This is a genomic window from Clostridium sp. 1001283B150210_160208_E6, assembly GCF_015669365.1.
GTDB lineage: Bacteria > Bacillota > Clostridia > Clostridiales > Clostridiaceae > Clostridium > Clostridium paraputrificum.
In genome coordinates, this window is record NZ_JADPAA010000001.1 from 115,344 (window position 1) to 173,014 (window position 57,671).

The 57,671-nt window shown below is 29.5% G+C and carries 53 protein-coding genes, 1 pseudogene and 1 other annotated feature (2 of these 55 cut by a window edge); of the genes and pseudogenes, 4 read left to right on the forward strand and 50 right to left on the reverse strand.

Annotated features, from left to right (window positions below):
• The 5 genes from I4V16_RS00695 to I4V16_RS00715 all read right to left on the reverse strand — a co-directional run.
• Positions 1-313: the 5' portion of a hypothetical protein gene (locus I4V16_RS00695; RefSeq protein WP_195963242.1), read on the reverse strand. It extends 95 nt beyond the left edge of the window; 313 of the gene's 408 nt are visible here — the first part of the coding sequence; it begins with the start codon at positions 311-313; its stop codon lies beyond the left edge, outside the window.
• A complete protein-coding gene (locus tag I4V16_RS00700) occupies positions 306-770 on the reverse strand; it encodes a type II secretion system protein (protein ID WP_099329447.1) in 465 nt (154 codons plus the stop codon). Before I4V16_RS00700 ends, I4V16_RS00695 begins: the two co-directional genes overlap by 8 nt.
• Positions 771-1,802 (reverse strand): type II secretion system F family protein, encoded by a 1,032-nt coding sequence (locus I4V16_RS00705; RefSeq protein WP_099329448.1) that lies wholly within the window; start codon positions 1,800-1,802, stop codon positions 771-773.
• Positions 1,792-3,162 (reverse strand): GspE/PulE family protein, encoded by a 1,371-nt coding sequence (locus I4V16_RS00710; protein WP_207738374.1) that lies wholly within the window; start codon positions 3,160-3,162, stop codon positions 1,792-1,794. The genes I4V16_RS00705 and I4V16_RS00710 overlap by 11 nt, the downstream gene beginning before the upstream one ends.
• An 81-nt stretch (positions 3,163-3,243) precedes the next feature.
• The gene (locus I4V16_RS00715) at positions 3,244-4,248 is read right to left on the reverse strand and encodes a hypothetical protein (RefSeq protein WP_195963241.1); all 1,005 of its coding nucleotides are present in this window, start codon (positions 4,246-4,248) and stop codon (positions 3,244-3,246) included.
• 247 nt (positions 4,249-4,495) lie between these two features.
• Between I4V16_RS00715 and I4V16_RS00720 the strand changes: the two genes are divergently transcribed.
• Positions 4,496-6,238, forward strand: coding sequence for an NFACT RNA binding domain-containing protein (locus I4V16_RS00720; RefSeq protein WP_195631974.1), 1,743 nt, complete (start codon positions 4,496-4,498; stop codon positions 6,236-6,238).
• Between the two features lie 34 nt (positions 6,239-6,272).
• Here the strand turns inward: I4V16_RS00720 and I4V16_RS00725 are convergent, their stop codons facing one another.
• From I4V16_RS00725 to I4V16_RS00835, 23 genes are all read right to left on the reverse strand, one after another.
• Positions 6,273-7,442, reverse strand: a complete 1,170-nt coding sequence (locus I4V16_RS00725; RefSeq protein WP_195631972.1) for a class I SAM-dependent RNA methyltransferase — start codon at positions 7,440-7,442, stop codon at positions 6,273-6,275.
• Between the two features lie 12 nt (positions 7,443-7,454).
• Positions 7,455-7,991: a bifunctional pyr operon transcriptional regulator/uracil phosphoribosyltransferase PyrR gene (gene pyrR, locus I4V16_RS00730; protein ID WP_049179161.1), complete on the reverse strand. Its 537-nt coding sequence runs from the start codon at positions 7,989-7,991 to the stop codon at positions 7,455-7,457.
• Between the two features lie 12 nt (positions 7,992-8,003).
• Complete coding sequence (locus I4V16_RS00735) at positions 8,004-8,921, reverse strand: RluA family pseudouridine synthase (RefSeq protein WP_049179162.1); 918 nt, start codon at positions 8,919-8,921, stop codon at positions 8,004-8,006.
• Between the two features lie 113 nt (positions 8,922-9,034).
• Entirely contained in the window at positions 9,035-9,640 is a 606-nt protein-coding gene (locus tag I4V16_RS00740) for a DivIVA domain-containing protein (protein ID WP_049179163.1), read from the reverse strand.
• 15 nt (positions 9,641-9,655) lie between these two features.
• Positions 9,656-10,423 carry a YlmH/Sll1252 family protein gene (locus I4V16_RS00745; protein WP_049179164.1) on the reverse strand — a complete coding sequence of 256 codons (768 nt, stop codon included), beginning with the start codon at positions 10,421-10,423 and terminating at the stop codon, positions 9,656-9,658.
• A 2-nt stretch (positions 10,424-10,425) separates the two neighbouring features.
• A complete protein-coding gene (locus I4V16_RS00750) occupies positions 10,426-10,686 on the reverse strand; it encodes a YggT family protein (protein ID WP_049179165.1) in 261 nt (86 codons plus the stop codon).
• Between the two features lie 9 nt (positions 10,687-10,695).
• Positions 10,696-11,154 (reverse strand): cell division protein SepF, encoded by a 459-nt coding sequence (sepF, locus tag I4V16_RS00755; protein ID WP_027097661.1) that lies wholly within the window; start codon positions 11,152-11,154, stop codon positions 10,696-10,698.
• Positions 11,155-11,829: a YggS family pyridoxal phosphate-dependent enzyme gene (locus I4V16_RS00760; protein WP_099329452.1), complete on the reverse strand. Its 675-nt coding sequence runs from the start codon at positions 11,827-11,829 to the stop codon at positions 11,155-11,157.
• A gap of 91 nt (positions 11,830-11,920) precedes the next feature.
• A complete protein-coding gene (locus I4V16_RS00765) occupies positions 11,921-12,649 on the reverse strand; it encodes a DUF881 domain-containing protein (RefSeq protein WP_049179167.1) in 729 nt (242 codons plus the stop codon).
• A 9-nt stretch (positions 12,650-12,658) separates the two neighbouring features.
• The gene (locus tag I4V16_RS00770; protein WP_027097658.1) at positions 12,659-13,000 is read right to left on the reverse strand and encodes a DUF1290 domain-containing protein; all 342 of its coding nucleotides are present in this window, start codon (positions 12,998-13,000) and stop codon (positions 12,659-12,661) included.
• Positions 13,001-13,013: 13 nt separating this feature from the next.
• Positions 13,014-13,742 carry a DUF881 domain-containing protein gene (locus tag I4V16_RS00775; protein ID WP_049179168.1) on the reverse strand — a complete coding sequence of 243 codons (729 nt, stop codon included), beginning with the start codon at positions 13,740-13,742 and terminating at the stop codon, positions 13,014-13,016.
• 11 nt (positions 13,743-13,753) lie between these two features.
• Complete coding sequence (locus I4V16_RS00780; protein ID WP_195616915.1) at positions 13,754-14,359, reverse strand: FtsQ-type POTRA domain-containing protein; 606 nt, start codon at positions 14,357-14,359, stop codon at positions 13,754-13,756.
• A 571-nt stretch (positions 14,360-14,930) separates the two neighbouring features.
• Complete coding sequence (gene spoVE / locus I4V16_RS00785) at positions 14,931-16,052, reverse strand: stage V sporulation protein E (RefSeq protein WP_195963240.1); 1,122 nt, start codon at positions 16,050-16,052, stop codon at positions 14,931-14,933.
• 25 nt (positions 16,053-16,077) lie between these two features.
• Positions 16,078-17,052 (reverse strand): phospho-N-acetylmuramoyl-pentapeptide-transferase, encoded by a 975-nt coding sequence (mraY, locus tag I4V16_RS00790; RefSeq protein ID WP_049177980.1) that lies wholly within the window; start codon positions 17,050-17,052, stop codon positions 16,078-16,080.
• Positions 17,053-17,088: 36 nt separating this feature from the next.
• Positions 17,089-18,453 (reverse strand): UDP-N-acetylmuramoyl-tripeptide--D-alanyl-D-alanine ligase, encoded by a 1,365-nt coding sequence (gene murF, locus I4V16_RS00795; RefSeq protein WP_195966347.1) that lies wholly within the window; start codon positions 18,451-18,453, stop codon positions 17,089-17,091.
• 92 nt (positions 18,454-18,545) lie between these two features.
• Positions 18,546-20,003 carry a UDP-N-acetylmuramoyl-L-alanyl-D-glutamate--2,6-diaminopimelate ligase gene (locus I4V16_RS00800; protein WP_195966349.1) on the reverse strand — a complete coding sequence of 486 codons (1,458 nt, stop codon included), beginning with the start codon at positions 20,001-20,003 and terminating at the stop codon, positions 18,546-18,548.
• Between the two features lie 40 nt (positions 20,004-20,043).
• A complete protein-coding gene (locus I4V16_RS00805) occupies positions 20,044-22,263 on the reverse strand; it encodes a stage V sporulation protein D (RefSeq protein WP_195966351.1) in 2,220 nt (739 codons plus the stop codon).
• Positions 22,264-22,326: 63 nt separating this feature from the next.
• Complete coding sequence (locus I4V16_RS00810) at positions 22,327-22,824, reverse strand: cell division protein FtsL (RefSeq protein WP_195966352.1); 498 nt, start codon at positions 22,822-22,824, stop codon at positions 22,327-22,329.
• A gap of 34 nt (positions 22,825-22,858) precedes the next feature.
• Entirely contained in the window at positions 22,859-23,791 is a 933-nt protein-coding gene (gene rsmH, locus I4V16_RS00815) for a 16S rRNA (cytosine(1402)-N(4))-methyltransferase RsmH (protein WP_049177987.1), read from the reverse strand.
• Between the two features lie 12 nt (positions 23,792-23,803).
• Complete coding sequence (mraZ, locus tag I4V16_RS00820; RefSeq protein WP_027097648.1) at positions 23,804-24,232, reverse strand: division/cell wall cluster transcriptional repressor MraZ; 429 nt, start codon at positions 24,230-24,232, stop codon at positions 23,804-23,806.
• Positions 24,233-24,430: 198 nt separating this feature from the next.
• Positions 24,431-25,528, reverse strand: coding sequence for a redox-regulated ATPase YchF (gene ychF, locus I4V16_RS00825; protein WP_049178015.1), 1,098 nt, complete (start codon positions 25,526-25,528; stop codon positions 24,431-24,433).
• A gap of 280 nt (positions 25,529-25,808) precedes the next feature.
• Positions 25,809-26,978, reverse strand: coding sequence for a DUF2812 domain-containing protein (locus I4V16_RS00830; protein WP_195616914.1), 1,170 nt, complete (start codon positions 26,976-26,978; stop codon positions 25,809-25,811).
• Positions 26,968-27,291, reverse strand: a complete 324-nt coding sequence (locus tag I4V16_RS00835; protein WP_195966353.1) for a PadR family transcriptional regulator — start codon at positions 27,289-27,291, stop codon at positions 26,968-26,970. The genes I4V16_RS00830 and I4V16_RS00835 overlap by 11 nt, the downstream gene beginning before the upstream one ends.
• A gap of 155 nt (positions 27,292-27,446) precedes the next feature.
• On the opposite strand from I4V16_RS00835, the gene pdaA reads away from it, so the two are divergent.
• Positions 27,447-28,226, forward strand: coding sequence for a delta-lactam-biosynthetic de-N-acetylase (gene pdaA / locus I4V16_RS00840; protein WP_111937276.1), 780 nt, complete (start codon positions 27,447-27,449; stop codon positions 28,224-28,226).
• A 123-nt stretch (positions 28,227-28,349) separates the two neighbouring features.
• On the opposite strand, the gene I4V16_RS00845 is transcribed toward pdaA, so the two are convergent.
• The 14 genes from I4V16_RS00845 to I4V16_RS00910 all read right to left on the reverse strand — a co-directional run bounded on the left by I4V16_RS00845 (position 28,350) and on the right by I4V16_RS00910 (position 42,275).
• Complete coding sequence (locus I4V16_RS00845) at positions 28,350-29,177, reverse strand: cysteine ABC transporter substrate-binding protein (RefSeq protein WP_195966354.1); 828 nt, start codon at positions 29,175-29,177, stop codon at positions 28,350-28,352.
• A gap of 15 nt (positions 29,178-29,192) precedes the next feature.
• Entirely contained in the window at positions 29,193-29,930 is a 738-nt protein-coding gene (locus I4V16_RS00850; protein WP_195616913.1) for an amino acid ABC transporter ATP-binding protein, read from the reverse strand.
• A gap of 13 nt (positions 29,931-29,943) precedes the next feature.
• A complete protein-coding gene (locus I4V16_RS00855; protein ID WP_207738378.1) occupies positions 29,944-30,621 on the reverse strand; it encodes an amino acid ABC transporter permease in 678 nt (225 codons plus the stop codon).
• Positions 30,602-31,267, reverse strand: a complete 666-nt coding sequence (locus I4V16_RS00860) for an amino acid ABC transporter permease (protein WP_242974243.1) — start codon at positions 31,265-31,267, stop codon at positions 30,602-30,604. The genes I4V16_RS00855 and I4V16_RS00860 overlap by 20 nt, the downstream gene beginning before the upstream one ends.
• Before the next feature lie 228 nt (positions 31,268-31,495).
• Positions 31,496-31,735 (reverse strand) — a binding site (T-box leader).
• Between the two features lie 116 nt (positions 31,736-31,851).
• On the reverse strand, positions 31,852-32,499 hold the full coding sequence (locus I4V16_RS00865) for a cyclodeaminase/cyclohydrolase family protein (protein WP_099329465.1): 648 nt from the start codon (positions 32,497-32,499) through the stop codon (positions 31,852-31,854).
• A gap of 72 nt (positions 32,500-32,571) precedes the next feature.
• Positions 32,572-33,108: a nitroreductase family protein gene (locus I4V16_RS00870; protein WP_049178001.1), complete on the reverse strand. Its 537-nt coding sequence runs from the start codon at positions 33,106-33,108 to the stop codon at positions 32,572-32,574.
• 56 nt (positions 33,109-33,164) lie between these two features.
• A complete protein-coding gene (locus tag I4V16_RS00875) occupies positions 33,165-34,073 on the reverse strand; it encodes an AEC family transporter (protein ID WP_195966355.1) in 909 nt (302 codons plus the stop codon).
• Positions 34,074-34,098: 25 nt separating this feature from the next.
• Positions 34,099-35,226, reverse strand: coding sequence for a glycosyltransferase family 4 protein (locus I4V16_RS00880; RefSeq protein ID WP_049178004.1), 1,128 nt, complete (start codon positions 35,224-35,226; stop codon positions 34,099-34,101).
• Positions 35,227-35,231: 5 nt separating this feature from the next.
• Entirely contained in the window at positions 35,232-36,638 is a 1,407-nt protein-coding gene (locus I4V16_RS00885; protein WP_049178006.1) for a flippase, read from the reverse strand.
• Between the two features lie 62 nt (positions 36,639-36,700).
• Positions 36,701-37,918, reverse strand: a complete 1,218-nt coding sequence (locus I4V16_RS00890) for an O-antigen ligase family protein (protein ID WP_049178007.1) — start codon at positions 37,916-37,918, stop codon at positions 36,701-36,703.
• Between the two features lie 22 nt (positions 37,919-37,940).
• Positions 37,941-38,648 carry a WecB/TagA/CpsF family glycosyltransferase gene (locus I4V16_RS00895; protein WP_195541825.1) on the reverse strand — a complete coding sequence of 236 codons (708 nt, stop codon included), beginning with the start codon at positions 38,646-38,648 and terminating at the stop codon, positions 37,941-37,943.
• 11 nt (positions 38,649-38,659) lie between these two features.
• Positions 38,660-39,748 carry a tetratricopeptide repeat protein gene (locus I4V16_RS00900; protein ID WP_049178011.1) on the reverse strand — a complete coding sequence of 363 codons (1,089 nt, stop codon included), beginning with the start codon at positions 39,746-39,748 and terminating at the stop codon, positions 38,660-38,662.
• Positions 39,749-39,839: 91 nt separating this feature from the next.
• Complete coding sequence (locus I4V16_RS00905; RefSeq protein ID WP_049178012.1) at positions 39,840-41,558, reverse strand: phospho-sugar mutase; 1,719 nt, start codon at positions 41,556-41,558, stop codon at positions 39,840-39,842.
• A gap of 129 nt (positions 41,559-41,687) precedes the next feature.
• A complete protein-coding gene (locus I4V16_RS00910) occupies positions 41,688-42,275 on the reverse strand; it encodes a 50S ribosomal protein L25 (protein WP_049178013.1) in 588 nt (195 codons plus the stop codon).
• A 227-nt stretch (positions 42,276-42,502) separates the two neighbouring features.
• Between I4V16_RS00910 and I4V16_RS00915 the strand changes: the two genes are divergently transcribed.
• Positions 42,503-43,966, forward strand: coding sequence for an aminotransferase class I/II-fold pyridoxal phosphate-dependent enzyme (locus I4V16_RS00915; RefSeq protein ID WP_049178014.1), 1,464 nt, complete (start codon positions 42,503-42,505; stop codon positions 43,964-43,966).
• A gap of 208 nt (positions 43,967-44,174) precedes the next feature.
• Here the strand turns inward: I4V16_RS00915 and I4V16_RS00920 are convergent, their stop codons facing one another.
• The 6 genes and pseudogenes from I4V16_RS00920 to zapA form a co-directional block, all read right to left on the reverse strand.
• On the reverse strand, positions 44,175-45,659 hold the full coding sequence (locus I4V16_RS00920) for a glycosyltransferase family 39 protein (RefSeq protein ID WP_049177549.1): 1,485 nt from the start codon (positions 45,657-45,659) through the stop codon (positions 44,175-44,177).
• A 30-nt stretch (positions 45,660-45,689) separates the two neighbouring features.
• Positions 45,690-46,127, reverse strand: a pseudogene (locus tag I4V16_RS00925) (DUF523 domain-containing protein); the annotation flags it as partial.
• A gap of 123 nt (positions 46,128-46,250) precedes the next feature.
• Positions 46,251-47,201, reverse strand: coding sequence for a carbohydrate kinase family protein (locus tag I4V16_RS00930; protein WP_111937281.1), 951 nt, complete (start codon positions 47,199-47,201; stop codon positions 46,251-46,253).
• 97 nt (positions 47,202-47,298) lie between these two features.
• Positions 47,299-49,656 (reverse strand): endonuclease MutS2, encoded by a 2,358-nt coding sequence (locus tag I4V16_RS00935; RefSeq protein WP_195966356.1) that lies wholly within the window; start codon positions 49,654-49,656, stop codon positions 47,299-47,301.
• A gap of 3 nt (positions 49,657-49,659) precedes the next feature.
• Positions 49,660-52,005, reverse strand: coding sequence for a U32 family peptidase (locus I4V16_RS00940; RefSeq protein ID WP_099329468.1), 2,346 nt, complete (start codon positions 52,003-52,005; stop codon positions 49,660-49,662).
• Between the two features lie 139 nt (positions 52,006-52,144).
• Positions 52,145-53,368, reverse strand: coding sequence for a cell division protein ZapA (gene zapA / locus I4V16_RS00945; protein WP_099329469.1), 1,224 nt, complete (start codon positions 53,366-53,368; stop codon positions 52,145-52,147).
• A gap of 284 nt (positions 53,369-53,652) precedes the next feature.
• On the opposite strand from zapA, the gene I4V16_RS00950 reads away from it, so the two are divergent.
• Positions 53,653-54,846 carry a CapA family protein gene (locus I4V16_RS00950; RefSeq protein ID WP_195966357.1) on the forward strand — a complete coding sequence of 398 codons (1,194 nt, stop codon included), beginning with the start codon at positions 53,653-53,655 and terminating at the stop codon, positions 54,844-54,846.
• A 56-nt stretch (positions 54,847-54,902) separates the two neighbouring features.
• Here I4V16_RS00950 and pheT read toward each other — a convergent pair whose 3' ends face one another.
• Together pheT and pheS are read right to left on the reverse strand one after the other, a co-directional pair.
• On the reverse strand, positions 54,903-57,278 hold the full coding sequence (pheT, locus tag I4V16_RS00955) for a phenylalanine--tRNA ligase subunit beta (RefSeq protein ID WP_195966359.1): 2,376 nt from the start codon (positions 57,276-57,278) through the stop codon (positions 54,903-54,905).
• Positions 57,279-57,292: 14 nt separating this feature from the next.
• Positions 57,293-57,671 carry the end of a phenylalanine--tRNA ligase subunit alpha gene (pheS, locus tag I4V16_RS00960; protein WP_099329472.1) on the reverse strand. 641 nt of this gene lie beyond the right edge of the window, so 379 of the gene's 1,020 nt are visible here — the last part of the coding sequence; the start codon falls outside the window, past its right edge; the stop codon is at positions 57,293-57,295.

Genomic DNA, 57,671 nt, shown 5'->3' on the forward strand with positions numbered 1-57,671 from the left:
GAAAATTGCTTTCCTCACCATATGCAATATCTAATAAGTCCTTATTTTTTAACTCTTCAAGTAAATTTTTATCATATGGAATCTTAACCTTATTGCTAACAGCCTTACTTTTAAACTTCTCTTTATCTAAGTTGTATCTTATTTCATTTACTACTGCATGAAAACATTCATAAGTTTCCCTCTCTTCTTTTTCATTTTGTAGATATTTATTTGCTGAAATTGCTAAATTAAAAGCTAGAAGTCCAATTATACTTAATATAAAAAGACCAGCTACTAATTCTAAAAGTATATTTCCCTTTGATTTTTTAACCATTTTTTCTTTTACCCACATAAATATTATTCACTGTTGGATTAATAGAGAGCTGATATTTATTGTTTCTGCTATCTTTAAGAAGTGTAGTTTTAGATTGTACTATTCCGTATTTACTAATATCATAGCTATCAACTATTGGATAAGCTAAAATATAATCATTATCAATCATTATGCTCTTTTCCAATTCTCTTTTAATCTTAGTGTCACCTCCACTACTAAATAAAATGACAAACTTATCTTCATATTCTCTTAATTTTATAGTTCCAATAACACCATTGTTCTTGCAATAATCTCTTCCATAACAAAAGGTGTCTTCTAACTCATATAAAAAATTCTCTACTTTTATATTTTCCTCAAAACTTTTATAAAGGTTATACCCACTAAAGCTAAATGAAAATATAATCCCAAGTATTAGCATTACTGCTACCAATTCTATAAGCGTATATCCCTTCTTCAACTACATAACTCCTCCATAAATCATATCAAACATAGGTAGTACAAATACCCATATAAATGCCACAACTCCAAGAGCCATAGTTATGATTAGAGTTGGTTGAATTAATGATAAAAGTTTTGAAATACTCTCTTTTGTTCTCTTTTCTAATCTCTCTTCTGCCTTTTTTACTCTTACTGTAAGTGACCCACTATTCTCCCCAAGCTTTATCATTGATATTGAATACTTAGATAGGAAGCTTAAATTACTTAAGCACTCACTAAGTTCTTTTCCCTTTAATATCTCTTCATTTATTCCTTTTAAAACGTCACTTAGAAATTTTATATCCTTTGAATCTGAGCAGTAACTAAAACCTATTGGCAATGATACACCACTATCTAAAATTAAGGACAAAATCAGCATAAATATAAATTCTTCTAATTCTTTTACGATTTTTACTTTTCTAATGAATTTAAATCTTCCTTTAAAGTATTTTAAAACTTGAAAAATTGTTAATGGAACTATAGGTATGTAACATAGAACACTTACTATAAACAGGATAGGATTATCATTAAAACTAAGTTTTAAATTATATAAGAATTCAGCAACTTTTGGTGCTTCACTTCCTGCATTTTTATAGCTCTCATAAAATGATGGAATAAGTACAAATGCTAAAAATATTCCTAATAAAATCAAGGTAACTATTAAAAAGCTAGGATATATTAATGCATTTTTCACTTCTTTCTTTATGTTACCTAGTTTAGAGTAGAACATTTCAAGCTTATTAAAGGTTCTTCCTAGCTGACCACTGTTTTCCCCTACCTTTAATACGCCAATAAAAAGTCCTGGATATAATTCATCAAACTTACTAAAAGCCTCACTTAAGCTTTTTCCTAGTAAAATATCATTACGAATATAAGTTATACTGTTTTTATAATTTTTACTTAGAGGCAATTCCTTTAATAGCTCTAGTCCATCACCTATAGCTATACCATCTTCATACAAGCTCCCCAAGTTTTCAGCTATTATTGTTAAATCCCCATAGCTAATCTTCATTTAATTCTTCCCCTTCTAAAATACTTAAATAATCGTAATAATCAATTACCCCTTTTAAAAGTAAATCTCTTAAGCTATTTACCATCTGACAATTTGAAAGTAAGTCTTCCTTTTCATATATTTGGACAAGTTCACCTTTTAACTTCTTATCTATATGATAAACAGATGCAATTAGTTGCCTACCAATATATCCACTATTATTGCAAATATTGCAGCCACCCTTTTTGTATATTTTTATACTTTCTCCATTAAGGTCTATAGCTCCAATTTCCTCTTTACATTTACATAAGAGCTTTATTAATCTTTGAGAAATAATACCTACTAAAGCGTCTTTTATTAGGTAGCCCTTTACTCCCATTTCTTCAAGCCTTAAATACACTTCTCTTGGTGATTTTGTATGTATTGTAGAATACACCTTATGCCCTGTTATTGCAGATCTAACAGCCATCCTAGCAGTCTCTTCATCTCTAATTTCTCCAACCATTATCACATTAGGATCCTGCCTTAATAAACTACGTAAACCTTCAACAAAGGTAAGTCCAATTTTATGATTTAAATTCACTTGATTTATCCCCTTCATTGTTACTTCAACTGGGTCTTCAAGGGTTGATATATTTATATCATCATCTTTTATTTCATTTAAAATTGTATAAAGTGTTGTTGATTTACCACTTCCTGTTGGTCCATTAACCAAAACAAGTCCATTTTTAAGTCTAATAATTCTACTTAATGTTTCTTGCTGTTCCTTAGTAAACTTCAAATCTTCTATAGGGGTTAAAAATCTATCACTATAAAGAACCCTAAGAACAATTTTCTCTCCATATATAACTGGCACTGTAGATAATCTACAATTATATTTTTTATCCTTACACCACATAAAAAGCTTGCCATCCTGTGGTCTTCTTTTTTCCGTAATATCCATACCAGCCTTAATTTTTAATCTAGATGATATTTTTTGATAATCCTCTAAACTTAATTTTCTTACTAATGTTAATGAGCCATTTATTCTAAATCTAATATTTAACCCATTTTCTTCTGGCTCATAGTGTATATCACTTGCATTACATGCTATAGCTTCTTCAAATATTACCACTTCTATATCTTCAATTTTAAAATTTAATACATTTTGAATTAGCTCTAAAATTTCATCTTTTTCTCTATATATGAGCTTTATTTTCTTATTAAATAAAAAACTCAATATATCAATTATTTCATTATGGGGTGTTTCTGTTGTTGCAATATAGACATTTTTTCCATCTTCATAAATGGGTAATACTCCATACTCTTTTGCTTGATTTATAGACAATTTTCTTGCTACTCTTATATCTATTTTATCTATTAATCTATCATTATTTGACAACTTTTCACCTCCACTTCTAGAACCTTGCCATCTTGGCCATATAATATACAACAAAATAAAAATAGGTAAGATTTCTCTTACCTATTTTACAAAAGAATATTCATTTTTTGATTCTGAAACTTTTCTTATTGTTCCATCTTTGCTTATACTATATATTTCTTCTAGTTCAGGATCTAAATTACTTCCAATGAATAAAATATTTCCATCTTCATCTACTGATAATCCATATCTAGTTGCTTTAATACTACTAGGAAAATCAAAGATTAGCCTATAATGCTTACCATCTTGTAATTTATATATAGATAATATTCCATCATTAAATTCACCTAAAATATAATAATCTCCATCAACATTAACTATATCATACAATCTAGTTATATCTTTAGATATAGTTTTCACTTCACTAGTTTTACTATTAATAACTTGAAGTATTTTCTCATCATTAATAGTTTCCTGCAATATAACTATACCTTCAGAATCTGTACTTAAATACTGAACTATACCACCATCAATATTATAAAGTAACTTTTCTTCACTACTTTCTAGATTATATGTAAAAATGCCATTAACTCCTTCATTATTTACTCCATAGTAAACTAAAGTATTAGAATCTATCCAATCTAAATAATGACCTGATATACCTGTATCAGTATTAAAATCTACATATTCACCATTTGACAACTTAATTATCTTATAATTAGTAATTCCATCTATGTTTCTATATAATGATAGATATTCACCACTTGGTGATATCTTTAGACCATCATCTCCAATTTCAATATTTGAAAGCTCAATTTTTTTGCCACTATAAAAGACAATATATTTACCATCTTTTTGTGCAATATAATTATCGCTATTATGTTCATATAATCCTATTACTTCATCATCATTAACCTTCTCATACTTTCCGTTTATATAGTTATAATTCGAATAGTTTCCTCTGTCATTTTCTATAATTGCTCCCTTATTTAACTTAATCCCTTCTACAATTTCAACATCATCACTAGGTTTACTACATGACATTAAAAATAAAGAACAGAATAAAATACCTATAGCCCCAATTCTCCTACTTCTACTAATCTTCATCTCTTCTCCCTCAAATCACATTCAGTATTATATTCTATACATTTCTATATATAAAAGCGCTATTTCCGTATTACATAATACTCTTTAATATGACCAATTACAATATATTTTATTAATATATTTACTTCTATTTTTTCATTAATAATTCCTTCTTATTTTATGAATAAAAATATTACAAATTCATTACACTTAACTTACCATATTTTTAATGGTATACTAAGTTTATTATATTGAAAGGAAGAATAATATGGCATTAGACGGAATATTTTTAAACAGTTTAATTAATAATCTTAAAGATGTATTAATAGATAGTAAAATAGATAAGATTAATCAACCAGAAAAAGATGAAGTTATATTAACTATTAGAAAAGATAGAAAGAACTATAAACTTCTTATATCTGCTTCATCAAAGTTTCCAAGGATTCATTTCACTGAAACTTCTAAGGAAAATCCTCTTAAAGCACCAATGTATCTTATGGTTTTAAGAAAGTATCTTACATCTGGTAGAATTGTTGATGTATATCAAAAAGATGGAGATAGAATTGTAATAATTAAAGTAGAATCAAGGGATGAGCTTGGATTTGATAGTGAATACTCTCTTATAGTTGAAATAATGGGTAGACACTCTAACATTACTTTAGTTAGAAATAGAGATAATAAAATAATGGAATCTATAAAGCATATAACACCAGATATTAATAGTTATAGAGTATTATATCCTGGAGCTACTTATGTTGAACCACCTAAGTCTACAAAATTAAATCCTTTTAGCTTAGATATAGATGAAATGACTAATTTTATTAAGGAAAATAACTTGGAATATAATGATTTATTTTTCTCTAATCTTTTAACAGGAGTTTCAAAACCACTTTCAAAAGAGCTTTATGAAAATTCCTTAAAAGAGAATATATCTCCTAGTAATTTTTCATCATTATATAAGTATACAACAAGTTCAATAAATGATATTTGTAACCATCCTTCATTTAATATCATTACGGATTCTGATGGTATATATAAGGACTTTTATTGTGCTAATTTAAGTTCATATTATAGTGGTTATAAAAATATAAAATATGAAAATCCATCTCTTATTCTTGATGATTTCTTTAGAACTAAGGATAAACAAGATAGATTAAATAATAGATCCATTTCTCTTCAAAAATTAATACACACTAATATAGATAGATGTAATAAAAAATCTAAAATATTAAATGGAAATATTGAAGAAGGCGGAAAGAAAGAGGGCTATAAAATTAAGGGTGATTTACTTACCTCTTATATTTATATGATAAAGCCTGGAGATGATAAAATCTCCTTATTAAACTTTTATAACGATAAGGAAGAAGAATATTTAACTATATCCCTTGATCCAAATAAAAGTCCTTCTGAAAATATTCAAAAGTACTATAAAAAATATAATAAATTAAAAAAATCTGAGGAATGGGCCTTAGAACAGCTTGAAAAAAACGAAGATGAATTAAATTATTTAAATTCTGTTTTAACAAATATATTAAATGTAGAATCATATGATGAAATTGAACAAATTAAAAAAGAATTAATGGAAACAGGATATATTAAATTTAAAAATACATCTAAAGTTAATAAAAAAATAAAGGAAAGCAAGCCTCTACACTTCTTATCATCTCAAGGCATAGATATTTATGTAGGTAAGAATAACTTACAAAACGACTACCTAAGCCTTAAATTTGCAAATAGAAATGATATGTGGCTTCACACAAAAAACATTCCTGGATCACATGTAATTATACAAGCAAATCCTGTAGATGAAATTACTTTAGAGGAAGCTGGAATTATAGCTGCCTATTATAGTAAAGGTAAAAATGATTCTAAAGTATCAGTTGATTATACAGAAGTTAAAAACTTAAAGAAACCAAATGGGGCTAAACCAGGTATGGTTATATATTATACTAATAAAACTATGTTTGTAGATCCTAAGGACTATGAAAGCTTAAAAATACAAAAACTATAAAAAAAGAACCAGAGAAAGTCCTCTGGTTCTTTTTTTAGCTATTTCTAATCATTTCTTGTATTACAGTACTACCTTCATTCTTAATTAAATCATTATCAAAGTATTGGTAGTAGTAACATTTTAATTTACCATTAAATAATTTTCTATTTTTTGTTGCCTTTCTTCCAAATGGCTTTTCAAAACCTTCATATGATGTAAGAATATTAAATTCCCAATTTTTATAATCTTCTTTGTAGTTTCCAAACTTTCTATAAAGCTCTTCAACTTCTCTCTTATCACTTAATCTTTCACCATATGGTGGATTAGAAATTATAAATCCATATTTTCTCTTATTAGAAAACTCTCTAAAATCTCTCTTATGGAATTCTATCCACTGGCTTACTCCTGCTTTAGCTGCATTATTTTCTGCTGTTCTTAAAACCCATGTATCAATATCATACCCAACAAGCTTAATATCTTTATTTTTTATAGATTTTCTTGCTCCATCTCTAACTCCATTAAAAATGTACATAGGCATAGTTGGCCATGTTTCACATACAAATTCTCTATTTAATCCTGGTGCTATATTTTGAGCAATCATAGCAGCCTCAATTAAAATTGTTCCTGAACCACAGAAAGGATCTATAAGTTCATAGGAATCTTGCCATCTCGATTGAAGTATCATAGCTGCTGCTAAAGTTTCTTTTAAAGGTGCAGCTCCTGAATTTTCTCTATATCCTCTCTTATGTAACCCTTGACCAGATGTATCTATTGTTAAAGTTACCTTATCTTTTAATATGGCAACCTCTATTTTATAAACAGGCCCATCTTCTTTAAATTCTGTTGTGCCATAAGCTTCACTCATGCTAGTTATAATAGCTTTTTTAACAATAGATTGGCAATCAGGAACACTATATAAAGTTGATTTCACTGACTTTCCTACAACATGCATCTTACCGTTCTTAGGTATTAATTTACTCCAATTTACCTTCTTTGTTCCTTGGAATAATTCTTCAAAGCTTCTAGCTTCAAACTCTGCCATTTTAATTAAAACTCTATCAGCAGTTCTCAAATGAATATTAGCAATAGCAATATCCATTTCATCTCCTTTAAAATGCACCTTACTTGTATCAACCTTAACCTCATCATAGCCTAAAGCTCTTAATTCTTTAGCTGTTATACCCTCTATACCAAAAGTAGTGGTAGCAATTAAATCAAAATCCATATGTTATTCTCCTTAGTCTTCATAAATCTTTACTGAATCTTCGTTGTCTATTTCTTTTATACTTACTGCAATTTTTTCATTTTTTGACGTAGGAATATTTTTACCAACATAGTCAGCTCTTATTGGAAGTTCCTTATGCCCTCTATCTATTAATACTGCTAATTGTATTCCTTGAGGTCTTCCTGTATCAATAACTGCATCAATTGCTGCTCTAACTGTTCTACATGTATATAACACATCATCTACTAGTACTACTTTTTTATTATGAATATTTACACCTAAGTCTATGTTTTTAACTTTTGGAGAATCTCCAGTTAATGTTAAATCATCTCTATAGAAAGTTATGTCTACACTTCCTACTGGTACATTTATTCCTTCAATATTATTAATTTCTACAGCAATTCTTTGAGCTAAAGGATATCCCCTTCTTTTTATCCCTACTAAAACTATATCTTCAACACCTTTGTTTCTTTCAATAATTTCATGAGATATTCTTATTAAACTTCTTTTTATAGCTTTATCATCAAGCAAGTTAGCTTTTAAATTCATAGCTTACCCTCCCTATACAACTTCACTTCTTAGTTTTTCCAACATTTTTTCAAAATATAATGGTAATTCAGATGAGAATTCCATATATTCTTTTGTTCTTGGATGAATAAATCCTAATGTTTTAGCATGTAGCATCTGACCATCCTGTCTATATTTACTCTTCTTAAATCCATATAACGGATCTCCAACTAAAGGATGACCTATAGAAGACATATGAACTCTAATTTGATGAGTTCTTCCTGTTTCTAAAACACATTTTACTAATGTAGTATTCTTATATCTTTCTACTACTGTATAATGAGTTACAGCTCTTCTTCCGCCTTCTACAATTCCAATTTTCAATCTATCTTTCTTACTTCTAGCTAAAGGCTTATCAATAGTACCTTCATCCTCTTTAATTCTACCCTCAACTAAGGCATAATACTCTCTTTTCATAGAATGATCTCTTAATTGATCCGATAAAAAGTTATGAGCCTCATCATTCTTAGCAACAACTAAAACTCCTGTGGTATCCTTATCAATTCTATGAACAATACCAGGTCTTATAACTCCGTTTATAGAAGATAAATCATTACAATGATATAACAAAGCATTTACTAAAGTTCCATTATAATTACCTGGAGCAGGATGTACAACCATTCCTTGAGGTTTATTTACAACTATTACATCCTTATCTTCATATAGTATATCTAATGGTATGTTTTCTGCTTCTACTTTTAAGTGTACAGGTTCTGGCATAATAACTTTCACTTCATCAAAAGCCTTTAATTTATAATTACTCTTTATATTATTGTCATTAACTAATATATTTCCTTTTTCAATTAATCCCTGTATAAACGATCTTGACTTATCCTCAAAAATTTGTGATAAGTACTTATCAATTCTTTCTCCTTCAAAGTCAGCACTAATATTAAAAATAGTTTCTTCCATTCGTTAAACTCCTCTGTTTCTATTCCATAACATTATAATATACCTATGTTTAGCCGGTCAACTTATGACATTAAAAACACCACAACATTTGTTGTGGTGTTATATGTATTATACTAATCTTCTTTAGAAGCAAAGAAACTCTTTATTTCGTCTATGTCATCAGTTAGAATATCTTCTTCTATTGTTTTAAATGATTCTTCATTAAATTGAACTTCACTATCAATTGCAGCTTCATCCTCTACAGGAGTTGAAATATTATAATTCTTAGTTACATCCTTTTCTAAATCATCAAAAGTTTCTAACTGAGTATTTATAAAGTTTCTAAACTTAGCTCTAAATTTAATAAACTCTTGTTTTACTCTATCATACTCATCGTTTATTTGAATAACATCTGCATGAGCTTTATCAACTATTCTTTGTGCAGTTTCATTTGCGTTTTTAACTACTAGTTCTGCTTCTTTTTCTGCTGAGCTCTTTGCTTGATCTGCAGCATTTTGCGCTAAAACTAAAGTGTTTTGAATAGTACTTTCGATTTTAGAGTAATGTTCAATTTGTTCTGTTAATGAAGCAACCTTCTCTCTTAATTTAGAATTATCTTTATATAATTCTTCATAGTTTTCTACTACTTCATCTAAAAATTCATCAACTTCCTCTGGATTATACCCTCTTAATCCTCTTTTAAATTCCTTATTATTAATGTCCATTGGCGTAAGTTTCATAAAATCCCACCTCTATTATGTATATTTTTTTATAATTACTTTATATTTACCGCTTTTACTATTCCCAACTATATCTCCCAAAATAAACTTTCCCACTCCTCTTATAGTTATTCTCTCACCACTTAATACCTCTTTGCTTTTATCTCTAATGGTATTATAATCAACTAAAACTTTACCAGCTTCTATTACATCTTGAGCTTTGCTTCTAGATAACTTCATTACCTTAGATACTATAGAATCTAATCTTAAAGATGGTATTAAAATAATCTCTTCTTTAAATTCAGGTGTAAAGGGAATAAAATCCTCTTCTAAAAGAATAACCTTACAGGGTGATTTACCTACTGTTTCTAAATTACTTATTATATAATCAGCAATTTCTTCACATACAGGTAAGTAGCATTCACCACTTTTTATAATTAAATCTCCAAGTTTATTTCTCTTTATTCCTAGCCCTAAAATTGATCCTAAATAATCTCTATGACTAGGTGTTGTAAACTTAGATGTATTTACTATTTTTAATATTTTCATAGGAAATGGAATTTCATAAATATTATTGAAAGATATCATTCTTCTCTCTGCATCTTCAAAAAATCCAGATGATGTTACTTTAAAATCATTAGTGCTTGTAAACTTCTCGAAAAACTTCCATATGTTAGGTGGATAAAAGTTGTTACCAAACAAGGGTATATCCTTTTCATAGGACAACTCATATTTTTCATATAAGTTTAAAACTTCTAACCTATCCTCTTCATTGAAACTTTGTAATAGAGTCTTCTTATCCATTGTTAAAATATCATATACAATAGTCTTTCAACTATTTGAATCGCAAATATTGCAAATATTGGTGATAAGTCAACAGGTAAGTTTCCTAAAAACTTATATTGTATTTGCCTAAAAGGTTCTAACACTGGGGAAGTTATACTATTTAAAAATCTCATTATTTCATTGCCTCTATCTTGAATAATCCATGATCCTAGGCATTCTATAACTATTATTACTTCTAGTACTCTAAAAAAAGTAGAAATTAGATTTAGTAACATTCCCATTATATCCACCTACTTTGTCCAACTAAATAATGCTTTTGAGCTTAATTCACTCTTTAATTCATTAGTTACTTCTACATTTGATGGTGAAAGTATATATACGCCCTTTTCAATTTCTTGAAGTTCTCCACCTAAAGCATAACAAGATCCACTAATGAAATCTAATAATCTTTGAGCTATTCTAATTTCAAGGGCTGTTGTATTTACAAGAACTATTCTTCTATTTTTTAATGCATCACATATTTCTGTAGCTTCTTCATATGCTACTGGTTTAGTTATAGTTACTTTTGCAGATGATGAAGTATGAATATTTACAACTTTATTGTTCTTTTTATTTTGAATAACAGGTTCAATAGCTTCCTCTAACCCATCTTCATCTTCTAATTCGTCTAAATCGTCGAACTCCTCATCATACTCATCGTATTCTCCAAACCCTAAAAATGATTTTAATTTTGTTTTCATGTCACTCATTTACTTTTCCTCCTGTAAATTATAATTTCTCTTTCCGAAGATTCCCTCTCCAATTCTAATGAAATTTGATCCTTCTTCTATAGCAATATGATAATCATGTGTCATTCCCATAGATAAAATTTCCATTTTTATATTTTTAAATTCCTTACTTTTTAATGAATCAAAAATATCCCTTACCTTTTTAAAATAATACCTATTGCTTTCTTCATTCCCCTTTGGTATAACAGCCATTATCCCTTTTACTTTAACAAATTTACATTTTTCAATGGCTTCTATTAAAGTATCTAAGTCTTCTTCAAGTAGACCACCTTTACTTTCTTCACGACCAATATTTATCTGAATTAAAGTATCAGCTATAATGTTCTTTTTACCAAATTCCTTTTCTATAATTTCTAATAACTTAATACTAGAAAGGGAATGAATAAGAAAAGTTTTACCTACCAAATATTTCACTTTATTAGTTTGAAGGTTTCCAATAAAATGCCATCTTACATCTTTATGAAAGTTTTCAAACTTATCTTTGAGTTCTTGGACTTTATTTTCTCCAAAATCCCTAATTCCTGCATTATATGCTTCCTCTAGTTCATTTAGAGGTTTAGTCTTAGAAACCGCTAATAATGTAACTTCATTTGGTATATTGCATCTTAAACTTTTTATATTATTCTTTATATCCATAGCCGTTTCCCTCCTAATAAGAGTAACTAATCCTTTACTATAAAGTAATTCTGCATAAAAGTTAAATATCCTTCATAATATTATAAAAATATTATTTATTAATATCTTCTTCAGCATATTCTACAGCATAGTTATTAGCTGCTGGCATTATAATTTCATCACTTTTTTCAACTGTAACATCTAATCCTCTAAATTGCTTCAATATTCTTAAATGACTTCCTTCTGAATTTAGGGATTCTTCCATTAACTCTACATTTCCTATTACATATATTTTGAAAGGTGCTGCTTCTCTATCTCCATCATCAAATCCTATAAAAGCACTATTACATACAACAGCTGTATTAGGTGTTACCCTATGGTTATTTATTGAAATAGCTTCTGCACCACTACCTCTTAGCTCATTTATTAATAAAGCCATATCACTATCATGAAGTATCTTATTCATTACTTCATATTCTGTATCTTCATCAAAGTTAATAATTGCATCATTTATTGTAATTATAAGTCCAGGCCCTTTTACCTCATTGAGCCCTGTTAACATCCCATAATCACCTAACTGATTTCTCATATCTTCTAATACTTTTCCATTCATTTTATCATCATTTTTATACTTATCTATCTTCTCTTGAAATTCTCTATTGTTTTTTTGTAATAAACTTATTTGCTTATATAGTTGTGTTCTCTCTTCAATAGCATCTTGATATTCCTTTGCTGTTAATTGCTTTGAAGCTATCCCGTCAAAATTGAAGTTAATTGCAATTAATATACCTACTATCAGTGTTCCAATGAAAAGAGCAATCTTTGCGCTCTTATTTTTCATTTAATCACCTCATTGCCTACTTTTATATTTTTCTATGATTAATCTTCTTATAATAGCAAAGTTATCAAATATTCTTCCACCAAAAACAATAACTGCTGCTATATATATAGGAATTCCCAATTTATCCCCCAAATAAGCTAACGCTGCTGCTAACACTGCATTTCCAAAAAATCCAGATATAAATATATCTGCTTGAAAGTTCTTTGATAAATTAGCTCTTACTGCACCAAAAACTGAATCTAAGCAGGCAAGAATAGCTACTGACATATATGGTGAAAATCTTTCTGGTATATTTACATCAAAAACAACCCCTAATATAATTCCAAATAAAAGTCCTATGATTGCTATCATTTATTCTTCCTCCTTACTCCTTTACTGGTGTAATAAAATCAGTTCTATATGATTCTGTAGTTTTTTCAATAAATATATCATCTACAACCTTATAAGTAACATCATAATTATCCAAAGCACCAAACTTTAAAGCTCCAGGGAAATCTAATGCTACATTTAGCTTAGTCTTATCTCCTATAGCTTTTATTACAATGGTTTCTTTAGGACTTACTTTTCTTCCTGATGTTCCCAACCATATTATACTAGTTCCAGAAGAGTTCATTATACCAGTTTGAGCAGTTATTCTATAATCGTTAATTGATATAGCCTCTGCCCTAGCGTACCATAAAGTATTTACTAAATGTACAAGCTCTGCGCTTCCTAAATCTACACTTGTATCAGTAGCATTACTAAATATTGGTGTCTTAGGCTTTATAGTAACTATAATACCTGGTCCCTTAACATCTACTGTTCCAAGCTGTATTCTTGCATTATCAAGTGCTTTCTTTACTTCTAAGTCAACCTTACCGCTTTCTGTAGCACTCTCTTCTAACTTTTTTATTTCCTCTGTAAGTTTTGAATTTGTAGCTGATAACTCTTCTTTTTCTTTCTTTAAACTTTCAACTTCACTTATTATATCAGTATTATTTATATTGCCATCAGTACCATCCTTTTTAGCAAGCATTTTAAACTGATATGCAAGTAAGAATCCTAATAATGCACATACTACTGCAACAAATATTTGTGATGTTTGCTTTTTCATCTTACTCCTCCTTATTTATAATCTGGTGAGCCTTCATGGCCAACTTTTATATATTCCTTTGGTTTTGCCTGAATATATATATTCATGGCATCACTTAGCTTTTTTGTTAAGTTTTCATCATTTCCTAATAATACCTGTATATTACCAAAATAAATTTTCATATTTGACATATCATTAATGTCTAATGATGTAATATTAACACCCTTATTATCTTTTTGCATTTTTTCTTCAGCTTTATAAAGTAAATTTAATACTTTTTCCAATCTTGTATTTTCCTCTATTTTCATACCTACTTCTTTATCTTTAGTATTTAGACCTTTTATTTCAATTAAATTTTTACCATCTAATGAATTTGTTCTCTCTAATAAATGTAAATCTTCAGAAATTATATCAAAGCTGTTTCCATTCTTTTGATAATATATTCCTTTCTTTTCATTTACATTAATTTCTAAGGTTTTAGGTAATTTCTTGGATATTGTAACTGTATCTACATATGGATTTTGCATTAACTTTTTTATTAGTTCATCTTTATTAAAAACAATTATATTGATTCCTTTAACTTCTTCTGCATTTGTTTTAATAAACTCTCCCGTTATTAAAGAATCTCCTTTATACACTATTTTATCTACTATAAAGAACCCCGTTTTGTAAGCTACAAAAGTTCCTATTCCTAATAATAATATAAGGAGTAATATACATCTCTTAATTAATCTTTTTTTCCTCTTTTTTCTTATATAAACATTGTTGCTTTTTACCATGATTCATCCCTATTCCAAACTTTTTATAAATTAACATAATATACACTTTTCCTCCTTATATCATACCACTTTATATTACCTATTTCATTAAAAAAAAATTATAATTAAGATATTTTTTATAATTGTCTATTTAATCTGCCTTTATTTTTTTATAAATAATTGTATAAAAAAGGTGTGGTAGATATTTATTTTTCGCCCATCTGCATAAGTGATATTCCAAATTTAAATTTGGTAAATAGAACTTACTCATTAGAGCTTCCGAAGCTTGCCTGAGGAAAATCTTGCAGGGGCATATATTTTATTTTTTATTCTTTAGGAAGAAATGAACTAATGTATCGCTAAATTGTTGAAGTTATCCATAATTTAATTGAAGCTATAATTTCCTAAAGAATAAAAAATACTACTGCACATTTTGTACAGTAGTATCTTATTAATCTTCTTTACCTACACGTTGTCTAGATATATTTAATAACACGCCCATTGCCGTCATGGTTATAGCTAATGATGTTCCACCATAACTTATAAAAGGAAGTGGAACTCCAGTTACAGGCATTGAACCAGTTACAACAGCTATATTTATTATTGCTTGGAATCCAATTATACTTGTAATTCCCATAGCTAACAATGAACCATAAGTATCTCTTGCTTCCATTGCCACCTTAATACCTCTCCAAATTAAAAATACGAATAGAGCTATTATTACTAAACATCCTATCAAACCTAATTCTTCACCAATTATAGAGAATATAAAATCATTATGTGGCTCTGGCATATATATTGTCTTTTGTCTTGATTGACCTAAGCCTAATCCTGTAAGTCCCCCTGCCCCTAAGGCATAAAAGGACTGAATAAGCTGATATCCTTTATCTGCTGCATCTTTCCAAGGATCTAAGAAATTTAGCATTCTATCTCTTCTATATGGTTCTCCTAAAGCAAAAACCAAAGCTGCTGCCACAAGGGTTGGAGCTACAACACCAAACATATGCTTATTCTGACCACCTGCTACAAATAGCAAAACAAAGGTTACTATCATAATAAGAGCTGCAACACTAAGATTCTTTTGAGCAAGAACCATACCTGCATAAAGACCACCTACACATAATGGTGGAATAACTCCATGCCAAAAATCTTTTATTCCATCACCTTTTTTAGTTAAATGCCAAGCTAAAAAGAGGACAACTACATATTTGGCCAGCTCAGAGGGCTGGAAGGATAATGGTCCTAGCTTTATCCATCTATATGCACCATTTGTTGGTTCAAATAAGTAAACAGCAAAAAGTAACGGAACAGTAACTACCATTAATATTCCTGTTACTCTCTTTAACTTATGATAGTCAATAACCATAAAAATAAATAAGGCTACTGCTCCTAAAGCACAAGCAAGCAACTGTTTTTTTAAGAAGGCAGTACTATCCTTTAGGTTAAACATTGCAAAATAAGAACTTGCTGAATATATCATTACAGTTCCTATAGCTACTAAAATAAGCACTGTATAAAAAATGCCATAATCTATAGTCCCCATTTTTCTTTTTTTGGGTCTACCTTTCATCATACATAAATCCTCCACCTATCTATTACTAAAGTGAAACAAAACCTATAATGCATAATATTAAAGTTATTATAGAAAATACTGTTACTATCTTTACTTCTGACCATCCACATTGTTCAAAGTGGTGATGTAATGGAGCCATCTTAAACACTCTCTTTCCAGTTAACTTAAATGAAGTTACCTGAATAACTACTGAAAGTGTCTCAGCAACATAAATTCCTCCAACTATTAAAACTACTAATGGAGTTTTTAATACCATCATAATTGTGGCTAATGCTCCACCTAATGCTAAAGATCCTGTATCACCCATAAACACCCTTGCTTTATATGCATTGAATTTTAAAAATCCTATTAATGCTCCAACTAGAGCTATAGCAAACACTGCTACGCTGTAATGCCCCATATTAAAGGCTAAAATACTAAAGAAAGTAAATACTAAAACACTTACTGAGGTAGCTAAACCATCTAATCCATCAGTTAAATTAACTGCATTAGTAATAGCAGCGTAATAAAAAATTACAAAAGGTATGTATATCCACTTCAAATCTATAGCAAAGTCTGCAAATGGTATTGAAATTGATGTTCCTACAAACTTATATCCATAGTAAGCTAAAGCTACAGAAAATAGTATTTGAAGTATAAACTTTTGTCCTGATTTTAATCCCTCATTATCTTTATGAATAATCTTTAAAATATCATCTAAAAAACCTATAAGTCCAAAAGCTAGAGTTCCATATAAAACTATCATACCTTCACTAGTAAACTTATATCTCATTAATATCATTACCAGAGTAATAGAAATTAGAAATATTAATCCTCCAATAGTAGGTGTTCCAGCTTTCTTCATATGGCTTTGTGGTCCATCTTTTCTTATATTTTGACCAAACTTAAGCTTATGAAGCATTGGAATTATTATAGGCCCTAGTATTAATGAAAAAACTAGTCCTAACCCAAATGCTATTAATACTGTTCTATTAAAAAATCCACTAAATAATTCCCCCATCTTTTCTGCTGCTTTATAAGCAGCTCACCTCCTTCGTTATATATCTAAATTTTCTAGGGCTTTTACTATTTCTTCAAACTTAACTCCTCTAGATGCTTTAATTATTATAGCATCTCCTTCTTTTATTACATTTCTTAAGTCTTCTATTAAGTCTTCTTTTGTGTTATAAAGCTTAACACTATCTTTTTTAAACCCTATTCTATAGTTTTCTTTTTCTTCACCTGTTGAAATTAGTATGTCTGCCTTATCAGTAGCATACTCACCAACTTCTTTGTGCGCCTTCTCTGACTCATTACCAAGTTCATTCATATTTCCTAAAATAGCTATCTTTCTTTTACCCTTTGTATTTCCTAATACATCTAAAGCAGCTTTCATTGAATCAGGACTAGCATTATAACAATCATTAATAATTGTAAACTTATCTTTATTTATAAATTGTAATCTCATAGAAGTAGCTTCTAAGTTGTCTAATCCCTTTATCATATCTTCATAGCTTACATTAAGTTCTCTACAAGCAGCTATACCAAGTAAAGCATTTAATACGTTATGTGCTCCTACCATAGGAAGATTAAACCTATATTCACCTTCTTGACTTACTACAGTAAAGGATGTTTCTTTATCTGTTAATTTAATGTCTTTTGCTCTAAAGTTAAAGCTTTCATCATATCCTGTTTTTATAAGTTTATAGAAATCACTTTTTACATTTGGAAGATATTCATCTTCTCCATTAACTATTAAAACATTATCCTTTGTAAAGAAATCTGTAATTTCCATTTTTGCTTTTAAAATATTTTCTCTTGTTTTTAAATTTTCTAAATGTGATAACCCAATGTTTGTTATAAGGCCGATATTAGGTCTTGAACATTCTGCAAGCTTATGTATCTCTCCTAAATCACTCATTCCCAATTCTAGAACAGCTACATCATATGTAGAATTTAATTGAAATACCATAAGAGGTAAACCAACTTCATTATTAAAGTTTCCTTTAGTTTTAAATACTTTATACTTATTGCTTAAAAAGGCTGCCACTAAATCTTTTGTAGAAGTCTTTCCTGTAGACCCAGTAACCCCAATTACCTTTATTCCTAGTTTATTTCTATAATAATGTGCAAGATCTAATAAAGCATCATATGTATTTTTGACTTTAATAATTATTCCTAAACCTTGAATATCTTCTAAATTACCTACAACTTCATCAATTATAGCTATAGATGCACCTTTTTCTAAGGCATCCTTTGCATAGATATTACCATTAAAGTTTTCACCTTTTAATGCTATAAAAACATTATCTTTTTCAATCTTTCTAGTGTCAGTATTTACATTATTGAAATTTCTATTTTCATTATCTACTAGAATTTCACCTTTTACTGCTAGTACTAATTCATCAAAGCTTAATTCCACGTTATCTACCTCTTCTTCCTATAACATTCAACAACATGTGGAATACTGCCTATGCAATATTCCACATAATTAATTATAATATAAATATTATACTAATATTCCTTTTCTTTTTCCTTTAATATTTTATCAACAATTTCTCTTTCGTCAAAGTGTATTTTACCACTTTTTAATTCTTGATAGGTTTCGTGACCTTTCCCAGCAATAACAATTACATCTCCAGCTTGTGCTAAATCAATTGCTCTTTTAATTGCCTCTTTTCTATTTTCTATAACTTCATAGTTGTTTTTATTTATACCTTTAATAATATCATCTATAATGCTCATAGGCTCTTCTGTTCTTGGATTGTCAGAGGTTATTATTGCAATTTCAGAGAGTTCTGTTCCTATTTGCCCCATTTGAGGCCTTTTAACTTTATCCCTGTCTCCTCCACAACCAAATACAGATATAAGTCTATTTGTTTTAAATCCATTTACTGTAGTTAAAATATTCTCTAATCCATCTGGTGTATGTGCATAGTCGATTATTATTGTATAAGGTAACTTATATTCTTTTCCTACTTTTTCACACCTTCCAGTAACAACAACATCTTTTATGCCCTTTTTTATTGATTCAATAGACACATTAAGAGCAAGGGAGGCCCCTATAGCACCAAGAGAATTATAAATATTAAACTCACCTGGCAATCCAACCTTTATAGTTTCTTTTTTTCCTTTAATGTTAATATCATAAGTTGAAAATTCACTTTCACACTTCTCATTAAAGGCTTTATAATCTGATTCGCTTTTTACAGAATAAGATAGTGATTCTCCAGATATTTCATCTATTATTCTCTTTCCATAATTATCGTCAACATTTACAATACTTATACCACTTTCTTTAAAAAGCTTCAATTTAGCCTCGTAATAATTTTCAAAGGTTTTATGAAAATCAAGATGATCACGAGTAAGATTTGTAAATATACCAACATCAAATTTAATTCCATACACCCTATCAAGGGCTAGAGAATGTGATGATACTTCCATTACGCAATATTCACATTTTTTCTCTACCATTTCATTAAACAATTTGTAAAGTTCTAGAGATTCCGGCGTTGTTCTTTCCGAAGGTACTATTATATTTCCTATATGATTTGATATTGTTCCTACAAGCCCTACCTTATGTCCTTCTTTTTCTAAAATGCTTTTTATCATAAAGGTTGTTGTTGTTTTCCCGTTGGTGCCTGTAACCCCAATCATTTTCATTTTTTTGTGAGGATTATTATAGAAGGTGGCAGAGACTATAGCTAATGCTTTCCTAGTCTCCTCCACCTTTACTATAGTTATTTCTTTATTTTCTAATTGTATATCTTCTTCACATACAATTACTTTTGCACCTTTTTTAACAGCTTCGTTAGCATACTTGTGGCCTTCCTTCTTTAATCCTTTTATACAAAAGAAGATATCTCCACTCTTTACACGTCTGCTATCATAACTAATACCATTTATATCTACATTTAAGTTACCTTGAATTATTGTATAATTGCTTTTTTCTAAAAGCTTTTGAAGAATCATTTTTTTACCTCTATTAATTATTAAAAGAAGTTCTTACTCATTAATCTCCATAGTCATTGTTTAATTCAAGTTTAACTGTTGTTCCTTTTTCAATTAATTCACCATAAGGAATACTTTGACTTTGAACCATTCCTTCACCATCTACCGAATACTTAAGTCCTAATGAGCCTAATAGAGCTGATGCTTTCTCTAAAGAATATCCTCTAATATCAGGCATTATAACTCTTGTTAAGTTTTCTGCTTCTCCCTCAGTATAAAGTGTTATTTTTGATCCTTCTTTTACTGCATATCCTGGGAATGGTGTCATTGATTTTACATATGATCCATTTCCAACAACTTCACACTCTAACTTTTGTTCTTTTATAATCTTTTTAGCTTCTTCTATATTCTTTCCTCTTACTTCTGGAACTGTAACTTCTTTTACTATTGAAACAGCATTTTCTGATGAGAACTTACCTTCCATGTAATTGAATATATTTGTAAATAAAGTTTTAGCATATGGTGTACATACAGGACCTGCATAATACACACCAGTTCCTGGTTCATCAACAGATACCATTATAGTTACCTTTGGATCATCTACAGGCGCCATACCTACAAAAGTTGATAAATATTTGGAAGATGAATAAGTACCATTTTCAACTTTTTGTGCAGTACCTGTTTTACCTCCAATATGATATCCCTCCATGAAAGTACCTTTTCCTGATCCTGAAGTAACAACTCTTTCAAGGTATTTTCTTAATTGAGCTGTATTCTCTTCAGACGCTAATTTCTTAGTTGTAGCTTCAAAAGATTCGTCCATTACTCTTGTTCCATTTTCATCTTTATGAGTAATTTCTTTCATTATATGAGGTTGAATCCATGTACCTCCATTAGCTACAGTATTAAATGCAGCCATATATTGAACAGAATTTACTGTGTTAGTTTGTCCAAAAGCTATTGTAACTAAGTCTGTAATAGACATATTTGCAGCCTTCTTTATAATTCCCTTTGCTTCACCTGGTAAATCCACACCAGAAATTTGTCCAAAACCAAACTTCTTAATATACTCAACTAAAGTTTCGCTACCTATTTTTTCACCAAGTTGCATAAATCCAACGTTACATGAATTTTGAATTATTTCTCCAAATGTTTGAGTACCATGTCCTCCAGACTTCCAACACTTTATTCTTCTATTACCATATGTTAGACTTCCATTACAGGTGAATGTATCATTTTCCGAAACTAAACCTTCTTCCATAGCAGTAATAGCAGTAATTACCTTAAATATAGATCCTGGTTCAAAGGTATCATTTACCAGCCTATTTCTCCACATTTTTTGAAGTTTTTCTCCATCAGTTTCTCCCACAAAATTTTCTATTCCATCATAAGGATTATTAGGATCAAAGTCAGGTTTATTTACCATAGCAAGTATTTCTCCTGTTTTGGGGTCCATTACTAAAACAGAAACTGCCTTAGCCTTATGATCAATTAATGCTTGGGATGCTACACTTTCAGCAAAAAATTGTATATTTTCATCTATGGTTAAAGTTACATCTTTTCCATCAACTGGATTAGTAAATTGTGAAATCGTGTAAGGAAATCCCCCTCTTTGACTTTCTAACTCAGTTATCTTTCTTCCTGGAACGCCAGAAAGTGCACTATCATATTGTAATTCTACTCCTGTAAGACCTTTACCATCACTATTAGTTGACCCTAAAACATGAGATAAAAAAGATCCATTAGGATAATATCTTTTTGTATCTGGCGAAACAATTATTCCAGACAATTTTTTTTCTTCTATTAATTTCTTTAAATTATCAGCTTGTTGTTTTTCTATTCTTCTTATTAAAGTAGCTGCACCTGCATCTTTACCACTTGGAAGTTTTGTATCCAACTTTTTTTGAACATCTTTAGTTTCCATACCTACTGCTTCAGCAATTAAAGGTGCAAGCTCTGCACTAGACTTATACCCTTTATTATTTTCTATACTTTTTTTATAGTATGCTCTAATTGCATTTAAGTCAAAATCTACTCTATAAACATTAGCAGAAACAGCTAATTCTACACCATTTCTATCTAATATTCTCCCTCTTCTAGCATCAATTTTTACTTCGCTTGTCCACTGTTCCTTTGCCATTGCAGAATATTCAGCATGTTTTCCAATCATTATGTAAGCTAGTCTTACACTCAAAACAAAGAATAGAAATGTTAACCCTACTAGAGCCAAACTCATTCTCTTCTTCATTGAAGCTTTGTCTCTGAATCTACTATTCTTCACTCATATTCCTCCATCTATCATTGTTCCGTAGCTAAGTCATATAAAATATAAGGGATGCTACTATTAATCTAGTGCATCCATTATTTTAGAAAACAATCCACTCTTATTATCTTTTGCATTAGTTTCATCATTTTCTAAATCTTCAAAATAGTTTCCCGATAAATCCATCTGTAACATTTCATCCTTTGTAGCTACTACCATCCCTAATTTCTCCTCAGCATTAGTTTTGATATTATCTAATGATGCTACTTTTAGAAGTTCAACTCTTAATGCTTCATTTTCATCATCAACGCTTTTAATTTCGCTATTAAGTTTTGCCAAATCACTTTGCATTGAATATACCTTTGTATCTCTTGCTATTGTTATAACACCTAATATTGCAATTGCAGCGGCTATTTGACGTGCACCTTTTCTCTTACGTCTTTCCTCTTCAAGTTTTCTTCTCTTTCTTTCTCTCTTTGCCTTTTGTAGTTCCTCGTATCTTTTTCTGTCAGGTTCACTACTTCTTCTTGGCTGAGCTGCTGTATTCCCTCTTATATATTCATACTCTTTTACTATCATTTTATTCACATCCCCATTTTTTTATAACTATTCTCTAAAATCTCTCTATAACTCTTAACTTAGCACTTCTACTTCTTGGATTTTCTTCCACTTCTTCTTTTGATGGATCAATAGCTTTTCTTGATATAAGCTTAACTAAAGGTTTCTTCCCACATACACAGATTGGGAACTCCTTTGGACAAGTACATGGATTTGCAAGTTCTCTAAACTTTAACTTTACAATCCTATCTTCTAAGGAATGGAAGGTTATAATTGCCATTCTTCCACCTTTATTTAACCTATTTACCCCATCTTCAATAGCTTTATTTAGAATTTCCAGTTCCCCATTCACTTCAATTCTAATAGCTTGGAAGGTTCTTTTAGCAGGGTGAGGACCTTCTCTTCTAGCTTTTGCAGGTATTGCTGCCTTTATTATGTCAACAAGCTCTAGAGTAGTTTCTATTGGCTTTTCTTCTCTTCTATTAACAATAAATTCTGCTACCCTTTTTGCAAACTTTTCCTCACCATAATCTCTTATAATTCTCCAAAGATCCTCCATGGAGTAACTATTAACTACGTCATAAGCAGAGAACTCTCTATCTCTGTTCATTCTCATATCTAAAGGAGCATCTTTCATATAACTAAAGCCTCTTTCTCCCTCATCTAATTGATAAGAGGACACCCCAAGATCCATTAATATTCCATCAACTTTTGGTATATCTAGTTCTTCTAAAATACTATCTATATTATGAAAATTATTATGGACTAACTTCTTATTTTCATATTCCTTTAATCTTTCACCAGCTGCTTTTAAAGCATCTGTATCCTGGTCTATTCCTACCAATAAACCATCCTTTGATAACCTTTGTAATATATGAGATGAATGACCTGCTCCCCCTAGGGTACAGTCTACATAAATTCCATCATCCTTTATATTTAAGGCATCAAGACATTCATTTAATAAAACTGAAACGTGTTTAAATTCCATTGTCAAAACTCCTTATATTCCTAAGTCACTCATTTTTTCTGCAATTGATTCAAAATCAACATTAGAATCATTGTATTCTTGCCACTTTTCTTTACTCCATATTTCTACTCTAGTTAATACTCCTATACTTACTATTTCCTTTTCTATTCCTGCATATTCTTTAAGATTTTGTGGAATCAACCCTCTTCCTTGCTTGTCCATCTCTATTTCACATGCTCCTGCAAAGAAAAACCTTACAAAAGATCGAGCATCTCTATTGGTAAGAGGTAGAGTTTTCATCTTTTCTTCTAAATTTTTCCATTCATCTTGTGGGTAAGCATATAGGCATCCATCTAGCCCCTTTGTAATAACAAACTTATTACCTAGCTCCTCCCTTAACTTGGAGGGTACAATCATTCTGTTTTTACTATCTAAGGCATGTTGATATTCACCAATAAACATTTTTGTACTCCTCTATATACTTTATAGTGATTTTGCTCTACTTTCAACCACTTTACACCACTTTTACCCACTTTTTTATAAATATTCGAGAAAACTTTCTAAATCCCTTCTATAATTGGGAAATAATTTGAATTTTTTTCAAAAAAAATAGAAGAGACATCTAAAAAGATATCTCTTCCTTTAAAACTGCAGTTTACTTTATACATTAAATCTAAAGTTAACTACATCTCCATCTTCCATTATATACTCTTTTCCTTCTAATCTATAAAGACCTTTTTCTTTAGCTTTTGCTTCTGAACCACATTCAACTAAATCGTCGTAAGCAACAACTTCTGCTCTAATAAATCCTCTTTCAATATCTGAGTGAATCTTTCCTGCTGCTTGTGGAGCTTTTGTTCCAGCTTTAATTGTCCAAGCTCTTACTTCTTGAACACCAGCTGTTAAGAAGCTCATAAGTCCTAATAATTTATAAGAAGCTCTTATAAGCTTATCTAATCCTGATTCATCTAATCCATATTCTGATAGCATTTCTGCCTTTTCTTCTTCATCAAGACCTGATAATTGTTCTTCAAGGCTAGCGCATACTATCATAACCTCTGCCTTTTCAACCTTAGCATATTCTTGAACTTTCTTTACATAATCATTTTCTAAGTTTCCACTCATTAAATCATCTTCAGATATGTTACATGCATATAAAACAGGCTTTGAAGTTATTAAGAAAAGACTCTTAACAAAATCCATTTCTTCTTCAGTAAAATCTAATGATCTAGCTGGTAAATTCTTTTCTAATTGAGCCTTTATTTTTTCCATTATTGCATATTCTGCCTTAGCTGTTTTATCACCAGATCTAACAAGCTTTAATGATTTTTCCATTCTTCTTTCTAGAATTTCTAAATCTGAGAATATAAGCTCTAAATTGATAGTTTCTATATCTCTTATTGGATCAACGCTTCCTTCTACGTGAACAACATTTTCATCATCAAAACATCTAACAACATGTACTATTGAAGCAACTTCTCTTATATGAGAAAGGAATTTATTTCCTAAACCTTCTCCTTTAGAAGCTCCTTTAACTAGTCCTGCAATATCATAAAATTCTATTGCTGTATAAACTTTTCTTTTTGTATTATACATTTTTTCTAGTACATCTAGTCTCTTATCTGGTACTGATACAACACCAACGTTTGGTTCTATAGTACAGAATGGATAGTTAGCTGATTCTGCTCCTGCCTTTGTAATTGCGTTAAATAAGGTACTTTTCCCTACGTTTGGTAAACCTACTATTCCTAATTTCATATTCTTACATTCCTTTCTTCCTAAAAACATTCCACCTAATGTCGTAAAAAATGGTTTAAAAGCTATTAGTGTTTTAAACTTCCAACTTTTAAACCATTGCTTTTCCTAAATATGCAATGTTACTTAACTTAAATGCATCCACTGTTTACATCATAAGTCTAATTATATGTATTTATTTGATTTTTTTCAATACCTTTGACCATGTTTTAGATTTCCTTTATATTAAATAAAATAAAAAGGACGAATTAAGTCCTTTTTATTCTCAATTTGAATAATCTTGCTAAGCAAAACATTCATTATATATAATATTTAAAAATTTCTCTTCATCTAAATCTTTAAAGTTATTAGAAATACTTATATATTTATTTTCACCAATGACAATATACTTTTTCCCTAGCTCATTATTATTTGCATAAACACAAACATCTTTAGGTAGATTGGTTTCTATCATTTCTAATATTAAATCAGCATCATCATATTCATATGATAATTTACTAAAGCTTTTAATTTCTTTATTTACACATAACTCAAAAATCCAATTATTATCACATATAAAAGTATCATAAAAAAATGATTCATTTTCTCCTTCACTAAAATAGCTTCTATTTTCTGCTATTATACTCTTAGAACCATATACCTCATTAGATATTTCTTCATATCCAAAATCATTTAATGTTAAATTTGATATATACTCATGATTTTTCTTACTATCGTTGGATAAAACAGATACTATTTCGCCTCTAAAAAAACTACTATCCATTACAGGAATAACAATAATAAATACTATTGCAAGTATTATTCCTATTATATAAAGTTTATTTTTTCTTTTTAAGGATTTATACGAGTTATATGGTATGAATTTATTTTCTTTTAAACTTATTCTACTTTTTATAATCCATTTAATAAATAAAATTAGTTCTATAGAATAATAAAATATGGCTGCACTATATATAAATGAACATAATATCATTACATTACTTGAGAAAATAGTCTTTACCATACCAAAGCTAGCAAACCATTGGCAAAAAACAATCATCCATAAGGCAACAATAACTGCATATCCAAAAACATTCCACATAGATGCCTTTATTATTTGTTTAAATTTTTCTTTCTCATCAGTGTGTATTGGGATTAAATCTAAATTATCTTCAGTATAAAAAATTTGAATTTTACCTTTGCTACAAACATATTTCCAACCAGCTTCTTCACAATAATCTCTATATCTTAATGCTTCCTCATTATCTTCAGCATGGAAGAAAGTAACATCTCCAAGTATATCAACTGTGAATTTTAATTTTCTTGCTTTAATCTTTTCAAATTTAAATATGTTGCCATTAATAGAAGCTAATAGCCATCCTTTGCTTGCCTCTTCTTCCAAAAACTCTTCTACAGCTGCACACTCATATGGCATAAAATTAAACAAAACTCTTTTTGTATTTTTATTCTTCATATCTCTCCTCCAAAAATTCTCTTCCTTCTGCAACTAAAGTTTTTAACCTTTTATATTCACATTCTAAGATTTCTTTGCCCTTATTAGTAATCTTATACACTCGTTTTCTTCCTACCCTAGAGGTTTCAATAATCATATGCTCTTCCTCAAACTTTCCTAACAGCGCATATAAAGTTCCAGGTCCAACTTTAACCCTTCCATTTGAAATATCTAAAACATTCTTCATTATATCTACTCCACATTTTTCATTAAGAAGAGATATTAAAACATAATACATAGGTTCAGTTAAATTTTGAAATTGTTCTCTAGTCAAATTATCACCGCCCTTATATCGATAGTCGATATTTATAATTAAATTTTAATATCGAGTAACGATATTGTCAATCTTCCTTGTAAATCATTCCAGTATTTTAGGTGGACATAATACAAATAATAACCTTGAAATAAAAAAAGAAATTAGGTGAATATATGAAGAAAAAATTATTTGCATTTGCTCTTTTAATAGCTTTATTTATTTCTATAATTCCTATGAATGTTATGGCTCTAGATAGTGACACCAAAGAGCTTAACTGGTATTACGTTGCAAGAGTAAAAGGAGAAACACCTGAACCTGCAAAAGAATCTGTATCCTTTTTAAAAGAATATGGAGGATATTATGTGGGTGACACTTCTCAAAAAGTTTTATATTTAACTTTTGATGAAGGATATGAGAAAGGTTATACTGGAGCAATACTTGATACTCTTAAGGAACTTAAAATACCAGCTGCCTTTTTTGTTGTCAAGCCATACATAGATAGCGAACCTGAATTAATAAAGAGAATGGTTGATGAAGGTCACTTAGTTTGTAATCATTCTAATCATCATCCATCTATGGCTTCAATTACTGATCCTGAAAAATTCAAAAAAGAATTAACTGATGTTGAAGCTGCATTTAAAGAGCTAACAGGAAAAGATATGCCAAAATACTTTAGACCCCCAATGGGAAAATATTCAAAGAAATCTTTAGAGATGACAAAAGCTTTAGGATATAAATCTATCTTCTGGAGCTTTGCTTATAAAGATTGGCTAGTTGATGATCAACCTAGTGAAAGCTTTGCTATAGAAAAAATTAAAAAAGGTGCTCATCCTGGAGGAATTTTATTACTTCACGCAGTTTCAAATACAAACACAAAAGTTATGAAGCAAGTGTTAAGTGATTTACAAGCTGAGGGCTATGTATTTAAATCTCTTGATGAGCTACCAGAATAAAATTTTACAAACAAAAAGTATAGGAATGTTTTTTTCCTATACTTTTTTCTAGTATTTATATATTTATATAAATATATATTCTTATATTTATATATTGTTATATTTATAAGATTTAATGAATGGCTACTCTATTATTATATCTTCTTGATTAACTGTATCTCCATAAGCTGGCTTCAAAGTTTTTTCATAAGCTTCTTTTATTTTTCCTTCTTTAGAAAGCTTATTAATTTCATCATTCAACCAATTTAAAAGTTCAGTGTCCCCTTTCTTAACAGCAGGTGCTATTACATCTTCATCACCAAGATTTTTAATTCCTACAGTATAACCTTTATTCTCTATAGCCCATGCAAATAATAAAGTATTATCATGAGCTAAGGCATCTCCTCTTCCATCTTTCAAAGCTTCAAAAGCTTCTGTGTTCTGATCAAACTTTAACAAATCCATATCAGGATAATTTTTTGAGAAATAAGCATCAGCTGTTGTTCCCTTGTTTACAATTAACTTTTTACCTTTTAACTCATTAACATCAGTAATTACTGCTCCATCTTTTGAAACAACCCCTAAAGCAACTTTCATATATGGATTTGCAAAATCCACCTTCTCTTTTCTCTCATTTGTAACTGTAAAATTAGCTAAGATAATATCAACTTTATTTGCCTGCAAAAATTCAACTCTACTAGCTGCTTCAACTAAAACAAACTCTACCTTTGTTTCATCCCCAAACAAATCTTTTGCTATTTCCTTTGCAATTTCTACATCATAACCTTGATTTTCACCATTGGAATCTACATACCCAAAGGGTGGTTTATCACTGAAAACACCAATTTTTATAGTTCCACGTTTTTTTATTGAATCTATAGAAGATTCATTCTTCCCCCCACATCCAATTAGGCTCACAATTAGTAATACAGCAGAAAGTAATACTCCAATAACTTTAAATTTCTTTTTCATAAAATATGCCCCCTTTTAATAATTTAAAATATTTAAAAATAATCTTGCCCTCTCTGTTTTAGGATTTGTAAAAAACTCTTCTGGACTAGTTATCTCTACTATCTTCCCTTCATCCATAAAAGCTATCTTATTAGCCACTTTTCTAGCAAAAGACATTTCATGAGTTACAACTATCATGGTCATACCATCCTTTGCTAAGGCTTGTATAACTTCTAATACTTCTCTTACCATCTCTGGGTCTAATGCAGCTGTTACTTCATCAAAAAGCATTATATCTGGATTCATACATAAGGCTCTAACTATAGCAATTCTCTGCTTTTGCCCCCCTGATAACTCCCTAGGAAAAGATTTCTTTCTATCTAGAAGACCAACCTTTTCTAATAATTTATCTGCCTTAGCTTCTACTTCTTCTCTTTTTCTCTTTTGAACCTTTAAAGGTCCTAAAAGAATATTATCTATTACATTCATGTGGGAAAATAATTCATAACTTTGAAATACCATTCCTATTTTCCCTCTTACTTTAGTCCAAGAAATATCTTTTCCAAGCTCACCCAATCCCTCCAGGGCAATTACTCCATCATTTATACTCTCAAGTCCATTAATACATCTTAATAAAGTACTTTTACCACAACCTGAAGGACCTAATAAAACTAAAACCTCACCTTTTTGAAGATCTAAATCTACTCCCTTTAAAACCTCTATATTACCAAAACTTTTTCTTAATCTTTGTATTTTTAAAAGCTCATCTGCCATATCTCTTTACCTCCTAACTTATCCATTTTTCCTCTAAATATTTTGATAATAGGGATAGTGGATAACAAATAATAAAGTATAAAATAAATATTGTTCCATATATCCAAAATGATGCTGAAGGATTTGTTAAAATTGATGCTTCTATTATTTGCTGCCCAATTTTTATTACTTCAACAACACCAATTAAAACTACTAAGGAGCTTGTCTTAATCATCCTAGTTGCTAAGTTAATTGCACCTGGAGTTATCCTTCTTAAAGCTTGTGGAATCAAGATATATCTAAAGGTTTGTGCATTGCTTAGCCCTAAGGCATAGGATGACTCCCACTGATGTTTTTCTATTGATGTTAAAGCACCTCTAACTATATCTCCCATTTCTGCAGTCCCCCATATAACAAAAACAATTATAGATACAAGCACTCCATCAATATGAGTATTTAAAGCTGTAGCAACTCCGAAATATACAATAAATAACCATACTAAAATTGGTATTATTCTAACTGCTTCAAGATATACCCTACACAAGGCCTGTATAACCTTATTCTTACTAGTCATTATTACTCCTAAAATTACTCCTAGGATAGTTGCTAGTATTACTGAAATAAAAGCTATTTTACAGGTGACTAATAACCCACCAAGAAGTCTCTCAAGATTTTTCCCTTGAAAAATAACATCAATCCCCATACTCTGCAGACCTTCCTTTCTTCTCTAGATAACTAATTAATATAGATATTGGAAGTAATATTATCAAATAAAAAACAACCAATAAAAATAATGCTTCTATAGTTTTATATTCCATGCCAATAATATCTTTAGCTAAAAACATTAAATCTGCCACTGCTATTGCTCCAACAATGGAAGTTTCCTTTAATAAAAACAGGCAATTAGCTCCTATTGATGGTATTGCAATAGATATAGCTTGTGGCAAAATAATATACCTTAATGTTTGAAATCTAGTTAATCCTATGCTTAATCCAGATTCAATCTGTCCTTTGGAGACTGCCTCTAACCCTCCTCTTATTGCTTCTGCCATATAACTTCCCCCTAAGAAAGTTAATCCTATAACTCCACAAGTAAAACCACTTAATTTTATCCCCATTTTAGGTAACCCATAAAATAAGAAAAATAATTGAATTAATAAAGGAGTATTTCTAGACACTTCTATATAAGCCTTAGAAATAGTCTTTAAAATTCTAACCTTATAAAAAATCAGATTACTACAGATTAAGCCAACAACTACTGAAAGAATTATTCCAATAACCCCTAACTCCAATGTTAAAATTGTTGCATCTACATACCTTGGTAAAGTCTCCATTATAAACTCCCAATTCATATAAATTCCCTCCTATAAAAAAATCGTCAAGACGAGCTTGCAGAGTCGTCGATTTTTTTCAGCGCACTCTGGCTTTTGGAAACGTATGTGAGCAAAAGACCAGGCGCATATAATTTTATTTTTTATTCTTTAGGAAGAAATGAACTAATATATCGATAAATTGTTGAAGTTATCCAAAATTTAATAATAGATATAATTTCCTAAAGAATAAAAATAAGCCTCATCTCTTAATATATAAGAGACGAGGCTTTTTGCTCCGCGGTTCCACTCTAATTAGATTCTATACAATCCCACTTAACTATGTACTTTCATACACTTACGCTATAACCGGCGCACCGTGATAGTCCTACTATACTTTTTCAAACTATCTGCTCTAGAGGGCACTTCACTATTCTTATTATAGAGGCTCTCACCAAAACACCTCTTCTCTGTGATAATTACAAAATAGCTACTTTTCTCTTTCTACGCATTTAAAAATGTTTTTAAGATTTATTATGGTCTAAATCTCTTATTTTTCTTTTCTTTAATTCTGTAATATTATTATATAAAAAAAGCCATAAAGTGTGATTAACTACTTTATGGCTAAAATATTAAATTGGATATATTTCATTATTCATCTTTTTTACAATAATATCTTTTCTCTTAATTGATTTTTCTTCTAATTCAGCTAATTCTAACTCAACATTTTTTGCAAAAGGCTTATCTCTTAGTGAATTTAAATTAACTTTAACATTTACAATAGCACTTTCAATAGCTGCATGTAAAAGAATTGCTGCACATCCTGCATCTGATATAAGCATTCTATTTCCATACTTTACAGCTACATCTATATTATCATAAAAATTATAACACTCCTTAGCAAGTTCCAAAGGAGCCTTCATAGCCTTAACTGTTCCTTGAACTATAGCTGCACTTCTAATTTTCTTTTCTTCATCAGAATCTTTAGGAAGCTTATAGCAGTCCATAAGCTTATTAAAATACTCTCTATCCAATTCCATTAGTTCCATTGATTTTTTTATAAACTTACCACTTGCTTCTTTAAAGTCTAGTACTGTCTTTTTTGTTTCTCCATCTAAATTTTCAAAGGACTTTTTATTTACAGTCAATGAATACACCATTGAATTTAAACTTCCTGAAAGAGCAGCTACAAGCCCTGCTACACTTCCTCCACCTGGAGATGGTGATGAAGATGACAAGTCTTCTAAAAATTCATCTATTTTATAATCCTTAAACCTCATACTATTACCTACCTTCTAGTTTTTATCTAATTATAAAAAAAAGAGTAACTTTTTACAAGTTACCCTTAGCTTTTAATATGGATTATTGTATTCATTTTTAAAAGCAAACTCTTTAATATCCTTTGCTTTATAATGTTCTTTTTCTTCTGCTATCTCACCTACTGGAGTTATTCCAATAATCTTGTATTCATCAGGTATCTTTAATATATCTTTTACCTCACCTTCATCTATGGCACCAATCCACAATGTTCCATATCCTTCTGCTGTTGCTGCAAGAATTATATGTTCCATAGCAATAGCACCATCTACAAGATAAAAATCCTTCCCTTCAACCTCACCAGAATCATCAGGTTTTGCAATAATAACCATGGCTATTGGTGCCTCTTTTACAGCATTACACGCCTTATCATCCTTATTTCTTATAGATTCTGCAATCTCATTCTTCTTATCTTCATCATCAACTATTATAATTCTAAATGCACTTCTATTTTTCCATGAAGGAGCTCTCATAGCTGCTTCTATCATTTTATCTATAGATTCTTTTGAAATTTTACTGTCCTTGTATTTAGAAATACTAGTTCTCTTTTTTATAACATCAAAAAATTCCATTACTAAACACCATCCTATAAAATTATTCAGTATTAGAATTTCTCTCTTTCGTATTTTTATACTATATAACTTATCCAAAGAGGCAATGTAAATAAGGATATAAATGTAGTTACAAGAACAATAATGGCTGAATATTCCTTTTCCATATTGAATTTTTCTGCAAAAATAGTAGTTGTTGTAGCAGCTGGCATAGCTTGTACTAATACTAGAGTTTTTATAACTATAGTATTATCCTTAAGGATGCTTCCAAGTATCAATACTGTTAAAGGCAATAAAGCTAACTTTACTAAAGCCCCATAATAAATTGAGCCATCCTTTAACATTTTCCTAAAGTCCACTTTTGATAAAACACACCCTATAACTATCATAGAAATTGGGGTTGTCATACTTCCCACCATATTAGCAGGGTTTAAAATAACTTGTGGAATATTGATATTAAAAATAAGTATTGGTAACCCAATATATACTGCAATCATTGATGGATTTAATAATATTCTTTTTATATCCTTTTTTTCTTTACTATCAGAATACAGAATTACTCCATAGGTCCATAAAAATATAGTAAAAAACAGATTAAATATTGATGCATAAATAACCCCTTCTGAACCAAATACCATATTAACTATTGGAAATCCTATAAAACCACAATTTGAAAATACACTAGAAAACTGAAGAACTCTTCTTTTCCCTTCAGATTTAACTTTTTTAAATAGCATATAACATAAAGGTATAGCTATAATAAAGCATACAAAACTATAAACAAATGCCTTTATTATATTGTCCATAATGCTTTCATGAAAGCTAAAGGAAAAAGATGATACTATCATTAAAGGAAGTGTTATATTTAATAACATCTCAATTAGTCCCTTTTGTGTTTCTTCAGTTATTATTCCTTTTTTATTTCCATATACTCCAATAAGTAAGATTAAAAAAATAGAAACAATATTACTAAATATCTCAAACATTCTCTACTCCAATAAAAGTGATTTATTATAATATACTTTTTAAATGTTCATTTAGTCTATCAATTATATTATCCCAATCAAATTTATTAACTGCTTCACTATATGTCTTATGCGAAATCTCTTTCAGATCACGGCAAGTCATATAATTAATCAAACCTTCAGTCAAGGCCTTTTCATCTCCAGGTTTAACTAATATTCCACCACTTTTATTTACTATCTCATAAGCAATACCTACATCTGTTGAAACGATTATATCGCCTAAGGCAGCTGCTTCTATAAAGCTAATTCCAAAACTTTCGAAATCAGATGTTAAAGAAAATATCTTTGCTTTTTTGTATTCATTAAATAATGCTTCCCTATCATCAACATTCCCAACAAGTTCTATAGAATCTTCTAACCCAGAGTTTTCATTTAAAAATTTTTTATATAAATCTAAAAATCCATCCTCTATAGGGCCAACTAACCTTAACTTCCACCCTTTTCTTATTTCTACTGGAATATTTTTAAATGCTTCTAATAGCATCATAGTATTTTTTTCTTCAGCACCAATTCTAGCTGTACTTAAAATTATATTTTCTTTAGCGGAATAATCATAACTTATATTTAAGGAATCTAATAATTTGAAATCCACACCATTAGGTAATATTTTAAGCTTATCCTTTAAATAAGGTAGCTGATTAATTAAATCTTTATATATCTTTTCTTGCTCAACTGTAATTAAATCAAACTTATTAAAGAATTTTTTCAGAAAAACTTTACCTATTTTGTTTAATTTACTTATTCTTTCAGGTAATAAGTGACTACAATCTAATTTCAAATATAGCTTTCCTTCTTTATTTAAAAACTTATAAATATATGCATAGCAAAAAGAAGATAGAGTAACGTGAAACATTTGAAGAATATCATAGTTTTTACTATTCTTTAACAAATATATACTTCCATCTAAAGCATAGCTATTAAATCTATTTTTAACAAATTCTAATTTCAAGCCTTTTACGACATCATTTTGAAAAGTGTATTCTCCATTTTTGAAAGTTATTAATGATGAATCATATCCATACTTTTCATATAATTTAAACGGAATCATTCCCATATCTTTTACTAAATGGACATTGGTAGATTTCAAATATATCATTCCATATCTCTTGCTCATAGTATTTAGTCCTTAAACCCTTCCTTAAGTTCATTAATAGTTACTATTTTTAATGTAAACAATGTAATAAAATATATAACTATAGATATTAATATAAGAACAAATATATTGCTTATAAATATTCTTGTAATACTAAGTACTAATCCCATTACTATAGATGGTATCAGTAATATAACAACTTGCTTTATGTCATTGAACTTTACTATTTTTCTTATATAATCTCTCATTAAAATTAAGTTTATAACCTCAGTTAGTGTTGTAACTAAAGCTGCAGCCATATATCCATACTTAGGAATTAAAACTAAATTTAATAAAAGGTTAATAGTTGCTGATATTCCTACAACCTTTAGATATTTCTTTTCCAATCCAAAGGCATTTAAGGAATATGCATATACTTCTCTTATTGATATTATAAAAATATATATCATTAATATTTTCAACGGCTCAATTGCTGGTGAATATTGCTCGTTATAAAATAGTAAAATTATCTTATCTGCTAAAATAAAACCACCAAAAGAAATAGGTATTGTTATCATTAAGACAACCTTCATAACTAATTTAATAGTTCGCTTTATTTTTTCTTTTCCCTCACTATATGATCTAACCAAATATGGAAATAGAGGTAAAAATAAAACTCCTATAAATGTTATGATAAAATTAATAAAATTATATGCTGCTTGATATATACCTAACTCTCCAAATCTTGAATTACTAGCACCTAAAATTATCTTATCTATATTCCCATTTACCATAGCTAACAATCCAGATAATAAAAAAGGAATTCCTATAACAAAATACCTTTTAAATATTTTATTACTAAACTTAAAATGTACTTTTATATTGTACCTTCTTAAAATAACATAATAATAAAGTGCACCACTTAAGACTCCAATAACCATAGCTATAGGTATAATATAAATATCAGTACTAGATTTAACCGAAATAAATATTATTACTGCTGGCACAATTGTTTTTAACAAATTATATACAGCATTATGCTTCATGTCCTGAATTCCAGAAAAGAACCAGTCAAAATTCATTGAGGTTGGTATTAATATAATACTCCACAATATTATTATTAATGGAAACTTTGAATCATCAGATAGAAACGAGGACATAATTAAGCAAATAACACAACATACAACTGCTATAATAAATCTAAATGTAAATAGTTCACTAACTAAATCCTCATAGTTTTTATCCTTTTGTACAACTAATCTAGTTCCAAAGGTTTGTACCCCAAATAGAACTATCATAGTAAAATATAATATAAATTGTTGAGCATAAGTTATCATTCCATAGTTATATTCAAGTAAAATATTAGAGTAATATGCTATACTAACAAAACCTATCAATTGACCTATTATATTAGCTACTGACGTACTTAAAAAGTTTTTTAAAATCTTATTCATAAATCACCTATACAATGTTTCGATTTAAATTAAAACAATATGCAGCTACCTGTCTTATCATATTATTTTGCTGCCTTTTTATTTCTATATAATAAAATTAATATACCAACTATAATCCAATATAAAAATGTTACTTTAGGTACAAACCACATATTATCTAATAAATTTGCTTGGAAGAAAATTAACAAGGCTACTATTAATCCTTTTATAAGTCCTTTATACTTTTCAGAGTATAATTTACACACCTTTATAGATCTTATAAATATCGTAGTATGTAAAAGCATAAAAGGAATAAAACCTAAAATTCCAAGTTCAGATAATATTTTAAAATAAGAATTATGTGTAGGATAATTTTCTTCTCCTGGAACAATAAATTTAGGAAAAAGTTTCACGTATTCTGGATGTAAGGTAACATAGTTTCCATTTCCTACCCCTGTTAATGGTTTATCCTTAAACATTTCTAATGCTATTCCCCAATGCTTTAATCTTCCATCATTCATTACGGCCTTACCTAGTCCTACTATTCTTGTACTTAATGGCGGATATAATAAAACTCCAGCCCCTGCTATAAATAATCCAATAATAAATTTCCAGTTATATATAATTGTTAAAATACATATTCCAACAACTAATGCAAGCCAAGCGTTTCTAGAAAAACTAAATGCAATGTTTAATATAAATAGAAGACATACTAGCCCTATTATCACTTTTTTCACTGTACGCTTTTCATAAAATGCAATCATTACTAAAGGAAATAATAGTACAATAAAGTACATTCCTAAAGTATTGGGATTGTCTAATGTCACTACAATTCTTGCTACTCCATTAGCATATCTTGTTATTCCTTTACCTGTAATAAATTGAATTACTCCTAACACTCCAATAATAAAGGCTGGATAATAAATAAACCTAACTACTTTTCCTAAATCCTTTTTTATGTCAATCTCACTTACAAAGTAATATAATATTGCTATATAAGTACCAAACCTAATAGTTTCTTGTAATGCTAATCCCCTATCTACAGAATAAACCGTGGACACTCCCATAAGTACAATAACAATTAGCATAAATATTACTATTGAGTCCTTAAAAAACTTTTTTAAGTCATTGCACAACTTATTTCTTCTATCATAGTTCACTAACATATTTATAAGATAAACAAAAACTAGTAAAACAAGATATATGTCCATTATTCTATATTTTGAATTTATAGTATCCGGTATTAATGGGATTATACCCAAGTAGATAAAAAATCCCCACTTTATTAATTCATTTACCATTAATAATCTCCTCTCAAAATATCTATCTCTTTATTGCTACTCTCCATAAAAACTTAGGTATAGAGGTAAGTCTCTTAATTCTCCATGGCTCTTTCAATACTCTATGTAACCACTCAAGCCCTACAGATATCATCCACTTAGGTGCTCTAGTAGTATTTCCTGCAAATACATCAAAACTACCACCAACCCCCATGTAAAATGTACAAGGCAATTCATCCATATGTTCCTCTATAAATTTTTCTTGTCTTGGACAGCCCATCGCAACAAATAAAGCCCATGGATTACTTTTCTTTATATCATCTACTATATCCTTACAGTTATCTAAATCAAAAAAGCCATTATGATATCCAACTATTTTTAATCCTTCAATAGTTTTTTCAAGATTCTTTCTGCATTCCTGTAATACTTCCTCTTGTGCACCTAAAAGATAAACGCCTTTTCCTTCCCTTGCACACTTAAGTAGCATTTCATGCATAACCTCAATACCAGCTATTTTTTCTTCTACTGGTTCTTTAACTATTTTAGATGCTATAACAGTTCCTACTCCATCAGGAATAATTATAGAATACTCTGAATTAAAGCTATGGTTAAGCATTTCATTATTTAATCCACTATATAGAACTTCTGGGTTTCCAGAAACAATATTAACCTTATCCATACTATCTATCTTTTTTAATAGTTCACTTTTACTTTTATTAAACACCTTATATCCCAAAATATTTGTATACATAAATAGCTCCTCTACTTAGCTAATATTCTATCAAGGTCTACAACAACCTCATCCTCTGGATTTAACTTCTTAGCTATATCTAAATGTAGTTTTGCATTTTCCTTATCTCCTAAATTCAGATAACACATTACTATATTAGTACAGATCTCAACATCTTTAGAAGCTTCAAATCCCTTCTTAAAGTATTTAATTGCAGTTTCAAAGTCTCCTAAGCAAGCATAGTTTACACCTAATTCATTAACTACTTCTAATATTCCTGATTCAATATTCAAGCTTTCATTTAAGTAGTAAATAGCTTTTTCATAGTTATCAAGCTTTCTATAGGCTACTCCTAAGTAATAATACAATAGTGGATTACTATCAAAAACATCAACTAGAGAAAGTAGTAACCCTATTGATTTTTCAGGACTTTCATCTAATAACTCTATAGCTTTTTCGTAAGAAGAAACATTATCTATATCATTAATTATAGTTTTTATTTCAGAAGTTACTTCTCCACCTTTATTTACATATTCATTTATCTCTACCTTAGCTCCCTTAAAGTCACCTTTAGACTTTAATATTATAGCCTTATAAAGATAAGGATCTGGTAAATCAATAAATTCACTCTTACCTTCTTCTATATCAATTAAAATAATCTCAGAAAATGCACTATCCTTCTCTCTTTGAGCTTCTCCAACTAATAAAAGTCTCTTATAATACTCTTCATTTCCTGTTGCTAAATAAAGACCTTTAAGTAATAAATAAGCGTCAATTAACTCATCACTCTTAATCTTATTTGCTACTAATGCTTTACCACACTCTTCGCTATCCTTTAAATTATTAAAAATAATTATATAGTCTTCGCAATAGCTAAGATTCTCATCTGCTCCTAATGATAAAAGCATACCCTCAATAAAATAATAAATAGGTAAATTGCTTATTTTATATGTGTCATTTGCATGACTAGCTACATAACTTGAGCTTATTGGCATATATAAATCTTTAGTCTTTAGGGATACCCCCTCTGGAATACCGACACTTTTTTTGAAACCATCCCAATTCAATTCTAAAAATAATAATTTTCCTAACTTTTCTTTAAATACTGCTTTGTAATCCATCTCTTCCTCCATTAAACACATTATGTCTCTTATAATTATACCCCAAAACAAAAAAAATGCTATCATTTAATAAATGATAGCATTTTTCTCACTATTTTAACTTTTCGTTTATTATTTCCATAACTTTTGATTTAAATCTTTCAATTTCTGATTCAGCATTTTCTAAGCTACTTCCCTTAACTGCTAAATAGATCTTCATCTTTGGTTCTGTACCTGAAGGTCTTACAACAAAAGATGATCCATCTTCTAATATATATTTTAATACATTAGACTTTGGAAGTTTTATTTCTGATTTTACTCCATTAGATTCTTCTAGGCTTAACTTATAATCTAACTTAGTAGAAATTTTAACCCCCTCTACTGATTCTATAGGAGAATTTCTTAAAGCATCAATGCAAGAAGCAATCTTTTCTTGCCCTTCCTTACCTTCTAATTCTATAGATATTAATGTTTCTTTATAGAAACCATACTTTTCATATAGCTTTATTAAAGCTTCATATAAACTCATACCTTGTTCTTTATAGTATAAAGTCATTTCTGCTATTAACATTGAAGCAATAACAGCATCCTTATCTCTTACAAATTCACCAGCTAAATATCCATAGCTTTCTTCAAAACCAAATAAGTACTTCTTATCTCCACTTTCTCTAAATTCACGAATCTTTTCACCTATATACTTAAATCCAGTAAGTACATCCATTAGTTCTATTCCAAAGTCTTCTGCTATCTTTCTAGCTCCTTCTGTTGTAACAATAGTCTTTATTACAACTCCATTCTCTGGAAGGCTATTAGTTTCTTTTAATGCACTTAATACATAATGAGTTAATAATAATCCTGTTTGGTTACCAGTTAATACTTTAAACTCTCCATTGCTTTCCTTAACAACTACACCTATTCTATCGCAATCTGGATCTGTTCCAAAAATAATGTCAGGTGATTCTTGTTTTGCCATTTCTAATGCTAATTCAAATACTTGTGGCATTTCTGGATTTGGATATGGTGCTGTTGGGAAGTTTCCATTTGGTTCTTCTTGTTCTTTAACAACCTTTACGTTTGAATATCCAAGTTCAGATAATACTCTTCTTACAGGAATATTTCCACTTCCGTGAATTGGAGTGTATATTATTTTTAAATCTTTTGCTTTTTCTTTAACTAACTCTTTTCTTATTGTTAAGTTCTTAACTTCATCTATATATGCCTTATCAACATCTTCCCCAATATATACTAGTAATCCTTTGTTTAAAGCCTCTTCTTCTGACATATTCTTAATCATTGAAAAATCTTTAACCTCATTTACTAGTGAGATTATCTTATTTGCCTTTTCATCTGTTACTTGACCACCAAATTCATCATAAACCTTATATCCATTATATTGCTTTGGATTATGAGAAGCAGTAACAACAATTCCACCTTTACAATTTAAATGTCTAACTGCAAAAGACAATACAGGTGTTGGTCTTAAACTTTCATATAAAAATACCTTAACACCATTTGCACATAAAGTTAATGCAGCTGCTGTAGCAAATTCCTTTGACATATTTCTTGAATCATAAGCTACTGCAACTGATGGATTTTCAAAACTTTCATTTAAGTAATTAGCAAATCCTTGTGTAGCCTTTGAAACTGTATATATGTTCATTCTATTACTTCCAGCACCTATAATCCCTCTTAAACCACCTGTACCAAAATCTAAATCCTTATAAAATCTATCTTCGATTTCTTTTTCATCCTTAATATTCTTAAGTTCATCTTTTATTTCTTCATTAATTATATCTGAGTTGATCCATTCATTGTATTTTTCTTTATACAAAGCTATCCCTCCTTAAATTCTGTACAGGTATATTATACAAATATATGATTAAGTTTACAACGAATTATAACAAATTTAGTTTATTCTACTAATCTATTAAAGAAAAAAAAAGACATGAAAACATGTCTTTTAATTATCTTCCTTCTCTTCTTCTCCTAAGTCAGAAGTTAATTTCTTTTCATTGCTAATAGATGCAATTACTCCTTTTATATCATCTAGAATAGAAATTTCTTCTCCTACTTCTAAATCGGAATATCTAAATACTGAACCTAATCCGCCCTTAGATACATCAAACTTTATAGATTTAGGTAGCTCATCTGGCTTACATGATACCTTAACTAATTCTTGTTCCTTTTGAAGTATTGCACCTCTCTTACTTATCCACTCTTCACCAACAAATTGAATTGGTACTTCAGATTGAATTACATTATTTCCTTCAATTTCTTCTAAGTCAACATGAATAATCTTATGTGTAACAGGATCTCTTTGCACTTCTCTTAATAAAGCTTTATGTTCTTCCCCTTCAATATTATAATTTATTATTCCATGTTCACCTGTTGATGAAATTTCCCTACATAATTCTAATTCTCCAATTTCAAATAAAAGGTTTGAAACACCTTTTCCATATAATACTCCTGGAACTTTTCCTGCTCTTCTTTCTTTTTTTGCCCAGTGAGATGTTTTATTTTCTCTTTTTACTAAATTTAAATTATTCAAAGTTCTACCACCCTTCTTATCAAGTAAATTCTCAAACTCCTTTTACATTATTCCTTATATACGTCCAAAATATTCAAATTTATTATTTTTTTGTTTATAGAACAATAAACTATTGAACATATGGAACTTATCCAATATAATATAGTAGATTTGTCTTAATTTAATATTGTTTATACTTATAAATTTATAAAAAAATCAAACACTAGATAATGAAAGAAGGTGCTTTAATGAATCATTTAGATCAAACTAGAACTCCTTTATTTGATGCACTAAAAGAATATGTTAATAGAGATACCCTTCCATTCCATGTTCCAGGTCATAAAAAAGGAATTGGAATGGATGCTGAATTTAAAAATTTTATGGGTGAGAATCCTTTTAAAATAGATGTAACGGTATTTAAATTAGTAGACAGTCTTCATCACCCTAAAGGTCCTATAAAAGAAGCTCAAGAATTAGCTGCTGACGCCTATGGTGCAGATGCTACTTTCTTTTCAATACATGGTACATCAGGTGCTATTCAAGCTATGATAATGTCTGTTGTATCTGATGGGGATAAAATAATAGTTCCAAGAAATGTTCACAAATCTGTTACTGCTGGAATAATCTTAAGTGGTGCTGTTCCAGTATACATGGAGCCTGAATTAGATAAAAAACTAGGAATTGCTCATGGGGTTGCTCCAGAAACAGTTAAACAAACTTTAGAAGTAAATCCAGATGCTAAAGCAGTTTTAATAATAAATCCAACTTATTACGGGGTTGCTACAGACATTAAAAAAATTGCTGATATAGTTCATGAATATAATATTCCACTTATAGTAGATGAAGCCCACGGCCCACATCTAGCTTTTTCTGATAAACTACCAACTTCTGCTTTAGAAGCTGGTGCTGATATTTGTGCTCAAAGTACTCATAAGATAATAGGAGCTTTAACTCAAGGTTCTTTATTACATGTAAAAAGTAATTTAGTTAATCCAAAAAGAGTACAACAAGTTCTTAATTTAATGCAAACAACATCGCCATCATATATCTTAATGGCATCCCTAGATTGTGCTAGAAGACAAATTGCATTAGAGGGAAAAGAACTATTAGCTAAAACTATAGATTTATGCAATTATACTAGAAGTGAAATAAATAAAATTCCTGGTTTCCATTGCTTTGGAAGTGAAGTACTAGGTGTTCCAGGTTCCTTTGCTTTTGATCCTACAAAGCTTACAATCTCTTGTAGAGGCTTAGGAATCACTGGCTATGAGCTTGACACTATTCTTGCTGATAAATATCATATTCAAATGGAATTATCAGATTTTTATAATGTATTAGCAGTTGGTTCTTTTGGTGATACAAAGGATGGAATGGATAAACTTCTATCTGCATTAAAAGAAATCTCTGATGAGTATTATGGAAAAAGACCTGCTACTAAAGATTTCTTAGATATACCTCAAATTCCTAAGAGAATATTAAATCCTAGGGAAGCATTTAACTCTAAGAAAGAAGATATTTTATTAGAAAAAAGTGAAGGAAAGATATCTGCTGAGTTCCTATTAGCTTATCCTCCAGGTATTCCAATATTATGTCCTGGTGAAGTTATAACAAAGGAAATAATAGAATATGTACATGACTTAAAAAGAGCTAATCTTTATGTACAAGGAACTGAAGATTCAGAAGTTAAATATATTAAAATTGTTAAAGAGTAAAAAAGGTAGGGTGGATATTTATTTTGCTTGTTCCGTCGCAAGCTCCAAGTCACATGGAAACAAATATCCACCCCACGCGTACTAAAGGTAAGGAAATTATAAAATTACTATCCTTTATTTTATATTTTTTAATATGAAAATGTAATAATACCTTTGATTTATAGCTAATTGAAATTTTATAATTTACTAGACAGTAAAAAAGATGTGCCTATTTTTTAAAGGCACATCTTTTTTTATCTATTATTTTAAACAAGTTTTCCATTCCATAAATTGCAGAATAAATCATTTCAGGAAGCATGCATATTAAATACCTAGATCTTGTTTCCCATAAAATAAGAAATAATATTAATCCCAATATACATATATGAACTGAATTAATTAACACTTCTCTTTTTTTAAATGCAAAAATTCCACTTATAAGTATAGATACTAATATTACAATATGAGATACTTGGCTAAAATATATAAAGCCATCATTTTTGTTTCCAATAACAAACTCCTGCAATTCATTATGACTGATAGGTTTTTCAGATAATATTGCAGGGGCATAATATGAACCATCCCCCCATGTGAATGAAATTTTACCTACTAAAAATTTACAATATCCTTTTAATCCATAGTTCTTTAACCTATTTTTTATCTCTTTCAAATTAGCCTTTTCTGCTGCTTCTTTCCCATTACTAACCCTTATACTTCGGGTAAAAGTAACATCTTCTTCATTATATCCACCATTCCCTTTAAGGCCCATCATAACCCAATGAGTTGCTGGCAATCCAGCTTCATTATAGGGAATTGGTATATTTCTCGAAATAACCACTTTATTTATAGTTGTTATAACGAGAAAAGGAATTAATAACATAGTAAAGATTTTTATTTTATTTGTTTTAGTGGAACTAATAAGCTGAAATATAACAATTGCAATAAAAGCAATTATTACATTGGATTTTATTATAGTACCTATTCCCCCAAAAATAGAAACTAGAACTAAATATATATTTCTTTTTTCATCACTAGAACTTAAATATTTATAAAAGCAATAAAACATTCCAATTGGAAAAATCATAGAAAAAGTATCTGTATATATAATTTGAGAATATGTATATAAAGGAGTTACAAATATACAAAATATTATAGTTAATGCTGCCATAACTTCATTAATTGTTTCTTTTACTAATTTATAAAGAATATAGACAGCTAAATTTATTAAAATCAAATTAATGATATATCCAACTTCCATTAATACATTATTGTTTTTTGTAAATAAAGCTACTACTTTAAATATATATGAAAGAACTAGTGTAATAGGAATATTGTTAGGATAGCTATTATAAAAATAAACTGGTAACTTTTCTCCATATAGTGCTAACTGTTTTGCATTACGTGTAACAATTCCAAAATCCCAACCAGGATTCACTAAAAAGAAAAATAAAAAAATTATTTGTAAACTTATCAATACACCAAAACTTATAGTTATAACTTTTTTAAGTTTATCCCTATCTAACTTCTTTAAAGCAACATAGGTTAAATAAAGAAATATAAAAAATATTATGGATAATATAATATTTATCATTGAATTCATTCTATAGAATAAATCAACACTATTAAATATTGCAGTCCATACAACAAAAATAAATATACTTATAAACAGTATATAAAAAATATTTAGTAATTTATCTCTTATGTCCTCTCTCATATGCCTCATTTCCTCTTATAGTTAAAATTCTTCCTTTTCCGAAATAACCTTTATTCCTTCCCTTTCTAACATATAGGCCGTAAGACCTTTTCCTCTTATTTTATTACCAGAAAAACTCCCATCGTATATAAAATTACACCCACATGATGGACTTCCTTCTTTTAATATAGCCTTTTTTGCACCTATAGCTTTAGCAATTTTTAATGTTTCTTTTGCACCCTTTAAAAATTCTTCTGTTACATCTTTACCAGATATGCTTATAATCTTCCCATCTGCTCCTTCTAAAACTTCCTTAGGACTTCCTATTATTTCTGCAGGTTCTCTTGGGGTAGAAAGCCCACCTAATTGTTCTGGGCAAACTAATATAGCTTTTCCATCCCTTAATAACTCCAAACATCTATCATTCAAATTGTTTTTACCACTATATTTACAATTTACTCCACATAAACATGCACTTATTAAATACATAACACTATTGCTCCTTATATATAATCTGCTTCTAGATTATACCATATTTTAAAATTTCTTTGCAAAAATAAGAACCTTAGTTTTCACTAAGATTCTTATTTTTCTTATAAGGATATTATTAACTTATATTTCTTTTTCATCCCATTGAATTTTATCCATATAGTATTCAACATAATCCTTATCCATCTTTGGATTAATTGTATCTTCATGAGATATAGTTATAACTGACATAGCAATAGCATATTTAGCTGTATCCTTTAAAGAAAGGTTATTCATATATCCATATCCTACACCAGCAACAAAGGAATCTCCTGCTCCAGTAGTGTTTTTAACTTTTACAGCACTAGCCTTAACTCTTCCTTGCTCAGTTCCATTTGTATAGAATATCCCGTCTTCATCTAAACTTATAAATACATTTTTAATTCCTAATGACAAGAAATATTCCCCTGCCCTTATTAAATCATCATCGTTGTTTATTTTAAAACCACAAAGAATTTCTGTTTCATATCTATTAGGCTTTATAGTATGGAAATACTTTATTAAATGTTTTATTTTTTCAGCTTTTACAGCTGAAACAGGGTCTAAAACAAATTTAGTTTTTTCACTATAAGTAGTTAATATGTGCTCCATTAGTTTAGGATTATCTGCATCTAAAAATGTATACTCAGAATTACATATAATTTCTTTCTTAGAATCTATAAAATCTTCATCCATTTCATCTAAACAGTGCATATCTACAATGGCAGACACCATTTCTCCATTTTCATCCAATACTGCCATGTATGTTGGTGTTCTTCTATTTTCAAGAAGTAAAGAATGCTCCATATTATAGCCCATTATTTTAGAGTGTTCTAAAATATTTCTTCCTTGCTCATCATCACCAAGTATTGAAATGAACTTTGTGTTAACTCCAACCCTTGCCATGTTTTCAGCAATATTTCTACAAACACCACCTAGAGATATCTTTATCTTTCCTGGTATTGAATCTTTTTGCTTATAAGTATTTTGACTAAATCCCAAAATATCTACTATAGACGCCCCTAACACTAATACGTATGCATTATCACTTTTCATATTACTTTTCCAGCTCCCTACTCTTTTGTACATAACAATAAACTTATTATATTAGAATTAACTTAAAAAATAAAGACACTTTGTCGAATTTTGTTTATTATTTTAATTCTACCATTGTTACTCCATCTCCACCTTCACCATATGCACCTAACCTATAGCTTTTTACGTGAGGATGTCTCTTTAGCATATCGTTTATTGCTTTTCTTAAAATACCAGTTCCTTTTCCGTGTACTATAGTAACCTCTCCTAAGTTTGCCATATAAGCTTCATCTAAATATTTATCAGTTCTATAGCAAGCTTCTTCGGCATCAAGCCCTCTTAAGTCCAATCTACTTTCTACTGATCTTAAATTTAATTTTACTTCTCTCTTCTTTCTAACCTTTTCTTCCTTAGTCTTTTCAGCTTTTCTCAAATCTTTTAGCTTTACACTTATTTTCATTATACCAGCTTCAACTTGAACTTCCCCTCTATTATCAGGCATTGATATTATAATTACTTTCTGATTTAAAGAAGGTAAGAAAGCCTCCATTCCTAATGTAACTTTTTCTATTACTTCTCCAGCATTTTCTCTTTCTTTTATTAAAGCCTTTTCTCTATCTTCTAAGGAATCCTTTAATTTTTTTCTTTCCTCTTCAAGGCGTTTTCTTCCTCCACCTGATATACCAAGCTTCTCAAGCTCTCTCATAGCCTTAAGAATTTCATCAGCCTCATCTTTTGCAGCTGATATTATTTCCTTAGCTTCTCTTCTAGCTTCATTATAAGCCTTATCCCTAGTAGTCTCTAATCTCTTTAGTTTTTCTTCATATGTTCTCTTTATTTTCTCAGTCTCAATTTTTATTCTTTCTGCTTCTCTTGCATCTCTATTAGCAATAATACTCTTTTCTTGAAGATCTCTAATTAAATCTTCAAATTGCATATTCTCTTCAGATACAAATCCCTTAGCTTTTTCTATTACAAAATCGTCTAAACCTAATCTTCTACTAATTTCAAAGGCATTTGATTTACCTGGTACCCCAATAAGTAATCTATAAGTAGGTCTTAGTGTTTCAACATCAAACTCAACCGATGCATTTTCTACCCCAGGAGTCTTTAGTGCATATCCCTTTAATTCACTATAGTGAGTTGTACCAATTATCTTAGTACCTCTTTCTTTTAGGGTTTCTATTATAGCTGTAGCAAGGGCTGCTCCTTCTGTAGGGTCAGTTCCTGCTCCTAATTCATCAAATAAAACTAATGAATCTCTATCAGCTTCTCTCATTATTCCAACAATATTAGTTAAATGAGATGAGAATGTTGATAAGCTTTGCTCTATACTTTGTTCATCACCTATATCTGCAAATACTTCTCTATAGAAACTTATTGAAGAATCATCCCTAGTTGGAATTAATAGTCCACTCATCCCCATTAAGTGTAATAAGCCTACTGTTTTAATAGTAACAGTTTTTCCTCCAGTATTAGGACCAGTAACCATAAGTACTGAGAAGTTATTTCCTAAATATATATCTGAAGGAACCACCTTATCCCTATCAATTAAAGGATGCTTTGCACCTACAAGATTAAATGAACCATCTTCATTTACCTTTGGCATCATTCCATCAATTGAAGATGCATATTTACCCTTAGCAAAGATAAAATCTATTTGTAAAAGAATTTTCATATTACTACTACATACATCTGAATTATCTTTAACCTTTTTGGATAACGCCCAAAGAATTCTTTCAATTTCAGCTTGTTCTTTTAGCTTAAGTTCTTTTATCTCATTATTTAAATTTACAAGGCTCATAGGTTCAATAAACAATGTAGCTCCTGTGGAACTTTGATCATGTACTAAACCTGGAACAGCTCCTTTATATTCAGCTTTTACAGGTAAAACATATCTATCTCCCCTCATTGTATAAATGGCATCTTGTAAATATTTCGCATTACTTCTAACTATAGAATTTATCTTATCCCTAACAGAAGAATTCTTTTCTTTTAAACTTCTTCTAATATTGTGAAGAGTAGAACTAGCTCTATCACTAATTTCTTCTTCAGAAACAATTGCATACTCAATTTCATTTTCTAGATTTTTTATAGGAGTAAGTATATAAGCTAAATCCTCTAACTTTGGAAAACTTTCCTCCTCTTCTTTTCTAGTTAAATACTCTTGAATTCTACTAGTACATCTAAGCATATTGCCGATATAAAGTAATTGTGCTGGATTTAAACATCCACCTTTTTTAGCTCTTTCGATTCCTTCTCTAACATCATGAAGCCCCTCAAAAGGAGGATTCCCTTTTTTTATTAATAGTTCTAAGGCTTCCCTACTTTCTTCTAGAGCTTCCCTAACTTCATAAGCTGAAGAGTAAGGAGCTAAGTTATCTACAAGCTCCTTTCCCCCACTTGTTACAGCATATTTCCTTAGATTTTCTTTTATTTTATTAAACTCTAATACTCTAAGCGATCTTTCATTCATTGTTTAATCTACACCTCTTCTATAACATCCCTTTGTATAATACTTGCTTTCTATCTCTAATTCTCCATTTAACATTTTAAATACTTTTATAACATCTTCCCTAGATTCATCTTTAAAATCTATTCTAAATGATTCTATCCCCATTGCTTTTAACTCATCTTTTTCTCCTATAAGATTTAAAGCAACACTATTTAAAATATGGCTTCTACAGAATACATCCGTCATAACTCTGAATCTTTCATTAACTTCATCAATTAAAGTAAATCTATCTCTTGTACATGCTAAGTTACACTTCTTATCTTTATTTTTACCACCATATGTACTTCCTATAGGGCAATACTCACTAACCATAAGCTCTGTTTTTCCATACAATTGGTATGCAACTCCTGATGGCATATTCTTCATTACCTCTTTAATTTCTCTTTTATTTAATTCAAGACTTAATGAAAGATTTCCTATATCTTCTCTATAAAAATCTATAGCATAACTATTAAATACATTTAACTTATAATCACCTATTATATTCATTTTATCTCTATAGATGTTGATTATACCTGCATTAGCAGTTATTAGCCCTTTTACATTATCCTTTGCCTTTTCAATAACATTTACAACACCTTTAAATTCACTCTTAATAATTTCTGGTGTTAGTATAAAGAAATTAATACCACTTATAGATTTTATATCACTTATTGCTATTGAGTCTTTTTCTCTACTATATATATCAACACCAATATTCTTAACTCCCAGTTCAATAAGAGTATTAAGTTGTTCTTTAGTTGTACATGTTACTAATAAATCTAAATCCAAAGGCTTTTTAGGAACTTTAAATTCATGTACTTCATTAATTAAATCTCTTCTTCTTCTATATTTTGAAGTTTCATTTTTCATTATTTTTTCAAATAATTCTCTTCTTAAATTATTTAATGAAGCTACTCTAATAAATCCATCTTGGAAGTCTTCAAAAATAACTTCATCCATCTTATATGGATATCCACCTGACTTAGTTAATGCTTCAATAATTCTTTCCTTATCTAAAGGCCTCTTCTCAGCTTTTTCTACCATATCACCCTTAACTACATAGTCAATGCCATTATAAGATGCCTTAAGAACCATCTCTTCTCCAACTTTAAATCTAACTTCACCAATTAAGGATATCTTTCTATAATAAGGTTTTATTTTCTCTGACAGTTCATCAAATAATGTTTTGCTAGAAGTTTTATATAATAAATCTCCCTTTTTATATCCTTTTGGGAATAACTTTACCTTGTCTCCCTTATCAGCTTCTAATACCTCTTTTCCATTTAGGAGTATCTTACTTACAGTAAAGCCTTTACTTCCATATCCTACACCATCACCTATTGTTATATCTTCTTGTAGGATAATCTCTCCCTTATCATCTGATTTTCCAAGTTCTAAACCAGTATTCTTAGGAATTACAAAGCTCATCATATCTTTACCAGAGTCCTTTTTTAGATAAGCATTGGCAAATCCACCTCTATTAAATAATTGAAGTAAAGTTTTCTTTCCTTCTTCAACATTAAATTCCCTGTTTTCTAACTCTTTATCTATTGCCTTCCTATATGTCTCTATAACTCCAGCCACATATTCTGGTCTTTTCATTCTTCCTTCAACTTTTAAAGACAATGCACCACTCTCTATAATATCTTTCATATCATCAATAGTACATGTATCTTTAGTGCTTAAAAGATGCCCCTTTTTCTCTCCACCTGAGGCAGAAACCAACTTATATTCTTGTCTACATGGTTGAGCACACTTCCCTCTATTTCCACTTCTGCCACCAATCATGGAACTCATCAAACATTGTCCTGAATATGAAACACATAATGCTCCATGTACAAATATTTCTGTCTCTATACCTAGGTCCTTAGATATATATTCAATTTCTTCTAAGCTTAACTCCCTAGATAAAACAACTCTTTTAAAGCCTTTTTCAGTAAAATAAACTGCTCCTTCCCCATTATGAATTGTCATTTGAGTTGAAGCATGAACCTCAAAATCAGGATATTTTTCTTTTATTAATTTTAAAAATCCTAAATCTTGAATAATTAAGGCATCAATTCCTATCTCATAAAGGTATCCAGCATATTTAATGGCATCCTTTAATTCTTTTTCCTTTAGAATTGTATTCATCGTTACATATATTTTTACTCCATAGCTATGACAATAGTCAGCTGCTACTTTCATTTTTTCATTATCAAATTCTATAGCCTTAGCTCTAGCTGAAAACTTAGGTCCACCTAAATATATTGCATCTGCACCATTATTTACAGCAGCATAAAGACTTTCCATACTACCAACTGGTGCTAATAATTCTATCTTTTCCATCTTAATTCTCTCCTAATTAATTTAACTATATCTTTAGTATGCTATATAAAGTTATATCATAAAACATCTTTTTATGCTAATTTATAATTTTATACAAAATTAAAGAGACAATGATGTTACTCACTTGTCTCTTAATAACTTATTTCATTAAAGGATTTCTTTCCTTTTTTAACTTTGCTATTTCTATTTGAGCATCCATTAACTTCTTTTCTAGATCTAAAACTTTATACTTGCTAGTCTTTAACTCTTGTCTAGAATCTTTACCATTTTCCATTATTTTTTGCTTTTCATATGATAGCTTTTCAGCCTTATCTCTAGCTTCAATCAGCTCATTATTTTTCAATTCAAGTTCATCTTTTAATTCAATGATTTCCTTATTTAATAATTCAACACTTTCGTTGTTTTGTAAATTATCATCTTCAAGAGCTTTTATATTCTTATGAATTGAATTTAATTCCTCTACTAAAGATCTATTCAATTCTTTTTCTTTCACTAATTCTTTCTTATTATCTTCATACTTATATTCTAAATCACTTAAATTATAGTTTAATGAGTTTAATTGTTCCTTAACTTCTTGGTTCTTAGCCTTAGTTAGGTCTAACTCCTCTTCTAATAAAGATTTAGAATTTAAAGCTCTATTCACATCTTCATCTAACTTAGAATTTTGTTTTTTAAGATTGCTAATTTCTTCTTTTAAAACATCTTCCTTCTTTTTATTTCCCTCAATCTTATCATTTAAATTTTTAATTTCATTATTTAATTTCTCAATTTGAGATTTATAACCCTTTTCACCCTCTACATATTTATCTATATTGTTCTTTAGGGCTGAATTCTTTTCTTTTATTTCAACTATTTCTTTATTAAGTATTTCACTTAAATTATTAACTTGTACAATTTCTTCATTAAGCTTGTTATTAAGGTTTGCTAGAATGTTATTATCTTTCTTTATATCATTATTTTCTATGGCTAAAACATTCTTTTCTTCCATAAGCACTTTTATTTCATCTTGTAGTACCTTAATCTTACCTTCTAGATCTTTTACTGCTTTTTCTTTTTCCGCTTTTACCTTTTCATTTTCTTCTCTTACTTCTTTTATACCCTCTCTAAGTCCTGAATTTCTTTCTTCTAGAGATTCCTTCTTCTTTTTAAACTCTTCTATCTCAATATCAGCTTTATATAATTCATCTGCAATATTTAAAGCTGCAAGTACACCTGAATCAACAGTACTTAATAATGGATTTTTAGTTTTTATCTCATTCATTTTACTATTTACATATTCAGCTACTTCCTTTAGATAGTTTTCATCTTCCCTACCCTTTAGACTATATTCAATTCCATTTATTTTAACGGTAACCTTTATCATATTAAACACCTCACGAAACCTTATATATTTAATTATAGGTGAAATTATTACATAAAACAATTATGTTTTACAAAAAGTACCTTACTAATTTACAAAAAAGTGGATTAAATATTTATTTTGCTTCTTCCATGGTAAAACTCAAGTCACAGAAAGCAAATATCCACTCCCCTACAATATGTTTTAAACCTATTTTATCACTTTATTTTCTTTAAAGTCTCCCTTTAATTGTAAAAATTTTACAAACATTTCACTTTATGATATTATTTCTTTAGTGAGGTGCTTATATGAAAAATAAGAAAATAATTCTTTCAATATTATTAACTTTAATTTTATCATTTACAATTATATCTTGTAATAGCTATAATGAACCAACTACTCCTACCATAGCTGAAAAAGAAGATACAACCATCTCTGTACTTGGTGCAGGAGATGTTCTTATGCATATGGAACAAGTTTATTCAGGATACGATTCAAAAACAAATACTTATAATTATGATGACTTTTTCACTTATGTAAAGGACTATGTATCCTCTTCTGATTTAGCCATATGTAACTCTGAAACAACTTATCTAGGTAAGGGACATAATTTTAGTGGCTATCCAAAGTTTAATAGCCCTAAAGAAATATTAGATTCCATAAAAAATGCAGGTTTTGACATGGCCTGTTCTACTCATAATCATATTAATGATATGGGAGATAAGGGTATTGAGAGTACTGCTAAATTAATAAAAGAAGCTGGTTTAGACCTTCTTGGAATAAAGAATGGAGTTAGCGATAAAAATTATATAGTTAAGGATATAAAAGGTGTTAAGATTGGAATAACTAATTATACTTATTCAACAATAGATAAAAATGGCTATAGATATATAAATGGACTTCCCTTATCTAAGGAAATGGAGCCTAAAATAAACTTATTTAGTGATTCTAATATAGAGAATGACATAAATAATATGAAGTCTACTTATGATAATATGATTAAAGATGGAGCTGAATTTACCATTTTCTATATACACTGGGGAAATGAATATCAGCTACAACCAAGTGCTCAACAAGAAAAATTGGCAGGTATGCTAAATTCTATTGGGGTAAATGTTATCTTTGGAAGTCATCCTCATGTGGTTCAACCTATAAGAACGCTAAAAAATGATACCAACGGAAATGAAACATTGGTTTGCTATTCTCTAGGAAATTTTATATCTAATCAAAGATTTGAAACAATGGGAAATATAAAATCAGAAGATGGGTTAATGGTTAAACTGTTTATTACTAAAGATTCTAATAACAAATTAAAGTTAACTTCTTATGAGACAGAACCAACTTGGGTATATAAATATGTTAATGCTTCTGGAAAGACAGTCTATAATATATTACCTACAAATAAAATTCTAAAATCAAATGATATAGAAGGCCTTAGTGAAGATGTCTTTAACAGAGTTAAAGATTCAAATAAGTCTACTAACGAAATTATAAATAGTTAAATTAAAGCAGTATATTTGCTCTAAACAAATATACTGCTTTTTAAATATCTAGGAAATTATCTTAATTGAGCTCCTAATTTATGCTCTAATGCTTTTAATATCTTATCATGAACCTTATTTACATCATTATCAGTTAATGATTTCTTAGGATCTCTATAAACTATTGCATAAGCTATGCTCTTCTTTCCTTCTTCAATTTGAGCTCCCTTATATATATCAAATAGAGTTATCTTTTCTACTAAAGGACCTCCTGCTTTTCTTATAGCCTCTTCAATGTCACCAACAAGAACAGAATCGTCTACTAATATAGCTATATCTCTTGTTGCTGCTGGGAACTTAGGAATAGGTGTATACTTCTTAACTGTTTCAGAAGCTTCATATAGTAAATCTAAATCTAATTCAGCAATGTAGGCTGCAACATCTAGTCCATAAGCTTCTTGTACATCTGGATGTATTTCTCCAAACACACCTGCAGACTTACCTCTTAATTGAATTCCAGCAGTTTTACCTGGATGGAAGCTTGGATTTTCACTTTCACGTACAAATCTTGCCTTAGTTATTCCTAATCTATCAAGTACATTTTCTACAACACCCTTAAGGTCTAAGAAATCACAGTTTCCATACATACCAATTGTTAAAACATTCTTTTCTGTTGGTAACTTGTTGTCATCTTCATTCTTAAGATATACTTTTCCTATTTCAAATAATCTCGCATATTCATTGCTTCTAGAATAATTTCTTCCTAAAGAATCCATCATTGATGGTATAGTTGAAGTTCTCATTACAGAGTAATCTTCTCCTAAAGGATTCTTAATTTTAACTACATCTCTTAATGGTGAATCTTCTGGCAATCTAATTTTATCAAATACCTTTGGTGATACAAATGAATAAGATATAGATTGATTTATTCCTGAAGCTATTAAAGCATCAACTACAATACCTCTTAATACTTCATTTTTGTGTTTGTTTTCCCTTGTTGGTGTTTCATCAAATACAGTAGTAGGTATTTTATCATATCCGTAGATTCTTGCTACCTCTTCAGCTATATCTTCTTTTATAGCTATATCAACTCTAAATGTAGGAGATGTAATTTCTAAATCATCACCATTTATTGTTGTAGGCATATCTAAAGAATCTAAGTATTTCTTCATATCCTCTACAGGTATTTCTGTACCTAAGAACTTATTAATCCAACTAGCAGAAACAGTTAAATGACCTTCTTCTTTCTTATTTGGATATAGGTCTATAGTTCCTTCCATTACATCTCCAGCACCTAATTCACATACAAGTGCACATGCTCTATTAATAGCTAATTCAGCTAGGTTTGGATCTATATCCTTTTCAAATCTTGCTGAGCTTTCAGTTCTTATTCCTAGTGCTTTTGAGTTAACTCTTATATTAGTTCCATCGAAATTAGCACATTCAAATACTACTTCTGTAGTACCTTCTTCTATTTCAGAGTTTAATCCTCCCATTATACCTGCAAGACCTATTGTTCTGTCTCCATCCTTAATGCAAAGAACAGTTGAATTTAATTCTCTCTCTTGCTCATCTAAAGTAGTGAACTTTTCTCCATCCTTAGCAGTATCTACAACAATCTTCTTTGATGTTATTTGTCTAGCATCAAAGGCATGCATTGGTTCTCCAATTTCAAGCATAACAAAGTTTGTAATATCTACTATATTGTTTATAGGTCTAATACCTGCTTCAAGAAGTCTTTCTTGCATCCAACCTGGAGAAGGAGCTATCTTTACATTTTTTACTCCTCTTGCCATATATCTGTTGCAAAGGCTACTCTTTATTTCCACTTCTAACTTATCATTTATATTCTTTGAAGATTTTGTTTCAAAGCTCATGTTTGGCATTTTGTAAGTAGTTCCTAAAGCTGCTGCTGTTTCCCTAGCCATACCAACCATGCTTAAACAATCTGGTCTATTAGAAGTTATATCAAAATCTAATATTGCTTTATTAAGCTTAAGATACTCTTTAATATCCATTCCTACAGGAGCATCTTCAGGTAAAATCATTAATCCATGAACTGGTTCATCTCCAGCAATTCCAAGCTCTTCTTCTGAGCAGAACATACCGTTAGATACGACCCCTCTCATCTTACCTTTCTTAATTTCAGTTCCATCTGCTAAAATAGATTTATGAAGAGCTACTGGAACCTTATCCCCTTCCTTCATGTTTGTAGCAGCTGTAACTATTTGAATTTCTTCTGTTCCTATATTTACTTGACAAACATTTAATCTATCAGCATCAGGGTGTTTTTCTATCTTTAAAATATGACATACAACTACATTCTTTATATTGTCACCTTGTATTTCTACTTCTTCAAGTTGAGAACCTGTTAAAGTCAGAATATCACCTAATTCTTTTGCATCTACATTTATATCAACATAATCATTTAGCCAATTATATGGTACTTTCATTCCCTTATCCTCCTCTAGAATTGATTTAAGAATCTCATATCACTTTCATATAATAATCTGATATCATCTAAGCCATAGCTAAGCATTACCATTCTATCTATACCAAAGCCAAAAGCAAATCCGCTATACACTTCTGGGTCTATACCACAGTTTCTTAATACATTTGGATGAACCATTCCACAACCAAGTAATTCTATCCAACCTGATCCCTTACATACATTACATCCTTTTCCTCCACATACATAACATGAAGCATCCATTTCAGCTGATGGTTCTGTAAATGGGAAATGGTGAGGTCTAAACTTAGTTTGAACCTTATCTCCAAACATCTTCTTTGCAAATAGTTCTAAAGTTCCCTTAAGATCTGCAAATGTTACTCCCTTAGCTACAACT

What these genes read in the sequence shown, in the direction of transcription:
- I4V16_RS00810 (WP_195966352.1), bottom strand. Translation starts at nt 22,824, where the DNA reads ATGATAGTAAAAGAGTATGAATATATAAGAGGGAATACAGCAGCTCAG.
- I4V16_RS00900 (WP_049178011.1), bottom strand. Translation starts at nt 39,748, where the DNA reads ATGGATTACAAAGCAGTATTTAAAGAAAAGTTAGGAAAATTATTATTT.
- I4V16_RS00845 (WP_195966354.1), bottom strand. Translation starts at nt 29,177, where the DNA reads ATGAAAAAGAAATTTAAAGTTATTGGAGTATTACTTTCTGCTGTATTA.
- I4V16_RS00705 (WP_099329448.1), bottom strand. Translation starts at nt 1,802, where the DNA reads ATGAAGATTAGCTATGGGGATTTAACAATAATAGCTGAAAACTTGGGG.
- pyrR (WP_049179161.1), bottom strand. Translation starts at nt 7,991, where the DNA reads ATGAATTTAAAAGCTAACTTGCTTGATGATAAAGCTATAAAAAGAAGT.
- I4V16_RS00800 (WP_195966349.1), bottom strand. Translation starts at nt 20,003, where the DNA reads ATGATTCTTCAAAAGCTTTTAGAAAAAAGCAATTATACAATAATTCAA.
- I4V16_RS00915 (WP_049178014.1), top strand. Translation starts at nt 42,503, where the DNA reads ATGAATCATTTAGATCAAACTAGAACTCCTTTATTTGATGCACTAAAA.
- sepF (WP_027097661.1), bottom strand. Translation starts at nt 11,154, where the DNA reads ATGAGTGACATGAAAACAAAATTAAAATCATTTTTAGGGTTTGGAGAA.
- I4V16_RS00770 (WP_027097658.1), bottom strand. Translation starts at nt 13,000, where the DNA reads ATGATAGCAATCATAGGACTTTTATTTGGAATTATATTAGGGGTTGTT.
- pdaA (WP_111937276.1), top strand. Translation starts at nt 27,447, where the DNA reads ATGAAGAAAAAATTATTTGCATTTGCTCTTTTAATAGCTTTATTTATT.
- I4V16_RS00830 (WP_195616914.1), bottom strand. Translation starts at nt 26,978, where the DNA reads ATGAAGAATAAAAATACAAAAAGAGTTTTGTTTAATTTTATGCCATAT.
- I4V16_RS00935 (WP_195966356.1), bottom strand. Translation starts at nt 49,656, where the DNA reads ATGAATGAAAGATCGCTTAGAGTATTAGAGTTTAATAAAATAAAAGAA.
- I4V16_RS00885 (WP_049178006.1), bottom strand. Translation starts at nt 36,638, where the DNA reads ATGAATAAGATTTTAAAAAACTTTTTAAGTACGTCAGTAGCTAATATA.
- I4V16_RS00750 (WP_049179165.1), bottom strand. Translation starts at nt 10,686, where the DNA reads ATGGGAATGTTACTAAATCTAATTTCTACTTTTTTTAGAGTACTAGAA.
- I4V16_RS00950 (WP_195966357.1), top strand. Translation starts at nt 53,653, where the DNA reads ATGAAAAATAAGAAAATAATTCTTTCAATATTATTAACTTTAATTTTA.
- I4V16_RS00735 (WP_049179162.1), bottom strand. Translation starts at nt 8,921, where the DNA reads ATGGAAGAAACTATTTTTAATATTAGTGCTGACTTTGAAGGAGAAAGA.
- I4V16_RS00745 (WP_049179164.1), bottom strand. Translation starts at nt 10,423, where the DNA reads ATGGATAAGAAGACTCTATTACAAAGTTTCAATGAAGAGGATAGGTTA.
- mraY (WP_049177980.1), bottom strand. Translation starts at nt 17,052, where the DNA reads ATGGGGGAATTATTTAGTGGATTTTTTAATAGAACAGTATTAATAGCA.
- I4V16_RS00940 (WP_099329468.1), bottom strand. Translation starts at nt 52,005, where the DNA reads ATGGAAAAGATAGAATTATTAGCACCAGTTGGTAGTATGGAAAGTCTT.
- I4V16_RS00890 (WP_049178007.1), bottom strand. Translation starts at nt 37,918, where the DNA reads ATGGTAAATGAATTAATAAAGTGGGGATTTTTTATCTACTTGGGTATA.
- pheT (WP_195966359.1), bottom strand. Translation starts at nt 57,278, where the DNA reads ATGAAAGTACCATATAATTGGCTAAATGATTATGTTGATATAAATGTA.
- zapA (WP_099329469.1), bottom strand. Translation starts at nt 53,368, where the DNA reads ATGATAAAGGTTACCGTTAAAATAAATGGAATTGAATATAGTCTAAAG.
- I4V16_RS00725 (WP_195631972.1), bottom strand. Translation starts at nt 7,442, where the DNA reads ATGGATTTTGATTTAATTGCTACCACTACTTTTGGTATAGAGGGTATA.
- I4V16_RS00880 (WP_049178004.1), bottom strand. Translation starts at nt 35,226, where the DNA reads ATGAGCAAGAGATATGGAATGATATATTTGAAATCTACCAATGTCCAT.
- I4V16_RS00715 (WP_195963241.1), bottom strand. Translation starts at nt 4,248, where the DNA reads ATGAAGATTAGTAGAAGTAGGAGAATTGGGGCTATAGGTATTTTATTC.
- I4V16_RS00765 (WP_049179167.1), bottom strand. Translation starts at nt 12,649, where the DNA reads ATGAAAAATAAGAGCGCAAAGATTGCTCTTTTCATTGGAACACTGATA.
- I4V16_RS00920 (WP_049177549.1), bottom strand. Translation starts at nt 45,659, where the DNA reads ATGAGAGAGGACATAAGAGATAAATTACTAAATATTTTTTATATACTG.
- I4V16_RS00865 (WP_099329465.1), bottom strand. Translation starts at nt 32,499, where the DNA reads ATGAGGTTTAAGGATTATAAAATAGATGAATTTTTAGAAGACTTGTCA.
- rsmH (WP_049177987.1), bottom strand. Translation starts at nt 23,791, where the DNA reads ATGGAATTTAAACACGTTTCAGTTTTATTAAATGAATGTCTTGATGCC.
- spoVE (WP_195963240.1), bottom strand. Translation starts at nt 16,052, where the DNA reads ATGATGAAAGGTAGACCCAAAAAAAGAAAAATGGGGACTATAGATTAT.
- I4V16_RS00870 (WP_049178001.1), bottom strand. Translation starts at nt 33,108, where the DNA reads ATGGAATTTTTTGATGTTATAAAAAAGAGAACTAGTATTTCTAAATAC.
- I4V16_RS00875 (WP_195966355.1), bottom strand. Translation starts at nt 34,073, where the DNA reads ATGTTTGAGATATTTAGTAATATTGTTTCTATTTTTTTAATCTTACTT.
- I4V16_RS00720 (WP_195631974.1), top strand. Translation starts at nt 4,496, where the DNA reads ATGGCATTAGACGGAATATTTTTAAACAGTTTAATTAATAATCTTAAA.
- ychF (WP_049178015.1), bottom strand. Translation starts at nt 25,528, where the DNA reads ATGAAATTAGGAATAGTAGGTTTACCAAACGTAGGGAAAAGTACCTTA.
- I4V16_RS00895 (WP_195541825.1), bottom strand. Translation starts at nt 38,648, where the DNA reads ATGTATACAAATATTTTGGGATATAAGGTGTTTAATAAAAGTAAAAGT.
- I4V16_RS00760 (WP_099329452.1), bottom strand. Translation starts at nt 11,829, where the DNA reads ATGGATATAAAGAATAATATAAAAAGTTTAAGATGCAATATACCAAAT.
- I4V16_RS00775 (WP_049179168.1), bottom strand. Translation starts at nt 13,742, where the DNA reads ATGAAAAAGCAAACATCACAAATATTTGTTGCAGTAGTATGTGCATTA.
- I4V16_RS00930 (WP_111937281.1), bottom strand. Translation starts at nt 47,201, where the DNA reads ATGAAAAGTGATAATGCATACGTATTAGTGTTAGGGGCGTCTATAGTA.
- I4V16_RS00740 (WP_049179163.1), bottom strand. Translation starts at nt 9,640, where the DNA reads ATGAAACTTACGCCAATGGACATTAATAATAAGGAATTTAAAAGAGGA.
- mraZ (WP_027097648.1), bottom strand. Translation starts at nt 24,232, where the DNA reads ATGTTTATTGGTGAATATCAACATGCCTTAGATAGTAAAAACAGAATG.
- I4V16_RS00850 (WP_195616913.1), bottom strand. Translation starts at nt 29,930, where the DNA reads ATGGCAGATGAGCTTTTAAAAATACAAAGATTAAGAAAAAGTTTTGGT.